The organism is Kutzneria sp. NPDC052558, assembly GCF_044547355.1.
Taxonomy (GTDB): domain Bacteria; phylum Actinomycetota; class Actinomycetes; order Mycobacteriales; family Pseudonocardiaceae; genus Kutzneria.
This window is the reverse complement of record NZ_JBIUAG010000005.1, coordinates 344,790-402,460: the sequence shown is the minus strand read 5'-3', so window position 1 is coordinate 402,460 and position 57,671 is coordinate 344,790. Positions and strand designations below refer to the sequence as shown.

46 protein-coding genes (2 of these 46 cut by a window edge) are annotated in these 57,671 nt (G+C 70.5%); 14 read left to right on the top strand and 32 right to left on the bottom strand.

What is annotated here, in order from left to right; all coding sequences use genetic code 11:
• On the bottom strand, positions 1-656 hold the 5' portion of the coding sequence (locus ACIG5F_RS12660) for an LLM class flavin-dependent oxidoreductase (RefSeq protein ID WP_396517761.1). It extends 280 nt beyond the left edge of the window; the window shows 656 of its 936 coding nt (coding positions 1-656); its start codon is at positions 654-656; the stop codon falls past the left edge of the window.
• 178 nt (positions 657-834) lie between these two features.
• On the opposite strand from ACIG5F_RS12660, the gene ACIG5F_RS12655 reads away from it, so the two are divergent.
• Positions 835-1,395, top strand: a complete 561-nt coding sequence (locus tag ACIG5F_RS12655; protein WP_396517759.1) for a YbhB/YbcL family Raf kinase inhibitor-like protein — start codon at positions 835-837, stop codon at positions 1,393-1,395.
• A gap of 3 nt (positions 1,396-1,398) precedes the next feature.
• Here ACIG5F_RS12655 and ACIG5F_RS12650 read toward each other — a convergent pair whose 3' ends face one another.
• On the bottom strand, positions 1,399-2,337 hold the full coding sequence (locus tag ACIG5F_RS12650) for a zinc-binding dehydrogenase (RefSeq protein ID WP_396517758.1): 939 nt from the start codon (positions 2,335-2,337) through the stop codon (positions 1,399-1,401).
• 241 nt (positions 2,338-2,578) lie between these two features.
• Here ACIG5F_RS12650 and ACIG5F_RS12645 point away from each other — a divergent pair, with 241 nt between their 5' ends.
• Together ACIG5F_RS12645 and ACIG5F_RS12640 are read left to right on the top strand one after the other, a co-directional pair.
• Positions 2,579-3,331 carry a class I SAM-dependent methyltransferase gene (locus ACIG5F_RS12645; protein WP_396517757.1) on the top strand — a complete coding sequence of 251 codons (753 nt, stop codon included), beginning with the start codon at positions 2,579-2,581 and terminating at the stop codon, positions 3,329-3,331.
• A 79-nt stretch (positions 3,332-3,410) separates the two neighbouring features.
• Positions 3,411-4,025, top strand: a complete 615-nt coding sequence (locus tag ACIG5F_RS12640; protein WP_396517756.1) for a TetR/AcrR family transcriptional regulator — start codon at positions 3,411-3,413, stop codon at positions 4,023-4,025.
• A gap of 12 nt (positions 4,026-4,037) precedes the next feature.
• Here the strand turns inward: ACIG5F_RS12640 and ACIG5F_RS12635 are convergent, their stop codons facing one another.
• The 4 genes from ACIG5F_RS12635 to ACIG5F_RS12620 all read right to left on the bottom strand — a co-directional run bounded on the left by ACIG5F_RS12635 (position 4,038) and on the right by ACIG5F_RS12620 (position 13,045).
• Positions 4,038-4,340 carry a hypothetical protein gene (locus tag ACIG5F_RS12635; RefSeq protein WP_396517755.1) on the bottom strand — a complete coding sequence of 101 codons (303 nt, stop codon included), beginning with the start codon at positions 4,338-4,340 and terminating at the stop codon, positions 4,038-4,040.
• A 319-nt stretch (positions 4,341-4,659) separates the two neighbouring features.
• Positions 4,660-5,094, bottom strand: a complete 435-nt coding sequence (locus tag ACIG5F_RS12630; RefSeq protein WP_396517754.1) for a GNAT family N-acetyltransferase — start codon at positions 5,092-5,094, stop codon at positions 4,660-4,662.
• A 53-nt stretch (positions 5,095-5,147) separates the two neighbouring features.
• Positions 5,148-12,065, bottom strand: coding sequence for an amino acid adenylation domain-containing protein (locus ACIG5F_RS12625; RefSeq protein ID WP_396517752.1), 6,918 nt, complete (start codon positions 12,063-12,065; stop codon positions 5,148-5,150).
• Between the two features lie 359 nt (positions 12,066-12,424).
• A complete protein-coding gene (locus tag ACIG5F_RS12620; protein ID WP_396517751.1) occupies positions 12,425-13,045 on the bottom strand; it encodes a sensor domain-containing protein in 621 nt (206 codons plus the stop codon).
• Between the two features lie 190 nt (positions 13,046-13,235).
• Between ACIG5F_RS12620 and ACIG5F_RS12615 the strand changes: the two genes are divergently transcribed.
• Positions 13,236-14,240 carry a hypothetical protein gene (locus tag ACIG5F_RS12615; RefSeq protein WP_396517750.1) on the top strand — a complete coding sequence of 335 codons (1,005 nt, stop codon included), beginning with the start codon at positions 13,236-13,238 and terminating at the stop codon, positions 14,238-14,240.
• Between the two features lie 71 nt (positions 14,241-14,311).
• On the opposite strand, the gene ACIG5F_RS12610 is transcribed toward ACIG5F_RS12615, so the two are convergent.
• From ACIG5F_RS12610 to sbnB, 12 genes are all read right to left on the bottom strand, one after another.
• Positions 14,312-15,460 (bottom strand): class I SAM-dependent methyltransferase, encoded by a 1,149-nt coding sequence (locus ACIG5F_RS12610; protein ID WP_396517749.1) that lies wholly within the window; start codon positions 15,458-15,460, stop codon positions 14,312-14,314.
• Between the two features lie 46 nt (positions 15,461-15,506).
• Positions 15,507-17,189: a phytoene desaturase family protein gene (locus ACIG5F_RS12605; RefSeq protein ID WP_396517748.1), complete on the bottom strand. Its 1,683-nt coding sequence runs from the start codon at positions 17,187-17,189 to the stop codon at positions 15,507-15,509.
• Between the two features lie 12 nt (positions 17,190-17,201).
• Positions 17,202-17,945, bottom strand: a complete 744-nt coding sequence (gene fabG, locus ACIG5F_RS12600) for a 3-oxoacyl-[acyl-carrier-protein] reductase (RefSeq protein ID WP_396517746.1) — start codon at positions 17,943-17,945, stop codon at positions 17,202-17,204.
• Complete coding sequence (locus ACIG5F_RS12595) at positions 17,942-18,448, bottom strand: 3-hydroxyacyl-ACP dehydratase FabZ family protein (RefSeq protein ID WP_396517745.1); 507 nt, start codon at positions 18,446-18,448, stop codon at positions 17,942-17,944. Before ACIG5F_RS12595 ends, fabG begins: the two co-directional genes overlap by 4 nt.
• Positions 18,448-18,840: a 3-hydroxyacyl-ACP dehydratase FabZ family protein gene (locus tag ACIG5F_RS12590; RefSeq protein ID WP_396517744.1), complete on the bottom strand. Its 393-nt coding sequence runs from the start codon at positions 18,838-18,840 to the stop codon at positions 18,448-18,450. Before ACIG5F_RS12590 ends, ACIG5F_RS12595 begins: the two co-directional genes overlap by 1 nt.
• Position 18,841: 1 nt before the next feature.
• Positions 18,842-19,933 carry a beta-ketoacyl synthase N-terminal-like domain-containing protein gene (locus ACIG5F_RS12585; RefSeq protein WP_396517743.1) on the bottom strand — a complete coding sequence of 364 codons (1,092 nt, stop codon included), beginning with the start codon at positions 19,931-19,933 and terminating at the stop codon, positions 18,842-18,844.
• Positions 19,930-21,180, bottom strand: coding sequence for a beta-ketoacyl-[acyl-carrier-protein] synthase family protein (locus tag ACIG5F_RS12580; protein WP_396517742.1), 1,251 nt, complete (start codon positions 21,178-21,180; stop codon positions 19,930-19,932). The genes ACIG5F_RS12585 and ACIG5F_RS12580 overlap by 4 nt, the downstream gene beginning before the upstream one ends.
• Before the next feature lie 77 nt (positions 21,181-21,257).
• Positions 21,258-21,509, bottom strand: coding sequence for an acyl carrier protein (locus tag ACIG5F_RS12575; RefSeq protein ID WP_396517741.1), 252 nt, complete (start codon positions 21,507-21,509; stop codon positions 21,258-21,260).
• Positions 21,510-21,684: 175 nt separating this feature from the next.
• On the bottom strand, positions 21,685-21,885 hold the full coding sequence (locus tag ACIG5F_RS12570; protein ID WP_396517740.1) for an MbtH family protein: 201 nt from the start codon (positions 21,883-21,885) through the stop codon (positions 21,685-21,687).
• Positions 21,882-29,627, bottom strand: coding sequence for an amino acid adenylation domain-containing protein (locus tag ACIG5F_RS12565; RefSeq protein ID WP_396517739.1), 7,746 nt, complete (start codon positions 29,625-29,627; stop codon positions 21,882-21,884). The genes ACIG5F_RS12570 and ACIG5F_RS12565 overlap by 4 nt, the downstream gene beginning before the upstream one ends.
• A gap of 21 nt (positions 29,628-29,648) precedes the next feature.
• On the bottom strand, positions 29,649-30,644 hold the full coding sequence (sbnA, locus tag ACIG5F_RS12560) for a 2,3-diaminopropionate biosynthesis protein SbnA (protein WP_396517738.1): 996 nt from the start codon (positions 30,642-30,644) through the stop codon (positions 29,649-29,651).
• Positions 30,645-30,677: 33 nt separating this feature from the next.
• Positions 30,678-31,718: a 2,3-diaminopropionate biosynthesis protein SbnB gene (gene sbnB, locus ACIG5F_RS12555; RefSeq protein WP_396517737.1), complete on the bottom strand. Its 1,041-nt coding sequence runs from the start codon at positions 31,716-31,718 to the stop codon at positions 30,678-30,680.
• An 832-nt stretch (positions 31,719-32,550) separates the two neighbouring features.
• Here sbnB and ACIG5F_RS12550 point away from each other — a divergent pair.
• Positions 32,551-33,495: an ATP-binding cassette domain-containing protein gene (locus ACIG5F_RS12550; RefSeq protein WP_396517736.1), complete on the top strand. Its 945-nt coding sequence runs from the start codon at positions 32,551-32,553 to the stop codon at positions 33,493-33,495.
• A complete protein-coding gene (locus ACIG5F_RS12545) occupies positions 33,492-34,319 on the top strand; it encodes an ABC transporter permease (protein WP_396517734.1) in 828 nt (275 codons plus the stop codon). Before ACIG5F_RS12550 ends, ACIG5F_RS12545 begins: the two co-directional genes overlap by 4 nt.
• 73 nt (positions 34,320-34,392) lie before the next feature.
• Here ACIG5F_RS12545 and ACIG5F_RS12540 read toward each other — a convergent pair whose 3' ends face one another.
• Together ACIG5F_RS12540 and ACIG5F_RS12535 are read right to left on the bottom strand one after the other, a co-directional pair.
• The gene (locus ACIG5F_RS12540) at positions 34,393-35,676 is read right to left on the bottom strand and encodes an amidohydrolase family protein (RefSeq protein WP_396517733.1); all 1,284 of its coding nucleotides are present in this window, start codon (positions 35,674-35,676) and stop codon (positions 34,393-34,395) included.
• Positions 35,673-36,872, bottom strand: a complete 1,200-nt coding sequence (locus tag ACIG5F_RS12535) for a trans-sulfuration enzyme family protein (protein ID WP_396517732.1) — start codon at positions 36,870-36,872, stop codon at positions 35,673-35,675. Before ACIG5F_RS12535 ends, ACIG5F_RS12540 begins: the two co-directional genes overlap by 4 nt.
• 158 nt (positions 36,873-37,030) lie before the next feature.
• Here ACIG5F_RS12535 and ACIG5F_RS12530 point away from each other — a divergent pair, with 158 nt between their 5' ends.
• A complete protein-coding gene (locus ACIG5F_RS12530; RefSeq protein WP_396517731.1) occupies positions 37,031-37,462 on the top strand; it encodes an Lrp/AsnC family transcriptional regulator in 432 nt (143 codons plus the stop codon).
• On the opposite strand, the gene ACIG5F_RS12525 is transcribed toward ACIG5F_RS12530, so the two are convergent.
• Both ACIG5F_RS12525 and ACIG5F_RS12520 read right to left on the bottom strand, forming a co-directional pair.
• Entirely contained in the window at positions 37,446-38,324 is an 879-nt protein-coding gene (locus tag ACIG5F_RS12525) for an SMP-30/gluconolactonase/LRE family protein (protein ID WP_396517730.1), read from the bottom strand. The genes ACIG5F_RS12530 and ACIG5F_RS12525 overlap by 17 nt on opposite strands.
• Positions 38,325-38,326: 2 nt before the next feature.
• Positions 38,327-38,947, bottom strand: a complete 621-nt coding sequence (locus tag ACIG5F_RS12520) for a TetR/AcrR family transcriptional regulator (RefSeq protein WP_396517729.1) — start codon at positions 38,945-38,947, stop codon at positions 38,327-38,329.
• 76 nt (positions 38,948-39,023) lie between these two features.
• Between ACIG5F_RS12520 and ACIG5F_RS12515 the strand changes: the two genes are divergently transcribed.
• Both ACIG5F_RS12515 and ACIG5F_RS12510 read left to right on the top strand, forming a co-directional pair.
• Positions 39,024-39,773, top strand: a complete 750-nt coding sequence (locus tag ACIG5F_RS12515) for an SDR family NAD(P)-dependent oxidoreductase (protein ID WP_396517728.1) — start codon at positions 39,024-39,026, stop codon at positions 39,771-39,773.
• Between the two features lie 29 nt (positions 39,774-39,802).
• A complete protein-coding gene (locus ACIG5F_RS12510; protein WP_396517727.1) occupies positions 39,803-41,578 on the top strand; it encodes a flavin-containing monooxygenase in 1,776 nt (591 codons plus the stop codon).
• Positions 41,579-41,674: 96 nt separating this feature from the next.
• Here ACIG5F_RS12510 and ACIG5F_RS12505 read toward each other — a convergent pair whose 3' ends face one another.
• From ACIG5F_RS12505 to ACIG5F_RS12490, 4 genes are all read right to left on the bottom strand, one after another.
• Positions 41,675-42,028 (bottom strand): hypothetical protein, encoded by a 354-nt coding sequence (locus tag ACIG5F_RS12505; RefSeq protein WP_396517726.1) that lies wholly within the window; start codon positions 42,026-42,028, stop codon positions 41,675-41,677.
• A gap of 116 nt (positions 42,029-42,144) precedes the next feature.
• On the bottom strand, positions 42,145-44,208 hold the full coding sequence (locus ACIG5F_RS12500; protein WP_396517725.1) for a GH36-type glycosyl hydrolase domain-containing protein: 2,064 nt from the start codon (positions 44,206-44,208) through the stop codon (positions 42,145-42,147).
• Positions 44,209-44,210: 2 nt separating this feature from the next.
• The gene (locus tag ACIG5F_RS12495) at positions 44,211-45,302 is read right to left on the bottom strand and encodes a hypothetical protein (protein ID WP_396517724.1); all 1,092 of its coding nucleotides are present in this window, start codon (positions 45,300-45,302) and stop codon (positions 44,211-44,213) included.
• 241 nt (positions 45,303-45,543) lie between these two features.
• Complete coding sequence (locus ACIG5F_RS12490; protein WP_396517723.1) at positions 45,544-46,935, bottom strand: MFS transporter; 1,392 nt, start codon at positions 46,933-46,935, stop codon at positions 45,544-45,546.
• 185 nt (positions 46,936-47,120) lie between these two features.
• Between ACIG5F_RS12490 and ACIG5F_RS12485 the strand changes: the two genes are divergently transcribed.
• Together ACIG5F_RS12485 and ACIG5F_RS12480 are read left to right on the top strand one after the other, a co-directional pair.
• Positions 47,121-48,185, top strand: coding sequence for an LLM class flavin-dependent oxidoreductase (locus ACIG5F_RS12485; protein ID WP_396517722.1), 1,065 nt, complete (start codon positions 47,121-47,123; stop codon positions 48,183-48,185).
• Positions 48,182-48,724, top strand: coding sequence for a DoxX family protein (locus ACIG5F_RS12480; protein ID WP_396517721.1), 543 nt, complete (start codon positions 48,182-48,184; stop codon positions 48,722-48,724). The genes ACIG5F_RS12485 and ACIG5F_RS12480 overlap by 4 nt, the downstream gene beginning before the upstream one ends.
• Here ACIG5F_RS12480 and ACIG5F_RS12475 read toward each other — a convergent pair.
• Both ACIG5F_RS12475 and ACIG5F_RS12470 read right to left on the bottom strand, forming a co-directional pair.
• A complete protein-coding gene (locus ACIG5F_RS12475; protein ID WP_396517719.1) occupies positions 48,669-49,919 on the bottom strand; it encodes a carboxylesterase/lipase family protein in 1,251 nt (416 codons plus the stop codon). The genes ACIG5F_RS12480 and ACIG5F_RS12475 overlap by 56 nt on opposite strands.
• 111 nt (positions 49,920-50,030) lie before the next feature.
• Positions 50,031-50,603 carry a helix-turn-helix domain-containing protein gene (locus ACIG5F_RS12470; protein ID WP_396517718.1) on the bottom strand — a complete coding sequence of 191 codons (573 nt, stop codon included), beginning with the start codon at positions 50,601-50,603 and terminating at the stop codon, positions 50,031-50,033.
• Positions 50,604-50,687: 84 nt separating this feature from the next.
• On the opposite strand from ACIG5F_RS12470, the gene ACIG5F_RS12465 reads away from it, so the two are divergent.
• Entirely contained in the window at positions 50,688-51,614 is a 927-nt protein-coding gene (locus tag ACIG5F_RS12465) for an SDR family oxidoreductase (RefSeq protein ID WP_396517716.1), read from the top strand.
• Here the strand turns inward: ACIG5F_RS12465 and ACIG5F_RS12460 are convergent.
• Complete coding sequence (locus ACIG5F_RS12460) at positions 51,578-52,024, bottom strand: MarR family winged helix-turn-helix transcriptional regulator (RefSeq protein ID WP_396517714.1); 447 nt, start codon at positions 52,022-52,024, stop codon at positions 51,578-51,580. The two genes, ACIG5F_RS12465 and ACIG5F_RS12460, sit on opposite strands and share 37 nt — an antisense overlap.
• An 88-nt stretch (positions 52,025-52,112) precedes the next feature.
• Here ACIG5F_RS12460 and ACIG5F_RS12455 point away from each other — a divergent pair, with 88 nt between their 5' ends.
• Together ACIG5F_RS12455 and ACIG5F_RS12450 are read left to right on the top strand one after the other, a co-directional pair.
• On the top strand, positions 52,113-53,054 hold the full coding sequence (locus ACIG5F_RS12455; protein ID WP_396517713.1) for a zinc-binding alcohol dehydrogenase family protein: 942 nt from the start codon (positions 52,113-52,115) through the stop codon (positions 53,052-53,054).
• Between the two features lie 635 nt (positions 53,055-53,689).
• A complete protein-coding gene (locus tag ACIG5F_RS12450) occupies positions 53,690-54,835 on the top strand; it encodes a DUF222 domain-containing protein (protein WP_396517712.1) in 1,146 nt (381 codons plus the stop codon).
• Here the strand turns inward: ACIG5F_RS12450 and ACIG5F_RS12445 are convergent.
• The 3 genes from ACIG5F_RS12445 to ACIG5F_RS12435 form a co-directional block, all read right to left on the bottom strand.
• Positions 54,819-56,291, bottom strand: coding sequence for an MFS transporter (locus ACIG5F_RS12445; RefSeq protein ID WP_396517710.1), 1,473 nt, complete (start codon positions 56,289-56,291; stop codon positions 54,819-54,821). The two genes, ACIG5F_RS12450 and ACIG5F_RS12445, sit on opposite strands and share 17 nt — an antisense overlap.
• Entirely contained in the window at positions 56,215-57,141 is a 927-nt protein-coding gene (locus tag ACIG5F_RS12440; RefSeq protein WP_396517709.1) for an endo-beta-N-acetylglucosaminidase H, read from the bottom strand. The genes ACIG5F_RS12445 and ACIG5F_RS12440 overlap by 77 nt, the downstream gene beginning before the upstream one ends.
• 205 nt (positions 57,142-57,346) lie before the next feature.
• Positions 57,347-57,671 carry the 3' portion of a MarR family winged helix-turn-helix transcriptional regulator gene (locus ACIG5F_RS12435; protein ID WP_396517708.1) on the bottom strand. 188 nt of this gene lie beyond the right edge of the window, so 325 of the gene's 513 nt are visible here — the last part of the coding sequence; its start codon lies beyond the right edge, outside the window; it ends in the stop codon at positions 57,347-57,349.

The following is a 57,671-nucleotide window of genomic DNA, read 5'->3' as shown; positions in this document are numbered from 1 at the left end:
GCGTGGGTGCCGAAGTGGACGAGCGGGCGCGGACGGCCCTGGGCGGCGGCGAGATCGTGCAGGGTCGCGACGCGGCGGGCGAGGGTGGACGGGGTCATGAGCGAGGGGAACCAGCCGTCGCCGTGGGTCACGGACCGGCGGATCGCGTGGTCGGAGTGCCCGCCGATCAGCACGAGCGGCATGGGGGCGGACGGCCCGAGGGTGATCTCCTCGCCGTTGACCCTGGTCGGCTCGCCGGTGATCAGCGTGGACAGCTGGCCGAGCATGGATTCGATGATCTTGTCACGGCCCCGGCGCGGGGCGGCCAGGGCCCGCCAGAGCGGCGAGTCAGGGAAGCCGCCGATGCCGACGCCGAGCACGATGCGGTTGGCGGAAACGTGTTGCAGCGCCTGGATCTGCGCGCCCAGCCAGGCGACGTGCCGATTGGGCACGGCCAGCACGCCCAGCTCGATCCGCACCCCTTCCGTCGCCCCCGCCACCGCCGCCGCGGCGACCAGGGCCTCCAGGGTCGGCGCGCCATCGCCGCGTAGCACGTCTGGAATGGACACCGAGTCCAGTCCGGCCTGCTCGGCCCTACGCGCGGCGGCGACCACGCGGCCCTGCCCCTTGGGATCGTTGTTGCCGATTCCCACACCGATGTGCACCATGGAGATCATCGTCGAACCTCCACTATTGTCGAGGTCAAGCGTTCTGCCTGAAACCGCTGAAAACCGGCGGAATCCGATCGGCCAGGCCGAACGTGAGGCATTCTTGACAGCCGTGTCCGGATTGAGTAATTGTTAGGAAGGTTTCCTTATCCACCCGCCCGCCCCATCCGAACCATGGGAGGACGCAGTGGCATCCCTGTTCTTCTCGCGCGCGGCCACGGCCGCCGCCGCGACCATCGCGTTCGCCGCGCCCCAGGCCGGCGACTTCGCCATCAGCAGCACGGCTTTCGCCGACAACACAACCATTCCCGACCACTACACCTGCGTCTTCAGCCATAAGGCCGGTAAGAACGTGTCGCCGCCGCTGTCGTGGACCGGCAACGCCAAGGGCTACGCCGTCATCCTGCGGGACGTGGCCAACGGTGGCGACAAGGTGCACTGGGCGATCTGGGACATCCCCGCCGCCACCGCCGCCCTGCCCGAGGGCCTCGGCGCCGGCTACGCCGTGCCCGGGCAGAACGGGGCCAAACAGAAGGCGATGGGCAGCGGGTCCGTCACCACGCAGTACTTCGGCCCCTGCCCCGGCGGCCGCGAGCATCCATACACGTTCACCTTGTACGCCTTGAAATCCGCCACCGTGCCCGGACTGAGCTCCTCGTCGAGCATGTCCCAGATCGAGTCGGCCATCAAGAAGGCCAGCAGCGCCAACGCTGTGCTGCGCGGAAAGTCGGCCGCCTCGGCCAACTGACGGTCAGGGCTTCAGCAGCGTTTTGCCGATCGTGGCCCGGTTTTCGATGGCCCTGTGCGCGTTGGCGGCGTCCGCGAGGGCGAATACCTGGCCGACGGTGGCTCGAAGCCGCCCGGACGCCGCCAGCGCGATGGCCTCGCCGGCCAGGGCCACTTGCCGGGCCACGTCCAGCATGCCGGTCGTGGCCGTGCGAACGTCCGGGCGGTCCGACCGCAACACGCCGCTGCCGGCCGCCGCGCCGTAGGGGCAGAAGGTCCCGTCCGGGCGCAGCAACGACAGGGCTTGTTCGCCGATCGTGCCGCCCACACCGTCGAATACGACATCCACCCGGCCGATTCCCTCGGCCCAGGACGGATTGGAGTAGTCGACCGTGACCTCGGCCCCCAACTCGGCCGCCACCGCCAGCTTGGCCGCCCCACTCGCCGCCGCCACCACTCGCGCACCGGCCGCCGATGCCAACTGCACCAACAGCGAGCCCACTCCCCCGGCCGCCGCCTCGACCAGCACCGTCGCCCCGGCAAGATCCCCAGCGGCCCCCAACACCGCCAGCGCCGTCCGCCCGTCCGCGATCAACGCCGCCGCCTGATCCAATCCCACACCATCGGGCACGTCGATCAGCCGCCGCGCTTGGGCAACCGCCCGCTCCGCGTATCCCCCACTCCCGTTCAGACTGGCCGTCACCCGCTTCCCGATCACCGCCCGGTCGACGTCCGGGCCGACCGCCGCCACCACCCCCGCCACCCCGTTGCCCAGCACCGCCGGCAGCGCCGGCAGCATCGCCTCCACCGGCGGTTTTCCGGCCCGCAGCTGAGTTTCCACGAACGTGATCCCCGCGTACTCCACGTCGACCAGCACCTCGCCCGGCCCCGGCGCCGGGTCCTCGACGATCACCGGCGCCAGCACCTCCGGTGGCCCGAACCGATCGATCCGCACCGCGCGCATCCCGTTCCCCTCTCACTCGCCTCGCCGGACACTGTCCGCCTTCGAGCAAGGTCGAGGTCAACCCGGTCAGCGCCGGGCGAGGGTGTCGAGCAAGACCTCCCAGAGCCGGGTGGCGGCGGCCGGGTCGAGGGAGTGCGGGACGACTTGTCCTTTCACGCTAGCTCGACTCGGACACACTGTCCAACATATCGTCCGGCACCATGTCGAGGGAGCTGTCGGCTGGGGCACTAGCGTCACCCCGGTGGACCGATCGGAGATCTTCGACATCGCGCACCTGCGCCATCCCATCGCGGCGCCGGTCGCACCCGACAAGTTGCGCGAGTTGGTCGGATGGTTGAGTCCTGCCATCGGCGCCCGCGCGGTCGACCTCGGCTGCGGTGAGGGCGAGTGGCTCCAGCAGGTGCTGCTGGACCATCCGGCGACGACAGGCGTCGGGATCGACCACATGCTGCCGGCCTCGGCCGCCCGGCGCACCGGCGAGCGCGGGCTGACCGACCGGGTGCGATGGATCGAGGCCGACGCCGCCACCTGGCACGACGGGCTCTTCGACGTGGTGATCTGCGTTGGCGCCCGGCACGCCTTCGGCGGGTTGGAGGACATGCTGGTCGCCGTCCGGCGGCACCTGCGCTCCGGCGGTCAGGCGCTGATCGGCGAGATGATCTGGGAAGGTCCCCCGTCCGTGGCAGCGCTCGCCGCGCTCGGACTCCCGGCCGACTCCGTCCCCGACCTCGCCGGCCTGGTGCATGCCTTCCACCGGCACGGTCTCGAGCCGTCCTTCGGGCATGTCAGCACACTGGCCGAATGGGACGACTACGAGTTCAGTTGGACCGGCTCGCTCGTCGACTGGGCCGTGCGGTCGGCCTCGACCGTCGAGGACCGCGACCAGGCGCTCACCGCCGCCCGCGAGCATCGTGACACCTGGCTCGGCGGCTTGCGGCGTGAGCTCGGGTTCGCCACCTTCGTCGTGCACGATGTCGCGCCCGGGCCGGTCTGAGGGGCCATCAGCTACTGATCACGAACCACGGCGGGAGTACTAGCCTGCGCCGGAGAGTCGGACGCAGAGGAGAAACCCGATGGCGTCGATCACCCGTCCCCGGGCCCAACTGTCGAAACGGCGGGCCGAGACGGAGACCGCCGTGCTGGGCTCGGTCGAGCGGCTGCTGGCTCAGGGCGAGCGCTTCACCGAGCTGAGCGTGCAGCGCATCGCCGAGGAGGCCGGGGTCGCGCGGTCCACCTTCTACCTGTGCTTCCAGGACAAGAGCGACGTGCTGCTCCGGCTGGCCGGCACGATCAAGGACGAGCTGTACGCGATGGGCGAGAAGTGGCGGCCGGTGGAGGACGGCCCCGGGGCGCTGGCCGAGATCTACCTGCGGCAGATCCGGCACTACCGGGACCGGGCCCCGCTGATGGCGGCGATCACCGAGGTCGCCGGCTACGACGAGGCGTTCCGTGACGCCAGTGTGCAGTCGATCAAGCGCTTCACCAGGCGCATCGTCGCCAAGTTCCGCGAGGAGCAGCGCGCAGGCCGGCTGCCCGACGGCGTCGACCCGGCGATCGCCGGCCAGGTCATGGCCTGGAGCGGCGAGCAGGTGATCGCCCGCCAGGTCTCCCTCGGCGACCCCGCCGACGACGCCGAGGTGGCCAGGGCCCTGGCCGAAACCCTGTGGTTCGGGACCTTCCGGCGCTGATCGGCCCGGGGTTCAGACCGTCCCGGGGCGGACGTGGATCACCGAGTCGGATCCGTCGACCGCGGCGATGTTGTCCGGATTGCCCCAGCCGTCGCGTTCGGACAGGTAGCGGACGCGGATCGTGGAGCCGGTGGGCACGACGATCGCCGCCTGGTAGCCGCCGAAGCCCCGGTACACGAACGGGGCATGGCCGGGCTGCCAGCCGTTGAAGTCGCCGACCACCGAGGTGGTGCCGGCGCGGCCGATGTGGTCGCGGTCGAGACGGAAGCGGACGGTGCAGGACTGGGCGTCGATGGGCTCGATGCGGTGCAGCACGGGTGACTTCCCCTGGCTAGTCAAGGAGGGCGCGCCGCGCTGCGCGCCGATGGTCCGATCGGCCTAACCTGCCACGGCCCGGGACCGTCGCGCCCCTCAATCACCGCATCGAGTGACTCCTCACGTCATGAAGGGGCCCTTCCTGGCGTTGGACGAGAGGGAAGGTCCCTTGATCTTGGGGGTGGGACCGGGTCTGGGGACCCGGAGGCTGGGGAGGGCGGGCGGGAGAATCGCCGACAACCCGGATCACCCATCCCCAGGCAACTGCGCGGCGCGGGCGCCCGAACCACAACCACGCCCAGCGCGCAACGGAGGGGAATCAGGTCAGGGGGTGGCGGTAGACCTGGGACTCGCGGAGGTGGAAGCCCTGGCGCTGGTAGAGGCGGTTGGCGGCCTCGCGGGAGGGGCGGGTGGTGAGGTCGAGGGTGCGGGCGCCGGCCTGGCGGGCGAGGCGGACGGCTTCGGCGGTGAGGGAGGCGCCGATGCCGCGGCCACGGGCCGATTGGTCGACGACGACGTCCTCGACCCAGGCGCGCAGGCCGGTGGGCAGGGGGAACATGACGAGGGTGAGGCTGCCGAGGATGGCCCCGGAGTCCCGGGCGATGAGCACGGTGTTGGTCTCGCACGAGACGGTGCGGGCCAAGGCGTCACGGTCCAGGGGCGCGGCGGTGCTGGAGAGCTGGGGTAGCAGGCGGGAGAACGCGGTGAGGATCTCGTCGGTGACGTCGGTGACTGCCTCGATCGACAAGCTCATGATCGAGAGGGTAGCGCCGGTGGCGGCCGGAAAGGCCGCCACCGGCAAAGGAATCACAGCAGGGAGGCGAGCACCCGCCCGATGTGGGCGAGGGGCTCGGGGGCCATGAGGTGATCGTGGTGGGCGGGAACGGGATGCACGTCGATGGGGCCGGCGATGTGCGGTGCCCACCGGCGGACGGCGGCGTCGGGGTCGGGGCCGTCGGTGGCGGAGAAGTGGACCATACGGCCGGTGAATCGGCGTGGCCGGAAGTCCCGGTGCAGGCGGACGTTGTTGCGCCACACGTCGAGCAGGTTGGCGATCTGGTGTTCGTCGAGCACGGCCAAGGGATTGTCGGACGCACGGAAGAGTTCGACGAGCCGGGCGGGGGTGGGATCGGGGTCCGGTTCGTGGCCGAAGAACGCCAGGATGTTGCTGAGCAGCAGTCGGTCGTCGGGAATGGCGGAGCCATCGGGCAAGGGATCGCTGTCGAGGCTGGCCAGCAGCTCGACCTCCTCCCCGCGTTCCTGGAGCTGCACGGCGATCTCCTGCGCGACAACGCCGCCGAAGGACCAGCCGAGCAGCCGGTACGGCCCGCTGGGCTGCACCTTCTGGATGTGCGCCAGATAGTCGGCGGCCATGGACCCGATGTCGGACGGCAGCACGGCTTGACGGGTGATCCCCTGGGCCTGCAAGCCGTACAGGGGAACGTCGGGCCCGAGGTGGCGGGCCAGTCCGAGGTAGGACCAGGCGATGCAGCCGGTGGGGTGCACGCAGAAGATCGGCGTCTGGGATCCGTTGGGCTGCAAGGGGGTCAGGGTCTCGAACGCGTCGTTGTCGACCTGCTGCCCCAGCCGCCCGACCAGCGCCGAGACGCTCGGGGCCTCGAACAGGACGCGGATGGGCAGCTCGACGTTGAGCGTGGCCCGGATGCGGCTGATCAGCCGGGTGGCCAGCAGGGAATGCCCGCCCAGCTGGAAGAAGCTGTCCCGAACGCCGACATCGGGCCGGCCGAGGACCTCGGCGAAGAGTCCACAGAGGACGGACTCCTGCGGGGTGCGCGGCCGGTCGTCGGCGGCGACGGGTTCGAAGTCGGGGACGGGGAGGGCCTTGCGGTCGAGCTTTCCGTTGGCGGTCAGGGGAAGCGCGTCCAGGTGCACGAAGGCCGACGGCACCATGTAGTCCGGCAGCACCCGGCCCAGCTCTGCGCGCAGGTCTTCCAGCTCCGAGGTGACGAGGTAGGCGACGAGCCGCTTGTCCCCCGGCCGATCCTCGCGCACGACCACGGCCGCCTGCGCGACCGAGGGCCGGGCCAGCAGGGCAGCCTCGATCTCGCCGAGCTCGATACGGAAGCCGCGGATCTTGACCTGGTGGTCGGTGCGGCCGACGTATTCCAGCTCGCCGTCGGAGCCCCAGCGCACGACGTCGCCGGTGCGGTACATGCGGGAACCGTCAAACGGGTTGGCCACGAAGCGAGACGCGGTGAGCGACGGCCGGTTGAGGTAGCCCCGGGCCAGGCCGTCGCCGGCGATGTAGAGCTCGCCGTTCACCCCGGTCGGCACCGGCCGCAGGGCGGCGTCGAGCACGTACACCTGGGTGTTGGCCAGCGGCCGGCCGATCTGCGGCGAGCCGGGCCGGTCAGCGGTCAGGTCGGCGGCCGTGGACCAGATGGTGGTCTCGGTCGGCCCGTACACGTTGGTGACGCCGGCGGTGGCCGCGACCAGCGAGTTGGCCAGGGTGCGGCTGACGGCCTCGCCGCCGATCAGGACCCGGAGGCGGTGCAGGCTTTCCGGGTGGCTGCCGACCAGGGCGTGCCAGAGACTGGGCGTGGCCTGCATGATCGTGGCCTCGCTGTCCACGGCCAGCCGGGCCAGCGCCTCGGGGTCGAGCACCTCGTCCCGGCCGGCCACCACCAGCCGGGCCCCGACCAGCAGCGGCACCAGGATCTCCAGGTTGAAGATGTCGAAGCCGAGCGTGGTGACGGCCAGGAACCGGTCCTCGGGGGTGATCTCGGTGCGCCGCACCATGTCCAGCAGCAGGTTGATGAACGCCCGGACGGGCACGGTGACGCCCTTGGGCTTGCCGGTGGACCCCGAGGTGTAGATGACGTACGCGGGGTTGGCCGGGTTGCGCGGCCCGGTCCGCTCGGCATCGGTCACGGTGGCGTCGGAGAACCCTTGTAGGTCAACCTGATCCATCAGCACGCGCGGCGCGGCGGAGTCGGTGTCCACGGTGGAGTCACTGAGCACCACGACCGGGTTGGCGTCTTCCAGCATGTATGCCACGCGGTCGGCGGGATAGTTGGGGTCGATGGGCAGGTAGGCGCCGCCGGTCTTGAGCACGGCCAGCAGGGCGACCACCATGTCGGCGGTGCGCGGCATCACCAGGCCCACCAACGACTCCGGTCCGACACCATGGCTGATCAGCAGGCGGGCCAGGCGGTTGGCGCGGGCGTGCAGGGCGGCGTAGGTCAGGGTGGTGTCCTGACAGGCCACGGCCACCGCGTCGGGGACAACGCCCTCCAACAGTTCGGGCAGCAGGACATCGGGCAGGGCGACGGCGGTGTCGTTCCAGTTGTGCAGCAACCGTTTGCGCTCGTCGTCGGCCAACACGTCGAGCCTGCTGACGGTCAGCTTGGGGTCGGCGGCCATGGCCCGCAGCACGCGCACAAGCCGATCGGCCATCTGCCGCACGGTGTCGGCCTCGAACAGGTCGGTGCTGTACTCGACAACGCCCTGGAGACCATCGGCCGTCTCGGCGAACTCGAAGGCGAGGTCGAACCTGGCGGCGCCGAGGTCGGCCGGCACCACTTCGCCGCGCACGCCGCCGAGGTCGATGCGGACCTCGGCGTTGTTGTGCAGGGCCACCATGACCTGGAACAGCGGTTGCCGGGCCAGGGACCGGGTCGGGTTGAGCACGTCGACCAGCCGCTCGAACGGCACGTCCTGGTGGGCGTAGGCGGCGAGGTCGACCGCCCGCACCCGGGCGATCAGGTCGGCGAAGCTCGGGTCGCCGGACACGTCGGTGCGCAGCACCAGGGTGTTGATGAAGACGCCGACCAGGTCGTCGAGGGCGTCGTCGGTGCGCCCGGCGATGGGGGTGCCGAGGGGAATGTCCGTGCCGGCGCCGAGTTTCGACAGCAGGGCGGCCAGACCGGCCTGGAGCACCATGAACAGGCTGGCCCCGTTGGCCCGGGCCAGCTTGTTCAGCCGGGCGTGCAGGTCGGCGTCCAGGTCGAATGCCACGCGCGAGCCGCGATAGGTGGCCACGGCCGGGCGCGCATGGTCGGTGGGCAGTTCAAGCTGGTCGGGCAGATCGGCCAGCGCCCCCTTCCAGAACTCCAGCTGCCGGGACACGATACTGTCGGGGTCGTCCTCGCTGCCCAGCAATTCGTGTTGCCACAGGGTGTAGTCCGCATACTGCACTGGCAGCGGAGTCCACAGTGGAGCGTTGCCGTTGATGCGCGCGGCGTAGGCCTGCGAGAGGTCACGGGCCAAAGGCGCGAGGGACCAGCCGTCGGAGGCGATGTGGTGCACGACCACGACCAGCACATGACGTTCGCTGTCCACAGTGCACAAAGTGACCCGAATCGGGGTGTCCACCGACAGGTCGAAGCCCCGACGCACGGCCTCGGTGACGCACGAATCCAACGCGGACGAGGTCACGTCGATCTGGGTGAACAGGTCGATGGCGGCGTCGAGGACGAGCTGGTGCGGGGCGCCGTCGATCTCCGGGTACACCGTGCGCAGGCTCTCGTGCCGCGCCACCACATCGGCCACGGCGGCGGCCAGGGCGTCCTGGTCGACCGCACCGTCGAGGCGGATAACGGCAGTGACGTTATATGCCGAGCTGATGCCGTCGAGACGGTTGAGGAACCACAGCCGCCGCTGGGCAAAGGACAACGGCACCACATCGGGCCGCGAGACCGGGACCAACGGGGGCCGGGCGTGGCCGGAGACCTCCAGCTGCCGGGCCAGGGTGGCGACGGTCGGGGCGTCGAACAAGGCCCGCACGGCCAGCTCCACGCCCAGCACCGACCGAATCCGGCTGACCAGGCGGGTGGCCAGCAGCGAGTGACCGCCCAGTTCGAAGAAACTATCCGTCACACCAACGGAAGGTAGCCCCAGCACCTCGGCGAACAGTCCACACAGGATTTCCTCACGCGGCCCCCGAGCGGCGCGACCGCCGACCGTGACCGCCTCGGGCATCGGCAGCGCCTTGCGGTCGACCTTGCCGTTGGGCGTCAAGGGAAGCGCGTCGAGGACCATCACCACCGACGGAACCATGTACTCCGGCAGCACACCCGACACCGCGTCCCGCACGACCGCCGGCTCCACCGCGCCGACCACGTACCCGACCAGACGCTTCTGACCAGCGGAATCGGCCCGAACATCCACGGCGACATCCGTGATGCCCGGCACCGCGCGCAGGGCGGCCTCGACCTCGCCCAGCTCGATGCGGTGACCCCGCACCTTCACCTGGAAGTCCCTACGCTCCAAGAACTCCAGCTGTCCGTCCGGCAGATACCGGACCCGATCCCCGGTGCGGTACATCCGAGCGCCCGGCACCGGCGAGAACGGGTCGGCCATGAAGGAGATCGCCGTCCGAGTCGGGTTGTGCAGGTACCCGTGACCGACGCCGGTGCCACCAACGTACAGCTCACCGGGCACACCCACCGGCACCGGCTGCAAGCCGTCACCCAGCACATACAGCTGCGTGTTACGGACCACCCGGCCGATCGGCACCCGCACATCGCCCAAGGCGTCGCCGGCACGGAGGAAGGCGTGGGTCACGTCGTCCGAGCACTCGGTCGGCCCGTAGGCGTTGACCAGCGGAATCAACGGGAACCGGTCGAACCACCGCACACACAGATCCGGCGGTAACGCCTCACCCGTTACCACTAGCCACCGCAGGCCAGAAAGATCAGGCAGCGAGGCCCCGGAGTCCCAGCCGTCCAACGCCGCCCGCAGCAAAGACGGCACGACCTCCAACACCGTGCACGGCACCGCGAACAGGGCATCGGGGTCGGCGGCGGCAGAACGCCCGACCACCCGAACCGTGCCGCCGACGATCAGCGGCAACAGCATCTGCCACACCGAGATGTCGAACGTCAACGGCGCGTTCTGCACCACCACATCAGCAGCCGTGACCCCAAGATCCTCGGCCTTGGCCAACAGGTGATTCACCATGCCCCGCCGATGCACCATCGCACCCTTGGGCTTGCCCGTCGACCCCGACGTGAAGATCACATACGCCAGATCGTCCTCGCCACCAACGATCGGAACCAGCGAAGAGTCCTCGTCATCGCCGAGAACGACCACCCGAACGGACCCGTCGGCCGGCACCACCTCGGCCGCCAGCGAAGCGAACTCCGGGGCCACCAACAACAGCCGAACACCGCTGTCCACCAGCAACGACGAGATCCGCGCCACCGGAGCATGCACATCCAACGGCACATACGCGCCACCAGCACCCAACACACCCAGAACCGCCGCCACAAACCGAGAACTACGATCCGACAACACCGCCACCAACGAACCCGGCTCCACCACACGCGAAACCAGACTCGCCCGCCGCACCAACGACCCGTAGGTCACGGGCCCGTTGTCGTCGACCACGGCGACCGACGACGGGTTGGCCCGCCGAACCCGTTCCACCACACCCTCGAAGCCACCGTCACGAGCGGAGTTGTTCCACTCCACCAACAGCTGCTGCCGCTCCGCCGGGGTGAGCACGTCAACCTGCCCCAGCAACCGATCCGGCTCCGCCACCACGGTGGCCATCAGCCCGACCACCCGGTCGACAATCGCCGACGCCGACGCGGCCGTGAACAGATCGGGCCCGTACTCCAACCGCAGTTGCAGCCGGGGGCCGGGAGAAACCCTGAGGTTCAACGGATAGTGGCTGGAGTCCCGGCCGGCGGCGAAGCTCACCGCCAGCCCCTCGGCCGGCGCGTCCAAGCCGCTGGCGTCCAGCGGGTAGTTCTCGAACACCATCACCGTGTCGAACAGCTCGCCCACCCCGGCCAGCCCCTGCACCTCGGCCAACCCCATGTGCTGAAAGGGAATCAACGCGGACTGCTCGTCCTGCAACCGGGTCAACGCCGTCAGCAGCGAATCCGCCGGCCGCAGACGCATGCGCACCGGCACGGTGTTGATGAACAGCCCGACCATGGTCTCGATGCCGGGAATCTCCGGCGGCCGCCCGGAATTGGTGGCCCCGAAGACGACATCGGCCCGCCCGGTCAACACCCCCAGCAGAATCGCCCAGCAGCCCTGCACCACGGTGTTCAGGGTCAAGCCGTTGGCCCGGGCCCAGCCGCTGAGCCGGGCCGTGACCTCCTCGGGCAGCTCGACGATCGCGCTGCCGGGCATCACCGGCGCCCGGTCGGGGTTGACCGGCGCCACCCGGGTCGGCTCCTCCAAGCCGGCCAGGGCCGTCCGCCAGGCCGCCAGCCCGGCGGCCTTGTCCTGCTTGGCCAGCCAGCCCAGGTAGTCCCGGTACGGCGTCACCCGCGGCAGCGGATTGTTGTTGTACACAGCAAACAGCTCGCGCACCAGCACCGACATCGACCAGCCGTCGGCCAGGATGTGGTGGTTGCTGAGCAGGAATCGCCACGAGGTGTCCGACCGCCGGATCAGGGTGGCCCGCAGCAGCGGCGGCTTGGCCACGTCGAAGCGCCGCACCCGGTCGGCCTCGGTGATCCGCTCCACCTCGGCGGGATCCGACCGGTCGAACTCCTGCCACGGCAGCGTGACCGCGGCCGGGATGACCTGCACGGCCTGGCCGGACTTGGTGTAGCGGAAACCCGCCCGCAGGTTGGCGTGCCGGTCCAGCAGCGCCTGCGTGGCCGTCCGCAGCCGGGCGGCGTCCAGCCGGCCGGTGAAGTCCAGCACCAGCTGCACGGTGTAGACGTCCACCGCCTGCGGATCGACCACCGCGTGGAACAGCAGCCCCTCCTGGAAGGGCGACAGCGGAAGGACGTCGTTCAACCCCGAACGCTTCACAGGGATCCCCACCCGTTCACTCGTCATAACGTTGCGTCACGTGGTCACGCAGGGGGTCTAGCCCCACCGCGACCGTGGTTCTGCCACCCTCGCTCCCCGGTGGCCGGCAGGACAGAATTGAGCGGAACACCAAAGGGGAGCAACCGGGAGTCCACCCCACTCCGGCGGCGTGTGCGCGCCCCCGGCCCGGTTTTCCCCGTCCCGCCGGCCTCGCGCAGTCCCCACCGAGGCCGAACGTAGGCGGTGCCGCGATCTTCCCCCATCGCGGCACCGCCCGTTTTCCGTTTCCGGGCAAGCCGAAATCCGCCATGCCCGCGGGCATGGCGGATCAACGACCGCGCTGGTTAGCGCGCGACCTGCGGCCGGCTCACGAAGCCCGGCGCGGCGGCCGAACTGCCCAGCAACGCCGCGGTGATCACCGCGTTGAGCCGCAGCAGCGCCGGCGTGAGGACGAACCAGAGCAGGAACGACACCGCGGCCAGCCCCAGGCCCACCTGCAGCTCGTTGCCGCTGTTGACCCAGAACCGCGTCATGTACGGGAATCCGTGCTGGCTGACCCCCAACGTGTTCCAGAACACCGGCAGCAGCAACGCGCCAAGGCCGTGCAGGAACAGCAGCGGCGGCACCAGCAGGATCGTCAGCCCGGACACGGTGTTGAAGACCAGGAACGCGATGTCCCGCCAGGTCCCCGTGTCGGACAAGGCCTGTCCGAGCCGGCGCAGCGGCCCGCCCGAGGTGGGCGTGCGCGGGGTGCGCGGAATCGACCGGCCCAGCACTTTCTCGGCGCTGCGCAGGTGCAGGTCGGTGAACGGCCGCTGGGCCGCCGCCAGGCCGAGGAAGAGGAACGCTCCGATCACGGTGAACGACAACAGGCCGGCGACCACGGTGCACGTCACCAGCACGAAGCCGAGCACCGACACGACGGAGAGCCCGATGGCCAGACCGGTCAGACGCAGGCGCCTCATGATGCTCAGATCCCTCCAGAAACCGATGGTGACGTTGATCCTGCCCGGCCGTGACCGCCTCGGTCAGTGGGTCTGGCCCCACGGTGGTGGGGTTTACCCCCCCAACGCATTCGGGTCGTAGCGTCCGTGCGGCGGTCACCCCGGACCCGGCAAGGTGAGCACCACACGAGAACTGGGGAAGGGAGCAGCCATGCGGAGCGTCCTGCGCTGGCACCGGCCGCTGATGATGTTCGCGATCGCCATGGTCGCGTTGATCGCGGTCTGCGCGGTGGGACTCGCGGTCGACCACAGAGTGCTGGTCGGGGCTCCGGTCTGGCTCAAGCCGTTCAAGTTCGCGGTGTCGTTCACGCTCTACACGGTCACGCTGGCCTGGGTGATCTCCCTGCTGCCGGCCTCCCGGCCGAAGCTGCGCAGGATCGGCTGGTGGTCGGGCACCGCGATCGTGGCGCTGTCCAGCGGCGAGTGGGTGATCGTGCTGACCCAGGTGATCCGGGGCCGCATGTCGCACTTCAACTACGCGACCGCGCTGGACGGCCTGTTCTACAACGCGATGGGCTTCATGGTGGCGTTCGTGTGGGTGGCCACCCTGGTGATCGCCATCCTGGTGATGATCGCCAAGCCGGGGAGCCGCTCGACCGCGTGGGCCCTGCGGCTGGGCCTGAGCCTGTCGGTGATCGGCATGGCCCTGGGCGAGCTGATGAACCTGCCCACCCCCGAGCAGCAGCGGGTCCTGGACGAGGGCGGCATGCCCGCGACGATCGGCGGCCACAGCGTCGGCGTGCCCGACGGCGGGCCGGGCATGCCGCTGACCGACTGGTCCACCACCGGCGGTGACCTGCGCATTCCGCACTTCGTCGGCATGCACGCATTGCAGGCCCTGCCGCTGTTCGCGATCCTGCTGGGCGCGCTGGCCGGCCGCTGGCTGCTGCTGCGGGACGAGAAGGTCCGCACCGGCCTGGTCATGGTCGCGGCCGTGGGTTACGCCGGCGTGATCGCGCTGGTCACCTGGCAGGCGCTGCGGGGCCAGTCGCTGATCCACCCGGACGCGCTGACGCTGGCCGCGCTGGCGGCGATCATCGCCGTGGTCACGGCCGGGTCGCTGGCGGTGCTGGCCGCGGGCCGGCGCCGGGCCCGGGCCGAGTTCGCCGAGTTGGAGCGCATGGTCGAACGGCAGCTGAGCCTGAGCGGCCGCTGACCGAGAGCACGCCGAACGGGAGGAACCAGTGCGGTTCCTCCCGTTCGGCGTGCTGCGAGTGGGCATGTGGGTCAGTCGCGCCCGGCGAGCAGGATGCGGTGCATCGGGGTGTCGACCAGGGCCACCCGGCGCAGGCCGGCCCCGGTCAGCCACTCGTCGTACTGGTCGAGCGTGTACGCGTCGCCGCCGCCGGTGGCCATCATCGACGCGGCGAACAGCCGGAAGAACCGGTTCTGGGTGGAGTTGGCCTCGTCCTCGACCACGATCTGGTCGACGATCGCCACCAGGCCGCCGTCGGCCAGCGCCTTGTTGGCCTTGATGGCCAGGTCGCGGGCGTCCTCGGGGGTCTGGAGGTGGAAGATGTTGACGAACAGCACCAGGTCGAAGCCGGTTCCCCAGTCCTCACGCCAGAAGTCGCGGCGCAGCGGGTGGAAGCGGTCGGCCACGGCCAGCTGCTCGCTCTGGGCGATGGCCAGCGGCAGGATGCGCTCCACGTCCAGGCCGGTCGCGGTGAGACCGGCGAACTGCTGGAGCAGCAGCTGGCTGTAGATGCCGGTGCCGCAGCCGACGTCGAGCATGCCGGCCTCGCGGTCGGCGCTCCAGCCCTGGTCCTTGAGCTGCTCGGCCAGCGCGTGCACGACCGGCGGGGCCCAGAAGTTGATGCCGCGCACCAGGGACTCGTACTCGGTGGCCGAGATCTGGTTGTGCTGCTGGGATCCGTCGTCGGCCAGCGCGCCGGTGCGGACCGTCTCGGCCAGGTTTCGCCAGGCGCCCCAAGCCATCTGCCGGTCGTAGCCGATCTTGCCGGCCAGGCTGAACAGGCCGTCGGGCCGCATCACGTCGCGGACGTCCTCGGGCAGCACGTAGACCACGGTGCCGTCGGCGTCCCAGGTGCGGTCCAGCAGATCGTAGGCGTTGAGGCCGTCCAGCAGGACGCGGGTGGCCTTCGGGTTGGTGGACAAGGACTTCGCCAGCTCGTCGGCGGTGGCCGGGCCATCGGCCAGCGCCTCGAACACGCCGAGGTCGAAGGCGGCCTCGATGGCGCCGGGGGCCCACAGGCTGATCAGGTGCTCGTAGAGCCGGTGCGCGGCCCGCACCACCCGGGGCTGTCCGTCGCCGGCCGGCAGCAACGCCGTGTCCACGAGGGGCCGCACGTTGCCGAAAAGCGCGTTGTCGTCGAAAGATGCGCCGTCCGGTCGCACCTGGGCACTGGAAGTCATGGAGATTCCCCGCTCTTGAACCGTCGTTGTTGTCGTTCCGTGATCGCTAACCCACCCGCGCGAGGCCCTTGGCCCGCACCCGCCGGGTCCCCCTGGAGACCGCCAGCGGATCCCAGTCGGCCGCCCGCTCGGGCAGCAGCGCCGGGTTCGCGAGCACCGCGCCGCCGAGCACCTCGGGCAGCAGCGGCCGCCCGAGGATCTGCGCGGCGCAGGAGATCCCCCCGATCATCGCGCCGGAGACCCCGCTGCCGGCGCGTGTGTTCTGTCCCACCAGATAAAGCCCGTCCACCACGGTCCGGGTGTCGGGACGCGCCCCGAACCCGCCCCAGTGGGCCAGGCCGTAGGGCGTGCCGCCGCTGGAGAGCGTGTAGCGCTCGTGGGTCAGCGGCGTGCCCAGCTCCAGGTGCGTGATGTGGTCGCGGAACGGCCCGAGGGCCTGTTCCGCGGTGCGCAGCAGTTCGTCGCTCCACCACTGCTTGCTCCGCTGGTACGCCGGTTCGCGCCGGTAGCGCGTGCCGTCGGCCGGGCCGCCGGCCACGCCCCAGTCCGGGTAGTCGGCCCGGGCCAGCGTCATCACCTGGAAGTTGCTGTGGCCGGGCGGGCACACGTCGGCCCGGCCCTGCTCCTTCACCGAGGCGAAGGAGCAGAAGGCCGACCGGATCTGTGACGGTGTGCCCGCGGCCAGTTCGCGATACATGGACTCGATGTCCTCGTCCCGGAACCACCACAGGTTGGCATTCGGGCGGTCGGGCAGCTCGATGTCCAGGGCCACGTAGAGCACGGCGAACGCCAGGCGCATCCGGGTCTTCTCGGTCTTGCGCACCAACGCCGCCGGGAAGTTCCTTTCCCCGCCGGCCAGTTCCAGCACCGTGCGGCGAAAGTCCGCATTGGACACCACCAGCGGCGCGGTGTGTCGCTCGCCGCCGGCCAGTTCCACACCGGTGGTTCTGCCGTCCTCGATGGTGATCCGCTCGACCTTCTTGCGGGTGCGCAGGCTGCCGCCGTGCGCCTCGATCACCTCGACCAACGCGGCCACCAAAGCTTGGCCGCCGCCTTCGGGATAGTAGGCCCCGCGCAGGTAATGGTCGATCATGCTCAGGTGCGTGGACACGGTGACCTGGTCCGGGGCCGCGCCGTAGTTGGCCGACTGCCCGGCCAGCACCGTTCTGGCCCGTGTGGACAGTCCACAGTGGTCGAACAGCGCGGCAAGGCTGCCCCGGGCCATGACCATCAGCTCCAGGCTTTCCCGGGACAGCTGGCCGAGTCCCTCGCTGCGCAGCAGGCCGGACCGTTGCAGGTCGCAGACTTCCCGGGCGATGCGCACGTACGTCTCGATGCCGTGGGCGTCGGCCGGCAGCGCGGCGACCAGCCGCTCCCGGTAGCGGTCCCAACCGGCCGGCACGTCCACCGTGACGGTGGGCAGCTGGATCCGGTCGAAGCCGTTCGGGTCCATCTCCAGGAACCGCACCCGCTCGGACAGGCCCAGCCCGGACAGGATCCCGGGAATGAGCCCGCCGGGCGCGCAGTCGCCCAGGTAGTGCACGCCCACGTCGAACTCGTAGGCCCGGCGGCGGCGGAAGGTGTGCCCGTTGCCACCCGCCACGTCGTGGTGCTCGAACACCACGACCTTGTGGCCGCTGACGGCCAGGTAGGCGGCGCACACCAGCCCGCCGAACCCGGCGCCGACCACGACCGCGTCCCAGTTCTCGGCTTCCCCGCGAGTGATCACGTCCTCCTCCCGTCAGATGCTGATGCCGCCGTGGATCTCCAGCACCGAGCCGGTCACGTAGGACGCGGCCGGCGAGGCCAGATAGGCCACCAGGTCGGCGACCTCGGCGGCGGCGCCGAAGCGGCCAAGGGGAATGCCGGCCAGCAGCTTGGCCCTGGCCTGCGCGGTCAGCGCCTCGGTCATGTCGGTCTCGATCATGCCGGGGGCCACCGCGTTGACCCTGATGCCGTAGCGGCCGACCTCCTTGGCCATCGCCTTGGTGAAGCCGATGACGCCGGCCTTGGACGCCGAGTAGTTGGTCTGCGTGGCCAGCCCGTACACGCCGGACACCGAGGAGATCGCGATCACCGATCCCCGGCGGCGCTTCATCATCGGGAACACCACGGCCCGGCCTACGTGGAATACCCCGTCCAGGTTGGTGTCCAGCACCGAATGCCAGTCCTCGTCGGGCATCTTGACCAGCGGCCCGTCCCGGGTGATGCCGGCCGAGGTGACGGCCAGCTCGATCGGGCCGAACTGCTCGGTCTCGGCCACCCAGGACCGCACCGCCGCGCCGTCGCTGACGTCGACCCGGCGGGCCAGCGCGCGCACGCCCAGCCCGACCAGCTCCTTCTCCAGCTCGTCGGCGGCCTGCTCGTCGCTGCGGTAGCAGAAGCTGATGTCGAAACCGTCGGCGGCCAGCCGCAACGCGACCGCCCTGCCGATGCCGCGGGACGCCCCGCTGACCAGGGCCACTCTGCCGATGTTGTCGGTCATGCTGGGATTCCCTCGCCGATTACCCCGGCCTTCTCCGGGCGCAGCTGGTCGGCGGGCCGGAAGGCCATCACGGCGTTGGTCACGGTGACCACCGTCCGCCCGGCCACGCGGCTCTCGCCTTGGAAGATCATGGTTTCGCCCATGACACGGTGCAGGCCGATGCGGTGCTCCACCACATCGCCGGGCAGCACGGGTCCGTGGAAGTCCACTCCGGACACCGAGCCGAGCAGCATCACCTTGTCGTGCAATGCCTCCGTACCGCCGACGGTGAGCGTCGCCAGCACGCCGGCCGACTGCGCCCACGACTCGACCAGCAGGGTCGATGGATAGGCCAGTTCCTCGTCGGTGACCTCGTCGCCGAGATCGGCGTACCAGGGTTCGTTGCACGTCACGGCTTTCACCGTGGTGATGCGCTCGCCGGGCACGACCTCGAGCACCCGGTCGACCAGCAGGATCGGGTAGCGGTGCGGCAGGAGACGCCGCAGCTCAGAACGGGTGATCATCACGCCGCCACCCCGTAACCCAGGCGCACGCTGCCGACCTTCCGGCTCCCCACCGTCACGGCGGCCTTGCACACCCAGTCCCCGTCCCGACCGGTCCACTCCAGGGCGATGTCGATCTCGTCGCCCGGGAACACCGCGCCGAGGAACCGCGCCGACTCGATGCCCGTCAGCACGGCGGGTTCGGGACTGGTGAGCTCGGCGCCGCGGGTCACGCACTCCAGCACGCACACCCCGGGGAAGATGGGGAATCCCGGGTAGTGCCCGGCGAAAACCGGTTCGTCACCGGTGATCAGGGCCGACGCGGCGGCCCGCCACTTCGCGCCGTCGGCGGTGAGGCCGGCGCGCACCCGCACGTCGGCGATCACCGGACTGCGCCTCGATAAACCGCTCACCTCACACCTGCCCCATGAGCCGGAGCACGGCGCAGCCGACGGTTCCGCTGCGGTCCACGGAGCTGACCAGCACGACCTTGCCGGCCGCCTCGGGGTCGCGCTCGGCCGCCGCCAGCAGGGAGGCGATCTGGAACGACACGGAGGCGGCGGCCGTGTCGCCGATCAGGTCGCCGGTGGTGATCCGGTCGACCGCCGGCGCGCCGAAAACCTCGGTGAGCACGGCCTTCTCGACCTCGTTGGTGGCGTCCGGGGCCTGCGACGCGACCGCCGCCCACACCTCGGACGGTTCAACGCCGGCCTGGGCCAGGACGCTCCCGACGCGAGCTTCGAGGGCCGGCCGCGGGTCGTTGTCCAGGTAGGCGGCGGTTTCGACCGCGAGCAGCTCGGCCAGCGGCTCCCCGTACGCGCCGACGGTGTCGGCCGGCTCCATCAGCAGTATGACGCAGCCCTCGCCCAGCACCGCGTCGTCGCCGCCCCGGCTGTGGAAGTCCAGCCAGGACCGGGCGTTGCTGTACTCCTCGACGCCGCCGACCAGAACCTTGGCCGCCCGCCGGGACCGCAGCAGCCGGCGGCCGTAGGTCAGGGCGGTCAGGCCCGCGGTGCGGCCGCCGGCGATCGTGGTGTTGGGCCCCTTGAGCTGGTACCAGATCGCGCACTGGCCGGCCGCGCAGTTCATGGTGGTGTTGGGGAACAGCGACGGGTCGACGTAGAAGGGCTGCTCGGCGGTCAGCGATGAGCGGGTGAAGTCCATCATGGACTGGGCGCTGCCGGTGGTGGTGCCCAGCACCAGGCCGGTGTCCGGCCCGGTGTCGACGATCTGGTTGCCCTCGGCGTCCTTGATCAACCGGCCCACCGCGGTGACGGCCAGGCCGGTGACCCGGTCCATCGAGCGGGTGCCCTTCTTGCCCAGCGCCTCCCGCACGTCGAAGCCGGGGACCAGGCTGGCCCGGCGGTCGGGGACCTGCCAGCGTTCACCGTCCACATCGGACGCGGTGACGCGGCCGCCGCGCACGCCGTCGACGAAGGCGTCGCGGCCGACCCCGTACGGGCTGACCACGGACCAGCCGGTGATCATCATGCGGTCGGCGGTCACCGGTCCCCCTCGTACTTGCCCAGCACCACGATCGCGTTGTTGCCGGCGAACGCGAGCCCGTTGTTCTGCACGATCTTCAGGTCGGCCTCGACCGCCACGTTGGGCACGCAGTCGATGCCGCACTCGGGGTCGGTCTCCACGTGGTTGATCGTCGGCGGGATGAACCCGTGCCGGATCGCCAGCGAGCAGGCCGCGGCGGCCAGCGCGCTGGCCGCGCCCATGGTGTGGCCCAGCATGGACTTCAGCGACACCGTGCGCGGCGGCTGGCCGCCGTAGACCTCGCGGATGGCCGCGGTCTCGCAGATGTCGTTGGCCTTGGTGCCGGTGCCGTGGGCCGAGATCAGGTCCACTTCGGACGGTTTGACGCCGGCGTTCTCCAGTGCCAGCTCGATGCACCGGGCCACGCTCTGCTGGTTGGGCGCGACCGGGTGGTGCGCGTCGCAGTTGAGGCCGTAGCCCAGCACCTCGGCGTAGATGCGCGCGCCGCGGGCCAGGGCCGAGTCCAGCGACTCCAGCAGCAGCACGCCCGCGCCCTCGCCGGTCAGGATGCCCTGCCGGTTGACGTCGAAGGGCTGGCAGCACTCCGGCGCGATCGTGCCCAGCCGGTAGAAGCCGGCGAAGGTCTTGCGGCACACCGCGTCCGCGCCGCCGCAGAGCGCGAACTCGGCCTCGCCGAAGCGCACCGCGTCGAAGCCGTAGCCGATCGAGTAGTTGCCGGCCGAGCAGGCGGTGCCGATGGTGGAAGTCTCCACATTGGACAGCCGCAGCTCCTGGGCGATGGCCGTGGACAGCCGCGAGGCCGGCGTCCGGCGCACCCGCACCGGGTCGAAGCCGCCCGGCCCGTCGGCCAGCTCCACGTCGACCAGGCCGTCCATCTCGAAGGCCTCGCCGTCGGTGGTGCCGATGGACACCAGGCCGCGCCGCCGGGACAGCTCACCCTCGGCCAGGCCCGCGTCCTCGACGGCCATTCTGGCGGCCGCGGTCGCGAACCGGCTGGCCCGGCCCAGCTGCTCGACCGGCACATTGCTGATCCAGCCGGTCGGGTCGAAGCCGACCACCTCGGCCCCGTTGGAATGGGCGAAGCCCTCGGTGTCGAACGCCGAGATGGGGCTCACCCCACTGCGCCCGGAGCGGATGCCCTCGGTGTATTCATCCACCCCGATCCCGATGCTGGAGACAACCCCAAGACCGGTCAGGACAACCCGGCGCGGTAGCCCGGAGGCCGCGCCGGAAACCACATGGGACATTATTCCCCCTCCCGCGTTCCCCACCGGCACGGGAGCGGCATGTGCGTGCCGCCCCCGTGCCGCCAGAATGTTTCGGCCTACCAGCCGGCCGCGTCGGCGACGACGTCGTAGACGCCCTTCAGGTTGACCAGCTCGGACAGCTTGTCCTGGTCGATGACGATGTTGAACTCCTTCTCGACCGAGGCCAGGATCTCGATGGCGCGCAACGAGTCGGCGCCGTGCTCCTCCTGGAAGAGGCTGGTGTCGGTCACCTCGTCCTCGTCGAGCTCAAGAATTCTGCAGACGATTTCCTTGATCTTGACACTGCGTTCGTCAATGGACATGGTCATGTTTCCACCCCACCATTCTTCACCGCCGAACCTGCGCCGCGCTCCCCACGAACAACGGACACACCAATGGACACGACGGTGATACAGATCTCTACCGGAACCCCATTCGGGGAGTACCCAAGATAACCCTACCGGCAGGTGCGCGCAAGAAAACCCGGGACAGTTCTCTCGTTATTCACGCACCTCGCAGGCTTGCCGGACGCATATCCGTCCAATGCTGCTCCACGTAGTCGAGTGACCCCTGCCGACTGTCCTCTCCGTGCACCACCGACCAGCCCACGGGGACCTCGGCAAAAATGGGCCAAAGGCAGTGCTGACCCTCGTTGTTGGCCAGGACGAGAAAGCGCCCGTCCTGGTCGTCGAACGGATTCGTCATGACCATTCCTCAGCTTCCAGTTCGAACTCGTCGATGTCTTCCTGGGTCAGCGACACCAGCGAGAGGTCCGAGGGCGTGTACCCGCCGGCGTCGGGCCGGCGGGCGTGCTCGATCAGCGCCTCCAGGGCGCGGAACCAGCCGCGGGCCAGCTCGTCCACCGCCGGCTCGGCCAGCAGCCGCCCGGCCCACGTCCAGGTGGCGACCAGGCGCGGGCCTTCCGGCCGGTCCTCGGTGATCGCGTTGACGTCGACCAAGTGCGGCAGCGACATGCTCGGGTCCGCGCCGGCCCCGCCGAGCGCCTCCTGTTCGGCGCTGACCGCCCAGTCCTGCGGCTTCGGCGTGCTCATGCGGCCGAGGTAGTTGAAGCCGATCTGCGGCCGGGGCCGCCGGGCCAGCACGGCGGCGGTCGTCGGGTTGAGGTGGCGCAGCAGGCCGTAGCCGATCCCCTTGTCGGGCACCGCCCGCAGCTGTTCCTTGACCCGCTTGAGCACATCGCCGACCACCGGCCCGCCCGCCCACACCTGGGCGAAGTCGACCGGCCCGGGGTCCAGTCGGATCGGGTTGACGCTGGTGAACCAGCCGACCGTGCGGGACAGGTCGACACGTTCGCCGATGTCCTCGCGGCCGTGGCCCTCCATCTCGATCAGGACGCCGTTGCCGGGTTCGCCCCGGCGCCGGCGCCAATCGGCCACCGCCAAGGCGAAGCCGGCCAGCAGCACGTCGTTGATCTCGGCGTGGAACACCGCCGGCACCTCGGTCAGCAACGCGACCGTCTGCTCCTCGGACAGGGTCAGCCGCAGCCGGCGCGCGGTGCCGAAGACGTCCCGGGTCGGGTCCAGTTCCCCAGTGCCCAAAGGACGTTCCGGCTCGGCGGTCATCGCCAGCCAGGTCGGCAGCTCGTCGGCCCGCAGCACGCTGGCAGCCTCGGCCGCCAGGACCTCGGCCCAGCGGCGGAAACTCGTGCCGACCGGCGCGAGCTCCGGCGCGGCCCCGTCGGCCAGGGCGGTCCACGCCGACTCCAGGTCCGGCAACAGGATCCGCCACGACACGCCGTCGACCACCAAGTGGTGCAACACAAGGATCAAGCGGCCCGGCCGGTCGGGACCGGCGTCCAGCCACACCGCGCGGACCATCTGCCCGGCGTCGGGGTCCAGGCCGGCTTGTGCGGCCGCACCTTGCGCGATCACCAGCGCCCGCACCGTGTCCTCGTTGGCCCCGGCGGCGTCGACCCGGATCAGGCAGTCGGTCGCGGCGACGGCGCCGGGCGGACGGACCTCCAAGCGCCAGGATTCCTTGCGGTGCAAGCGCATCCGTAGCACGTCGTGGTGGTCGAGCACGGCCTGCAACGCGGCGGCGAGCGTCGTGTAGTCGGCCCCGGCCGGCGTCTGCACGACCGCGCACTGCTGGAACCCGGTCACCGAGCCGGACTGCTCGGCCAGCCAGTGCACGATCGGCGTCAGGCCGACCTCGCCGACCCCGTCGTCGCTGATCTCGGCCACGTCGCCGACGTCCTCGGCCGCCGCCGCCACTGCCTCGGCGGTCTTGTGCAGGAAGACGTCCCGCGGGCTGAGCACCAGGCCGGCGTTGCGGGCCCGGCTGACCACCTGGATGGCCAGGATGCTGTCCCCGCCCAGCTCGAAGAAGTTGTCGTCGACACCGACCCGCGGCAGCCCCAGCACCTCGGCGAACAGCCCGACGACGATCTCCTCCGACCGGGTGCGGGCCTCGGTCGCGCCGACGACCTTGGCGTAGTCGGGGGCGGGCAGTGCCTTGGTGTCGAGCTTTCCGTTGGTGGTCAACGGGATCCGGTCCAGCAACACGAAGGCCGACGGCACCATGTAGTCCGGCACCTGGTGGGCCGTGTGCTCGCGCAGCGCCTTGATCTCGATCTCGGCCGCCGGCACCACGTAGGCCACCAGCCGCTTGTCGCCCGGCCGGTCCTCACGGACCACGGCGGCGACCTGGGCGACAGCGATGTGACTCGCGACCGCCGACTCGACCTCGCCGAGCTCGATGCGGAAGCCGCGGATCTTGACCTGGTTGTCGGCGCGTCCGACGTAATCCAACTCGCCGTTGGCGGTCCACCGCACCAGGTCACCGGTGCGGTACATGCGCGTGCCCGGCTCGCCGTACGGATCGGCGACGAAGCGCGACCCGGTCAGCGCCGGCCGGTTGAGGTAGCCGCGGGCCAGACCCGCGCCGACGCCGGCGATGTAGAGCTCGCCGGGAATGCCGACGGGCACCGGCCGCAGGGCCTGGTCGAGCACGTAGAGCCGGGTGTTGGCCAGCGGCCGGCCGATCGGCGGCTTGGCGTTGGCCGTGCTCAGCGGCGAGCTCATCGTCACGCACACGGTGGCCTCGGTCGGCCCGTACGCGTTGATCATCGCCCGGTCGGCCGACCAGCGCTCCACCAGCTCCGGCGGGCAGGCCTCGCCGGCCAGGATGAACACCAGGTCGGTGGGCAGGGTGATGTCCGGCGGGAACGCGGCGACCACGGTCGGCGAGAGCACGCCCAGGTTCACCCGCTCCCGGCTGATCAGCTCGGCCACCGCGGCGCCGCCGGCCCGTTCGTCGGCCGAGGCCACCACCAGCGTGGCCCCGCACAGCAACGCCGTGTTGATCTCCCAGCAGGCCGCGTCGAAGCTGAGCGAGGCGAACTGGAGCAGCCGGGTGTCCGACCCGATGCCGAAGCGCAGCCGCTGCTCGGCGGTCATCGCGACGATGCCGGCGTGCGGCAGCACCACGCCCTTGGGCTGGCCGGTCGAGCCCGAGGTGTAGATGACGTAGGCCGGGCTGTGCTTGGTGATCGGCCGGATCCGGTCGGCATCGGTGAGATTGGAACTGTCCTGTTCGGACAGTGGCCGGTCCAGCAACAGCCGGGACACGCCACGCGGCACCACATCGACGGTGGCGGCCGTGGTGATGGCCAGGGCCGGGCGGGCGTCGGCGAACAGGTAGGCGATGCGGTCCGGCGGGTAGTCCGGATCGACGGGCAGGTAGGCCGCGCCGGCCTTCTGCACGCCGAGCACGGCGACGATCATCTCGGCCGAGCGGGGCAGGGCAAGGGCGACGATCTGCTCGGCGCCGACGCCCAGCTTCACCAGCCGGCGGGCCAGCTGGTTGGCCCGCTCGTTGAGCTCACGGTAGGTCAGGCGGGTTCCCTCGAACACGACCGCGATCGCCTCGGGGGTGGCGGCCGCCTGGGCCTCGAAGCCGTCGGGAATGGTGCCGTTCGGGATGTCGACGACATGGTCGTTCCACTGGTGCAGAATGCGGTGGCGCTCCTGCGGGTCGAGCACGTCGAACCCGCTCAGCGGCCGGTCCGGCTCCTCGACCAGCGCGGTCAGCAGCCGCACCAGGCGACCGGCCAGCGCCCGCACGGTGTCGGCCTCGTACAGGTCGGTGCTGTACTCGGCGACGGCGGTCAGGCCGCCGTGCCCGGGCCGCTCGGCGAACTCGAAAGTCAGGTCGAACTTGGCCGTGCCGGTGGGCACGGGTCGCACCTCGGTGTCCATTCCGGACAGTGCCAGGTCGGAGGTCGCGTTGTTCTGGAACACCAGCATGACCTGGAACAGCGGCTGCCGGGCCAGCGAGCGGGTCGGGTTGATCACGTCGACCAGCCGCTCGAACGGCACGTCCTGGTGGGCGTACGCGGCGAGGTCCACCGCCCGCACCCGGGCGATCAGGTCGGCGAAGCTCGGGTCACCCGAGACGTCGTTGCGCAGCACCAGGGTGTTGACGAAAAAGCCGACCAGGTCGTCCAGGGCCTCGTCGGTGCGGCCGGCGACCGGCGTGCCGAGGGGAATGTCGTTGCCCGCCCCCAGTTTGGACAGCAGCGCCGCCAGCGCGGCCTGCAACACCATGAACACGGTGGCGCCGTTGGTCTTGGCCAGCTCGGCGATGCGGGCGTGCAGCTCGGGTCCGAGCTCGAAGTCGACGCGGTCGCCCCGGTAGCTGGTGACCGCCGGCCTCGGGTGGTCGGTCGGCAGCTCGATCTGGTCGGGCAGATCGGCCAGCGCGCCCTTCCAGAACTCCAGCTGCTTGGACACCACGCTGTCGGGGTCGTCCTCACTGCCCAGCAACTCGTGCTGCCACAGCGTGAAGTCGGCGTACTGCACGGGAAGCGGCGTCAGGTCAGGCACCTGGCCGGCGGCCCGGGCGGCATAGGAATCGGCCAGGTCACGGAAGGCCGGGACCATGGACCAGCCGTCGGCGGCCACGTGGTGCACGACCATCACCAGGGCGTGCCGGTCGGTGTCCACCGTGAACAGATGGGCGCGAACCGGGAGTTCTGTCGCCACATCGAAGCCCCTGGCCGCCGTCTCCCGCACGGCAGCGTCCAGTGTGGACTCCGCGATCTCGGTGGTCGGCACGATCAGGGAGATCGCCGCCGGGTCGAGCACCAGCTGGCGCGGGACGCCGTTGACGTCCGGGTACACCGTGCGCAGGCTCTCGTGCCGAGCCACCAGGTCGCCGACCGCGGCCACCAGGGCATCGGTGTTCAGCGGGCCGGTGAGGTGCACGACCGAGGCCACGTTGTAGGCCGCCGACGCGGCGCCTTCGAGCCGGTTCAGGAACCACAGCCGCCGCTGCGAGAACGACAGCGGCACCACCTCGGGGCGCTGTGCCGGGACCAGGGCCGGGCGGACGTCGACCTCGCCGTTGAGCTGTTCGGCCAGCTCGGCGACGGTCGGGGCGTCGAACAGGACCCGGACCGGCAACTCCACGCCCAGCACCGAGCGAACCCGGCTGACCAGGCGGGTCGCCAGCAGCGAATGGCCGCCCAGCTCGAAGAAGCTCTCGTCCACCCCGGCGGACGGCAGCCCCAGCACCTCGGCGAACAGGGCGCAGAGGATCTCCTCCTGCGGGCCCCGCGCGGCCCGACCCCCACCCTGGGCCGCGGCTTCCGGCACCGGCAGCGTCTTGCGGTCGACCTTGCCGTTGGCCGTCAACGGAAGCGCCTCAAGGACCATCACCACCGACGGGACCATGTACTCCGGCAACACCTCGGCGACGTGCTCGCGCACCGCCGCCGGCTCGACCTCGCCGACCACGTACCCGACCAGGCGCTGCTGACCGGCCGTGTCCGTGCGGACGTCCACGACGACATCGGTGATCGCCGGCACCGCCCGCAGGGCCGCCTCGACCTCGCCCAACTCGATGCGGTGACCCCGCACCTTCACCTGGAAGTCCCTACGCTCCAAGAACTCCAGCTGCCCGTCCGGCAGATAGCGAACCCGGTCGCCGGTGCGGTACATGCGCGCACCGGGCACGGTCGAGAACGGGTCGGCGACAAAGGACACGGCCGTGCGAGGGGTGTTGTGGAGATACCCATGGCCAACACCGGTGCCGCCCACGTACAGCTCGCCGGGCACACCCACCGGCACCGGCTGCAAGCCGTCACCCAGCACATACAGCTGCGTGTTGCGGACCACCCGGCCGATCGGGACTCGCACATCACCCAGCGAGTCGGCGGCCCGGATCACCGCGTGCGTCACATCGTCCGAGCACTCCGTCGGCCCGTAGGCGTTGACCAGCGGAATCAACGGGTACCGGTCGAACCACCGCACACACAGATCCGGCGGTAACGCCTCACCCGTTACCACCAGCCAGCGCAGGCCAGAAAGATCAGGCAGCGAGGCCCCGGAGTCCCAGCCGTCCAACGCCGCCCGCAGCAAAGACGGCACGACCTCCAACACCGTGCACGGCACCGAGAACAGGGCATCCGGGTCGGCGGCGGTAGAACGCCCGACCACCCGAACCGTGCCGCCGACGATCAGCGGCAACAACATCTGCCACACCGAGATGTCGAACGTCAACGGCGCGTTCTGCACCACCACATCAGCAGCCGAAACCCCAAGATCCTCAGCCTTGGCCAACAGGTGATTCACCATGCCCCGCCGATGCACCATCGCACCCTTGGGCTTGCCCGTCGACCCCGACGTGAAGATCACATACGCCAGATCGTCCTCGCCACCAACGACCGGAGCCAACTCGGTGTCTTCACGGTCGCCCAACACAACGACCCGGACCGACCCGTCCAGCGGCACCACCTCGGCCGCCAACTCGATGAACTCCGGTGCCACCAACAACAGCCGAACACCACTGTCCACCAGCAACGACGAGATCCGAGCCACCGGGGCATGCACATCCAACGGCACATACGCGCCACCAGCACCCAACACACCCAACACCGCCGCCACAAACCGCGAACTACGATCCGACAACACCGCCACCAACGAACCCGGCTCCACCACACGCGAAACCAGACTCGCCCGCCGCACCAACGACCCGTAGGTCACGGGCCCGTTGTCGTCGACCACGGCGACCGACGACGGGTTGGCCCGCCGAACCCGTTCCACCACACCCTCAAAGCCACCGTCACGAGCGGAGTTGTTCCACTCCACCAGCAACTTCTGCCGCTCGACCGCGTCCACCACGTCGATCCGGCTCAACGACCGGTCGGCGTCGACGGTCGCGAAGGCGGTCAAATAGTCGAGGAACCGCCGCTGGTGCGCGACCAGCTCGTCCTCGCGGTAGGTCTCGGGATTGGCGTTGAAGTGGAATCCCAGCTCGCCGTCCGAGGTCTCGTAGGCGGTGATCTGGAAGTCCTCCACCGGCCCGCTGCTCAGGTCGTTCATCGTACCGACGCAGTCGCCGATGGCGAAGCTCGCGCCGTAGTCGAGCACGTTCACGGTCGGCCCGAACGGGCGCTGGTCGGCGTGGTCCAGCCCCATCAGCTGCCGCACCTGCCGGCCCCGGAAATGCTGGTGGCGCACGGTCGATCCGACCTGCTCACCGGCCTGTTCGAGCAGCTGGGCCCGGGTGGTCGCCGGGCCGACGCGCAGTTGCAGCGGCAGGAAGTTGGCCCGCATGCCCGGCACCGCCCGCGCCTTCGCGCCGGTGCGCGCGGTGGCGGGCAGGGTGAGCATGACGGTGTCGCTGTCGGTCATGCGCTGCACGTACGCGCCGGCCGCGGCGATGACGAAGGTCGGCCACGCCACCCGCGCCTGCCACGACGCCGCCTTGACCTCGGCCATCACCCCCGGCAGCACGGAGGAACGCCGCAGGTAGCCGCGCGGGGTCGCCGGCCGGCGGCCGGAAAGGCTGGTCAGGTCCGGGGTTTCGGGGAAACGCTCGCGCCAGAACTGCTCGTCCCGCGCCGGCTTCGGCCCGGCCGCGTAGGCGGCCTCGTCGTCCAGCAGCTCCGACACCGGGGCCAGCGCGCCCGCAGCCGGATCAGTGCCGTCGCGCAGCGCGTCGTAGATGCGGGCGAACCGGTTGTAGAACAAGGCGTACGAGAAGCCGTCGAGCACGATGTGGTGCGTGCACACATAGTGGTGGAAGCGCTCGGGCCCGATCTTGAACAGAACGAACCGGAACAGCGGCCCGCTGTCGAAGTCCAGCGGCCGCGCCAGATCGGCCTCCATCAGCTCGATCGAGCGGGCCACCGGGTCGGCCGCGGCGGTGAGATCGACGACCGGCGACGGCCAGTCGACGAACGGGTGCACCACCTGGCGCGGCTCGCCGTCGCCCGGGGTGAACCGGACGCGCAGGGTCTGCGCCTCGCGCACGGTCGCCCGCAGCGCCGCCTGGTACCGGTCGACGTCCAGCCGGCCCCGGATGTCCACGTAGCCGCCGGTGTTGTAGACCGGGTTGCCCGGGTCGAGCTGTTGGCCCACCCAGATCTCGGTCTGCGCGGCCGACAGCGGTAGACCGTCGCCTGGTCCCTCAGTCCTCACCGAGCACTCCCGTCCCCCAGTTCAGCGCGCCAGCGCGTCGTACGCGTCCGGCGCGTCGATGGCGGCGACCACGTGGTCGCCGTAGATGTCCTGCAGCCAGTTGCGCTGGTAAAGCGTGTCCAGATACCGCTCCCCCAGATCGGGCGCGATGGCCACCGCGGTCACGTCCTCGCCGTCCGCGTGCTCCTCCAGCCAGCTCAGCGCGCCCGCGACCACGGTCCCGGTGGAGCCGCCGAACAGGAATCCCCGGCTGGCCAGCCGGTGGCAGGCGCGGATGGTGTCCGGCTCGGCCACGTGCACCACGTCGTCCACATAGGACTCGTCCAGCAGCTGCGGCCGCACGCTGGTGCCGAGGCCGGGGATCATCCGGGGGCTGGGCGGCCCGCCGAAGGTCACCGAGCCGACCGCGTCCACCGCCACGATGCGGACCTTCCGTCCCAGCTCGTGGAAGTAGCGGGCGCAGCCCATCAGCGTGCCGGTGGTGCCGGCGCCGACGAAAAGCACGTCCAGGTCCGGGAAACGCTGGGCGATGGCCGGCGCGGTGGTGCGGAAGTGCGCGCCCCAGTTGTCCGGGTTGGCGTACTGGTTGAGCCACACGTACCGGCTGTCGCTGGCGCACAGCGCCCGCACGTAGTTGATGCGGGCCCCGAGGAAGCCGCCGTCCCGGTCCGGCTCGGCGATCACGTGCACCGTGCTGCCCAGGCTCTCCATCAGCTGGCGCGTGGTCAGGTTGCAGCGCGAGTCGGTGACGCACACGAAGCCGTAGCCCCGGCTGGCCGCGATGATGCTCAGCGCGATGCCGAGATTGCCCGACGAGGACTCGACCAGCGTCGAGCCGGGCCCGAGCCGGCCGGCCCGCTCGGCCGCGTCGACCATGCTGGTGGCCGCCTTGAGCTTGATCGAGCCGGCGAAGTTGAAGCCCTCGCACTTGAGGTACAGCCGGCGGTCGAACACCGCGGACAGGTCGACGTAGAGGTCCTCCACGTTGAACTCCTGCGGACTGGTGATCACGGGCACGTGCCGACCCCCTGGGATGAGTCCGACGCCGGCTCAGGCATTGCCGTAGCGGTGCACGTCGGCGAAGAAGTCCGGGACCTCGACCAGCGCGCCCTCGGCGCGCACCTCGTCGTAGGCGTGCAGGCCGACGGCGAGGTCGAGCACGCCGAGGCCGAACGGGGAGAAGACCAGCGGCCGGTCGGTCGGCAGATCCGCCTTGCCATCCAGCACTTCCGGCAGGGTGGCGTGCACGAAGTCGCGGTTGCCGGTGAGCTGCTCGGCCAGGTGCGGGGAGGTGTCGGCCTTGAGACAGTGCTCGACGTCGTCGAGCACGTTGGTCGAGCCGAGGATGATCTCCGGGGCCAGGTCGCGCAGGGACACGTGCAGCACCAACGGGTTGTGGTCGAACCAGGCCAGCTCGGTGACGTGCGGCCGGCCGGCCACGGTGGCGAACACGACCACGTCGCTGGTACGGATCAGGTCCTCGGCGCTCTCCCGCACGGTGATCCGCGCGGTGGCGCCGGACCGGCGCAGGTAGTCGGAGAAGCCGTTCGCGTGCTCGGCCGACAGGTCGTGCACGCCGATCTCGTCGAAGCTCCAGCCGGTGCCGGCCAGATAGGTGTGGATGTAGCGGGCGATCAGGCCGACGCCGAAGAAGCCGACCCGGGTCGGGCGGCCGCGGTCGCGGGTCAGCCAGTCGGCGGCCAGCGCGGCCGAGGCCGCCGTCCTGGTCGCGCTGATGATGGAGCTTTCCATGCAGGCGAAGGGATAGCCGGTGGCGTGGTCGTTGAGCACCAGCACCGCCGAGGCCCGCGGAATGCCGGCCGCCACGTTCTCCGGGAAGCTCGAGATCCACTTGATGCCGTCCACCGGCCGGCGGCCGCCCAGCGCGGCCGGCAGCGCGATGATGCGTGAACTCGGCCGGTCCGGGAAACGAAGGAAGTATGACGGCGGATTTACCGTCATACCGGCGCCGTGCATGCGGTACGTCGCCTCGACCAGCTCCGTTACCTGCTTCTCACGCCCGGTGAGCGCGTCCCGCACCTGAGCACCGGAAATAACAGCGAACGACGGAATACGAGCCATTTCAGACATGCACAGCTCCCCGAGTGCCGCCAGTCACGGCACCAGCGCGATTGGGTAAAGGCATGACAATCAGCCCCGAACACATTCGGGGTGAGAATCATTTACAGGCAGGCCACGAAACTGTTTCCGGGCGCGCCGAACAGCCACGTCCGCCGGCTCGCCGCGAGGGCGCGCACGGTCGGGACGTGCACAGAAGAAGATCCCCAGTGGGCGGGCGCGAGCGCCCGCCACTCGTCAGGCGGCCCGGTCCACCCCGGGCGCGCGACGATGGTCAGGCCGGCGCGGTGACCTGTTCTACGGTCGTCAAGACCAGTAAAACAGCAGGTGACATCTCTACCCCCAGATAGCGACTCGGATACCGCCGTCTCCTCGGCGCCGCTCCCCAGCGGCGCCGGAGTGATCATCGGACGTCCGGTTCGGCACGCTCCCAACGAGCCGACCTAACACACGGTTTACCCGCGTGTCACTCCAGTGATCAATCCGCCATCCATAGTTGCCGGCCCTCAAACCGGCGTCAAGACACGTCCCGGCCCGGTCACGATTTTTCCCGGAAGGTCACGGGCACGCCCCGGGAAGGCCGGTGAAAAGCGGGACTCTGCTGGGCCGAGTGGCGCAACACGCCGCCCCTTGGGGCACAAGTCGACAGATCCGGTGGACCAGAAAAGGGCACGCCCATTTCACCCGTTTACCTTGTCCGTCGGCGGAGTCCCACCTAGCCTGTCGGCGAGGGAGACCGTTCCGGACGGCAGCGGCGGAGAATTCGCCACGGGGTGCTGCTGTCGATTCGCCCCATCCAGCCGTCGCGGCGATGGGCCTGTCCAACCGCTAGGGGAAGCGAAAGATGGACTACGCGATCTGGGCCGAGGGGCTGCGCAAGCGCTACGGGGACCACGAGGCGCTGACGGGGGTGGACCTGGCCGTGCCGGCGGGCACCGTGCTCGGTGTGCTGGGCCCCAACGGCGCCGGCAAGACCACCACCGTGCGCACGCTGGCCACGTTGCTGCGGCCGGATTCCGGGCAGGCCAAGGTGGCCGGCTACGACGTGCTGACCCAGCCGCGGGAGGTGCGCCGCCGCATCGGGCTGGCCGGCCAGTACGCCGCCGTGGACGAGCTGCTCACCGGGCGGGAGAACCTGGTGCTGCTGGGCACTTTGCTGCGGCTGGGCCGCAAGCGCGCCCGCGAACGCAGCACGGAGCTGTTGGAGCGCTTCGAACTGACCGACGCGGCCGACCGACCGGCCGGCACCTACTCCGGCGGCATGCGGCGGCGGCTGGACCTGGCCACCTGCCTGATCGCCGACCCGCCGGTGGTGTTCCTGGACGAGCCGACAACCGGGCTGGACCCGACCAGCCGGGTGCTGCTGTGGCGGATGGTGCGCGAGCAGGTGGCCGTCGGCACCACGGTGCTGCTGACCACGCAGTACCTGGAGGAGGCCGACCAGCTGGCCGACAGCATCGTGGTCATCGACACCGGCCGGGTCATCGCCGAGGGCACGCCGGACGAGCTCAAGCGCAAGGTCGGCGAGGAGTGGCTGGAAGTCTCGGTGGCGCAGCCGACCCAGCGCGCCGCCGCACTGGCCGCGCTGGCCCGGATCTCGGTCGGCGAGCCGACCGTGTCGGCCGACAGCGGCGCGATCACCGCCCAGCTGCCGGCCGGCATGGGCGCGGTGTCGGCGGCCGCCGCCGCGCTGGGCGAGGCCGGCGTCGAGGTGGTCGACTTCGCGCTGCGCCGGCCGTCGCTGGACGACGTTTTCTTCACGCTGACCGGGAAGGGTGCACAGTCATGAGCCTCGCGCTCGAACGCGGCGTCATCGGCGAGCGGGGTTCGGCGCTCACCGACACCCTCGCGCTGGTGGGCCGGCAGCTGACGCACCTGCGCCGGGCGCCGGGCAAGTTCGTCGGCATCGCGATGAACCCGCTGGTGATGATGCTGGTGCTGGGCTACCTGTTCAAGAACTTCATCGTGGTGCCGGGTTCCGGGGACTACAACGAGTACATCCTGGCCGGCTGCGCCGCGCAGGTCGGGCTGGCCAGCATCGGGCCGTCGGCCATCGGCGTCGCCTCCGACCTGCGCACCGGGTTGATGGATCGCCTGCGGTCGCTGCCGATCTCCCGCACGAGCGTCCTCATGGGACGGACGCTCGCCGACCTCGTGCTGGCCGCCGTGACCGTGGTCGTGGTGTCGCTGGCCGGGCTGCTGCTGGGCTGGCGGATCCACACCGGACTGTGGGAAGCCCTTGCCGGGTACGGGATCCTGCTGCTGTTCGTCTACACCATGCTGTGGGTCGGCGTGCTGGTCGGGCTGGTCATCCGCACCCTGGAGACCATCGACGCCGTCGGCGCGCTGGTCGTGGTGCTGTTCTCGTTCCTGTCCAGCGCCTTCCTGTCCACCGACGGCATGCCCTCGTGGATCCAGCCCATCGCCGCGTGGAATCCCATCAGCGCCGTGGTCACCGCGTGCCGCGACCTGTGGGGCAACCCGTCCTCCCCCGTACGCGACGGCCTCCCGGCCCAGCACCCCGTGATCGTCGCCCTGGTGTCCCTCGGCCTCATGCTGGCCGTGGTCATCCCCCTCGCCGTCCGCTCCTTCCGCACCGCCACCACCCGCTGACCCCTCTTTTTTGTGTCATGAAGGGCCCCATACTGACGTTGAACGTCAGTATGGGGCCCTTCATGACGTTGAATCAGGGGCGCCAGGTGCCGTCTACGGGGATGCCGGCGGCGGTGGCGATGTGGTCGCGGGAGGCCAGGAGGCGGGCGCGCAGGGCCGGCAGGTCCACGCCGAGCAGCACGCCGTGCCGCTTGACCACGCGGCCTTGCACCAGAACGGTGTCGACCAGGCCCGGGTGGCCGGCGGACACGATGGTGCCGACGGGATCGGTGACCGGGAAGACGGTCGGGTCGTCGGCCCGCAGCAGGACGATGTCGGCCGCCTTGCCGGGAGTCAGGCTGCCGGCCACAGCGCCCAGCCCACACGACGCGGCGGCGTCGACGGTGACGAACTCCAGCAGGTCTCTGGCCTTCAGGCCGCCGCCGAGGCCGCGCTGGGCGGCGAAGGCGGTGCGCATGGTGGAGAACAGATCCCCGGCCGCCGAGGGGACGTCGTCGGCCGACAGCGTGGGGCGCAGGCCGGCGGCCAGCACCCGGCCGGTCTCCGGCCAGCCGAAGCCCATCTTCGCCTCGACGTCGGGGCTGATCGACACCGAGCCGCCGGCCTCGGCCACCATGCGCAGCTCGTCGTCGCTGATCCCGTTGGCGTGCACGAAAGTCGTGGTGTCCCACAGCAGCCCGTGCTCGCGGAGCTCGGCGATCGGCCGGCCGCCCGACAGGCCGTCGACGTGAACGCTGGTCCGCAGGCCGAGCTCGGCCGCCAGCTTCATGTCCCCGGCGACCACGTCCATTGTGGACTCCCCAGGGCCGCGCAGGCCCAGGGCCATGGTCACCAGGCCGTCCTCGGCCACCCCGGCCCGGACCCGGCGGACCTCGGCTTCGATCACTTCGGTGGTGCGATATCCCGCGCCGTAGCAGAAGATCGAGCGGCCCGGCACGGACCGCAGGCCGTCGAGGGCGGCGTCGGCGTGCTCGGGGCTCCGCGCGGCGTGGAACCAGTCCAGCATCGTGGTCACGCCGGAGTGCAGGGCCTCCAGGCGGCCGAACAGGTTGCCCAGGTACACGTCCTCGGGCCGGTACTGGGGCTTGAGCGTGCCGTGCATGGCCACGACGTAGTCGTCGAACGTCCAGTCGGCGCCGATGCCGCGGAACGCCGTCTGCCAGGTGTGGCGATGGTTGTCGACGAACCCGGGCAGCACGATGCGGTCGACGGCGTCGATGACTTCGGCGTCCGGGGCGTCGATCCGCTCGGCGACGGCGGTGATCACGCCGTCGGTGACCAGGACGTCGCCATGGGCGAGATCGCCGACGGCCGGGTCCATGCTGACGACCTTGCCGCCAGTGATCAGGGTCTTCATACGGTACGGGCCTCTTCCTTGTGGTTGCGGTGAACGCTGTCCGCGGCGGCGACGGCGTCGGCGACCAGGTCCTCGGTGTCCTCGGTGCCGGCGGCCAGCCGGACCAGGCCCAGCGCAACCCCTGACGCGGCAATCTGATCCGCGCCGAGCATCCCTCGCCACATGGACGCCGGGTGCACGGCCAGCGACTCGACGCCGCCGAGGCTGGCGGCCCGGCGGCTGTAGCGCAGCCGGCCGAGGAACTCGTCGGCGGCGTCGTATCCGCCGGCCAGCTCGATGCCCAACACGCCACCGAAGCCGGCCATCTGCCTGCACGCCAACGCATGCTGCGGGTGGCTGGCCAGGCCGGGGTAGTACACGCGGGCCACCGCCGGGTGGTGGCTCAACGCCTCGGCCAACGCTAGGCCGTTGGCGTTGTGCTGGGCCACGCGCAGCGGCAGGGTGCGCACGCCGCGCAGCAGCAGCCACGAGTCGATGGGGCCGAGCGTGGCCCCGATCAGCACCGCGGTGTCGGCGATCCTGTCCAGGATCTCCGCCGGCCCGGCCATGACCCCGGCCGACACGTCGGAGTGGCCGTTGAGGTACTTGGTCGCGCTGTGCCAGACCAGGTCGACGCCGAAGTCGACCGGCCGCTGGTTCAGCGGTGTGGCAAAGGTGTTGTCCGCCAACGTCAGCACGCCGTGCGCGCGGGCGAGGCCGGCGACGGCGGCCAGGTCGGTGATCTGCAACAGCGGGTTGCTCGGCGTCTCCAGCAGGATCAGCCGGGTCCGTGGCGTCAACGCCCTGGCGAACGCCTCCGGGTCGGTCTGGTCGACCAGCGTGGTGGTGACTCCCAGGCGCGGCAACAGGTTCAGCAGGACCGAGCCGGTGCCGCCGTACGTGGACCGCTGCCCGATCACGTGATCGCCGGCCGACACCAGCCCCAGCACGGCCGTGGTCAGCGCGGCCATGCCCGAGGCGGTCACCATGGCCGCCTCGGTGTGCTCCAGCGCCGCGACGACCGCCCCCACCTGAGCGTGGTTCGGGTTGCCGAAGCGGGTGTAGAAGTCCTGGCCCCGCCGGTCGACCGCGGCCTTGGCGAACTGGTCCGCGTCCTCGGCCCAGAACGTCGCCGTCTGGTAGATCGGCCGGGCCACGGCGTGGCTGGGCTGGACGTCGCGGTCGGCGTGGACGGCGGCCGTGTTGCTGCCGGTCATGGTGACCCTCCCGTGGCTGTGCTGACGCCACAAGACTGGCCGACCGGAGGTCCGCAAAGCGCCGATCACGGCAACTTTGGCAGCAACTAGCGACCCCGAACGGCGCTGCGCATGTGGTAGGGGAACTCTCGGCGCAATATCCTGCCAAGGTGGATGACGTGGACCGCTCGATACTGGCCGTGCTGGAGCAGGACGGCCGGATCAGCAACGCCGACCTCGCCGCCCGGGTCGGCCTCTCGCCGTCGCCGTGCCTGCGGCGGGTGCGCCGGCTGGAGGAGACCGGGGTGATCCGCGGCTACCGGGCGCTCATCGACCCGGCCGCGGTCGGCCGGGGCCTGCGGGTGTTCGCCGGGGTCCGGCTGGCCCGGCACGCCCGCGCCGACGTGGTGGCCTTCGAGCAGGCCGTCCTCCAGCTGGCCGAGGTCGTGCACAGCCATCACGTCACCGGCAACTACGACTACCTGCTCCAGGTCGAGGTGGCCGATCTGCCGGCGTACGAGCACTTCCACGCCAACCGTCTGGCCAGCCTGCCCGGCGTGGCCGCGGTGAGCAGCTACGTCACCATGAAAACGCTTACCGCTGGAAGTTGAGCCGCCGGCCGCCCCAGGGCCACGGGACCTCGTACACGATGCCGCGGCCGGCCGAGCTGACGTAGGCGGTGTCGCCGCCGAAGCAGAGATTGGTGACGTACGGGTCCTCGACCGGTGTGACGAACGCGCCGAGCACCTCGCCGTCCGGGCTGATCACGCGAACGCCCGAGCCCGGAAGATCGGCCACGCACACGTTGCCGGCCCCGTCGACCGCCAGGCCGTCCCACTTCTGGTCCCGCTCGCCGTCATGCTGGTAGAGGTCCGGCCGCTCGACCAGCTCGCCGTCGCCGACGACGTCGTAGCGGCGGACCCGGCCGGTGTAGGTCTCGGAGACGTACAGCCGTGAGCCGTCGGGCGAGAGCCCGGCGCCGTTGGGGATGTGCAGGCCGCCGGCGGCGACCCGGATGGCGCCGGCGACCGGGTCGGCGTAGTAGAGCCTGCCTCGGGTTGTGTCCACGAAGTAGCAGAACCCGTTGGTGTCGAAGACGATGTCGTTGAGACCGCCGATGCGTTCCCCGTCGCATTCGGTGAACGCCGCCTCGACCGCGCCGGTCTCGACGTCGACCCGCCACAGCGTGCCGCCGGTGTTGCCTTCGGCCAGACCAATGGGCGAGCGGACGCCGTCATCGCCGGTGAAGGTCAAGCCGCCGTTGTCGCAGACGTAGATCGCGCCGTCCGGGCCGAACGCGCAACCGTTGGCGCCGCCGGAAAACTTGGCCACCGTCGCCTTGCGGCCGTCCGGACGCACCCGCACCAGCGCGCGTCCCTCGATCTCCGGCACGAACACCGAGCCGTCCGCGCCGACCGACGCGCCTTCCGGAAACCGCAGTCCCGTGGCCAGCGCCCGGACGTTCTCGAACATCGTCACTCCTTGCTCGCGGGGAATCCGGACACGGCGACCGTCACGGCCGCTCGTATCGAGTTGTGATAGGTGGCCACGGTGGCGTCGGTGTGAAAGGCGCAGTGCTCCACGGCGACCCGCAACGCGACGTTGATCATCCCGGCCTGCACGCTGCACGTCAGGTCGGGCTCCTTCAGCCCGGCCCGGTCAGCCAGTGCCCGCGCGAACTCAGGCTCGGCGTTTCGGTGCGCCTCCAGCCACACCGCGCGCAGTCCGGGTTCGGTCTGGCTCAGGCGCAGCAGCTCGCGGACCGTGGGGAAGTTGCTGTCGGGGAGCGGGCTCAGCGGCGACAGCAACTCCACCAGCTCGGCCGGGCCCTGGTCGCGGCCCCAGGACCGCAGGCGCTCGGCGACGTTCTCGATCCCGCCGGCCAGCAGCGGCATGACAAAGCTCTCCTTGGTCGGGAAGTACCGCCACAGCGTGCGCGTGGAGATGCCGACCGCGGCGGCGATCTCGTCGGCCGTCGTGTTGGCGAGTCCCTTGGCCAGGTACAGCTCCACGGCCGCGTGCGCCACCTCCAGCCGGGTCTCGGCCTTGCGCCGCTCAGTGAGCGGCGGACGTCCGGTCCGAGTCTGCTCGGTCATGGCACCTCCGCGCGGCCAGTTTCTGTCACTGAAGGACTATATGGCGTTCAGTGCCAAAAAGCACTACCGTGGGATCATGACTCAGAGCGTTGTGGTGACCGGCGGGGGTTCGGGCATCGGACGGGCGGCCGCGCTCCGGTTCGCCGCCGACGGCGCGAAGGTCGTGGTGGCCGACCTCAACGGCGACAACGCCGACGCCGTGGTCAAGCAGATCATTTCGGACGGCGGCACGGCGGTCGCCGTGGTCGGGGACCTGACCGATCAGGCCGTGGTCGACCGGGTGGTCGCCACCGCCGTCGACACCTTCGGCGGCCTGGACGTGCTGGTGAACAACGCCGGCATCGCCGACTCGATGAGCGCCGCCGCGGACGTCACCGACGCCGAGTGGCAGCGGGTGCTGGCCGTCGACCTCACCGCCCCGTTCCTGCTCACGCGGGCCGCCCTGCCGGTGATGCTGGCCAAGGGCAAGGGATCCATCGTCTTCACCATCTCCGCGGCCGGGCTACGTGGCGGGGCCGCCGGCACCGCGTACACCACGGCCAAGCACGGCCTGGTCGGGCTGACCAAGTCCGTCGCGATCATGTACCGCGACGCCGGCATCCGGGCCAACGCCATCGCCCCCGGCGGCACCCGCACCGGCATCCGGGTCGACCTCGATCCCGAGGCGCACGGCCCCCGGGTCGTCGGCCCGCACCAGCGGCACGGCGTCGGCCGCATGGCCGAGCCGGAGGAGCAGGCCGCGGCCATCGTCTTTCTGGCCTCCGACGCCGCGTCCAACATCAGCGGCGTCGTGCTGCCCGTCGACAACGGCTGGGCCGCCATCTAACTTCTGCCATGCAAGGGAAGGACATCGTCTTGTCCACTGAACTGGGGTTCAATCCGGACGTCCTGCGCGCCAAGTACCGGAACGAGCGGGACCGCCGCATCCGCCCCGACGGCGCGACCCAGTACCGGCCCGGCGACGACTACGCCGCCGATCCGCACGCCGACCCCGACTACACGCGGGAACCGTTGCAGGACACCGTGGACGCCGTGGTCATCGGCGGCGGCTTCGGCGGGCTGCTGGCCGCGGCCCGGCTGCGGCAGGTCGGCGTGGAGCGCATCCGGGTGATCGACAAGGCCGGGGACTTCGGCGGCACCTGGTACTGGAACCGCTATCCCGGCGTCCACTGCGACATCGAGTCGTACGTCTACCTGCCGCTGCTGGAGGAACTCGGCTACGTGCCGGCGTGGAAGTACTCGCCCGGCGAGGAGATCCGCCAGCACGCCCGGGCCATCGGCCGGCACTTCGACCTGTACCGGGACGCCTGCTTCCAGACCGGCGTCACCGAACTGCGCTGGGACGAGGACGCGTGGGTCGTGTCTACCGACCGCGGCGACCGGATCCGGGCCCGCCATGTCGTGGTCTCCAACGGCACCCTGGACCGGCCCAAGCTGCCGGGCATTCCCGGCATCGAGACGTTCCGGGGGCACACCTTCCACACCAGCCGCTGGGACTACGACTACACCGGCGGCACCGCCGACGGCGGGCTGGACCGGTTGGCCGACAAGCGGGTCGCCCTGATCGGCACCGGGGCGACCGCGATCCAGGTGGTGCCGCATCTCGGCCGTCACGCCCGGCAGTTGCACGTCTTCCAGCGCACACCGTCCACTGTGGACGTACGCGGCAATCGTCCCACCGATCCGGAGTGGGCCGCCTCCCTGACGCCCGGCTGGCAGCGGCGCCGTCGGGACAACTTCCTCAACATCGTCTCCGGCGGGCCGGCCGAGTCCGAGGACCTGGTGTCCGACGGCTGGACCTCCAGCGCCCACATGCTGCGCAACCTCACGCCGGTCGACATCCGCGACTCACTGTCCGAAGAGGAACGCTGGCGGCTCGACGAGCTCGCCGACTTCCGGAAGATGAACCAGATCCGCTCGCGCGTCACCGACATCGTGCGGGATCCGGCCACCGCCGCGCTGCTCGAACCGTGGTACCGCTACCTGTGCAAGCGGCCCACCTTCAGCGACGAGTACCTTCAGACCTTCAACCGCCCCAACGTGACCCTGGTCGACACCGCCGATCACGGCGGCGTGGACCGGATCACCCCCGGCGGCCTCGTGGTCGGCGACCGTGAGTACGAAGTGGACTGTGTCATCTTCGCCACCGGCTTCAGCGTCGGCCAGTCCGACGTGCTGACCGGCAAGCTGCCCGTGCACGGCCGCGACGGCACACTGCACTCGCACTGGAGTTCCGGCCCTCGGACCCTGCACGGCTTCTACAGCGACGGCTTCCCCAACCTGTTCCTCATGGGCGGCATCCAGAACGCCCCCTCCGTGAACTTCGTGCACGTCCTCGACGAGCAGGCCGTCCACATCGCCGAGGTGATCGGCGAGGCCGAGAAGCGCGGCGCTCGGTTCATCGAGCCCAGCACCGCCGCCGTGGACGCCTGGCAGACCGCCCTCGGCGAGAACGCCGAGGCCCTGTACCGGTTCCACGCCGAATGCACCCCCGGCTACTACAACAACGAGGGGCAGCCCCGTGTTCGCGCGGGCTACGGCAAGGGCACGGTCGCCTTCCACGCCCTGCTGCGGAACTGGCGCGAGAACGGGGGCATGGACGAGGTCATGGCGCCGGCGGCAGCCCGGTGATTCAGACGCTGGCGGCGGCCTTGTGGCCGAAGGGGCTGCCGCCAGCACCCTCGCCTCGTGCCAACGGGACGCAAGGGCGACCGCTTTCCCCGGGTCTCAGCCGGCGGGGTCGTCCGGGAATCCGGCCACCGGGCGGTCGGCGGCGGTGAGCAGGAGGTCGATCAGCTCGAACAGCCAGGACCAGTCCTCGACGTCGGCCCGCCGGTCGTCGGCGGCCGAGCGCAGCGCGTCCAGCAGCCAGGCCCAGGCGATGCGGTGTTCCTCGTTGCGGAACACCATCACGTTGTCCCGCTCCGGCAGGTCGGACAGCAGCGACCCGACCAGCGCGTGGATGGCCTCGTCGCCGTGGTGGGCGTCGCGGTGGTCGGCGATGGCCTCGCGCATCCACCGAATCTGCCACGGGGCGAGCACGCAGATGACCACCTCCCCGCACCGATCCCAGTTGATCACGTCGTGCCTCGCCCTCGTGTCGACCGCGATGGCGTCCCATGCTGCCAGGCGGCCCGCCGCCGACCCAGCGGCACTGCCCTAAGGGCCATCAATCTCGCCCGGCGACTCCCTCGGCGTTACCCGGATGTCCCAGTCCAGGCCAGCTCGCCGCGGGCCCATCCGGTGCGGCCGCCGAGGTGCACGACCTCGACGTCGCCGAGCGTGGACAGCCGCCCGGAGCCGTCCGGGCGGACGGTCAGTGTGCGGCTGGCGAACAAACCACCGCCGCCGCAGCGCAATCGGCCGTCGGCGGTGGGTTCGACGCCGAGCAGCCGAAGGTAGCCGAGCAGGGGCTGGGAGTGACTGTGCAGGTTGGCGACCGGATAGGCCTGCATGGCCGCGCCGAGGTCGGGAATCACCCAGGTCTGGCCGGGACGAGCGCTCTCCGGCTCCAGGTAGGAGTCGGGGCCGGACAGCACGCCGGACCAGATGTCGGGATAGGCGGTGGAATGCGCGCGCAGGGTCATCCGCCGCCACTCGTCCCACGCCAGGTCCGGATCGTGGCGGGCAGCGGCCCAGATCAGGGTCATGTTGATGGAGAGCCAGATCGGGCCCGGCCGGCGGATGCGGGCGCCGAGGGGTGAGCCCGTTCTACAGGTCTGGTCGATCGTGGCCAGCAGGGCCCGCGCCTGCTCGGAAGACGCTGCGCCGCAAAGGATCGCCCACGGCTGGACCTCCAGCCACAGGGCATCCTCGCCGACCACGGCGCCGGGGCCGTAGGCCCGGCGGAACCAGCGGCCGTTCCACTCGCCGGCCACCCGTCGGCGAAGCTGCTCGGCGTACGTGCGCGCGGCCGCGGCGGTGATCGGATCGCCGAGCCGCTCGGCCAGGCCGGCGTACACCGGCAGCACCCAGGCCGCCATCGCCGAGTTGAGCACGGACTCGCCGCGCTCGGCCATCAACTCACTGTCCACTCCGGACTCACGGATGGCCAGGTCGTTCCAGTCCGCGTTGAGGATCCGCACGTGCCCGTGCTCGCCGAGGCCGACCTCGTCGACGAAGAACCGGAACTGGCGGCGGAGATGCTCGGCCAGCGACACCGGCTCGGCCCCGTGCACGGGGTGGTAGGCGACGGAATCGGCGAACGCCGCGAGGTCGCCGGTGGCGGCCGCGTACTCGGCGGCCAGCCACAGCGCCCACAGGTTCTGGTCCGACGGCCGGAAAACCGTGGTCCACGGCTGTTTGCGGCCGTCCAGCGCATACGGCAGGTCGCCGTCGGGGCTGCCCCACGAACATGTGTTGCGCAGCACGGAAAGCGCGAGATCCGGTTCGAGATAGACCAGCGCAAGCGCGTGCTGCAACGGATCCCGGGCCGCGCCGTTGAAGCCGTGCCGGAACGAGTACGCCGACCCCTGGTCGAGGGTGTGACCGCCGAGCACGCCGTCCACGCACGCGCCCCCGGTGAGCAAGGCCGCGTGCCAGGGCAGCTCGGCAGCCGCCTCCGGGGCCCGTTCGGCCGACGCCGACGGCAGCCTTTCCCTCAGCGCGGCCAGGCTTGCCTCGTACAACGCCAACGGGTCGGCCAGCTCCGACCTGTCGTCCACGCCGAACCGGAACCAGTACGTCCCCCGGCCGCCGGGCGGCAGATCGACGTCCGCCGACACCGACAGCGGCCCGGACTCGGTCACCGCCCGCTCGCCGCCGACCCGTTCCAACACGACCGGCGGCCCGTCGCTCGGCTCGATCTCCGCCAAGGGACCGAACTCCAGGCTGACCACCCGTGGCCGCACCGACCACTGCTCGATCAGCCTGGCCCGCAACGCCTTCGAGCTGACGACGTCGACCCGGATCAGGAGCCACGGGGCCTCCCCCTCCGGGCACAACACCGTACGCACCAGCCGCACTCCGTCGCCGGCCGCCGTCGTCCGGGAGAACGTCGGCCCGAACAGCACGCCGTCGGTCGACAGCTCCCCCAGGTGACTCACGCCCGTGTGCTCGGCCAGCCAGCGGCAGCCCGTGTGCTCGTCCCACACTCCGCTGCGCCCGTCGCTGTCGGCCACGAGCGTGATCCGCCGGTTGCCGACGTGCACCCAGTGCCGGTCGCACACCGGATCGAGGATCCGGTCCCACACCACGGGTCCGGCTCGGTAGTCGAACGCCGGAAGGCCCTCCGCGGTCGTCCACTCCCCGAACGCGGTCACGGCTACTCGCGCCCGTGCATGATCTCCAGGAAGTCCACGGCGGCGCCGGCCCTCGGCTTGCCGACCCCGTACCACTTGGCCACGGCGCTGGCCGACGGCAGGCCGTAGCCGCTCTCCGCGGAGGCGGTCAGCACGCCGGCCTCCAGGTCCTTGGGGATCTGCCGGACCAGCCGCGCCACGGACACCTCGTCGGCGCTCAGCCGGGTGGTGGCCTTGCCCTCGACCAGCGCGGAGATCATCAGCTTGGCCACGAAGCCGGCGATGACCACCTGCATCACCACGGTGGCGGCGATCAGCAGCGGCGGCAGGAAGCGGGCCCAGAAGGTCTCAGTGTTGTGCCAAGTGCCCAGCACGGGCACGACCGGCGAGATGTTGATCAGGATGACCGCGGCCAGCAGGCCGACCTCGAAGGCGATCACGCCGATGCGGGCCCGGCCGCCGCCCGGGAAGGGACGGCCCCAGCGCGCGCCCTGGGCGTGCCAGTTCATGGTGAGCAGCAGCAGACCGCTGAACAGTGGCTCCACCCCGTAGGCCAGCCAGTGCGTGGCCGGCCAGGCGGCGCTGTTCGGGCCCATCAGGGCGTCGTGCACGCCCACGCTGGTCCAGCCGATGCCGACCAGCATGAGCACCCGCAGCACGATCGTGCTGACCCGGTGGGCCCGGTGCAGCTCGGCCAGCCGGGTCGACGGGTCCAGCAGCCGGTCGCGCTTGGCCAGCGCCTCGGCCTTCCACTGGTCGAGCTTCTCGGTGATCAGCGCCAGCCGGTCGCCGTGCTTGCGGCCCCGGCGGTCCCGCGACACCTTGGCCAGGCCGGCCTCGGTGCGCTCGGCCCGCTCGGCGGCCCGGATCTTCTCGGCCACGGCCCGCTCGGCCTCGCGCTCGGCCGGCGACAGCACGTCCAGCCAGGCCGGATTGGCCAGCAGCTCCCGCTCCTGCTCGGCCCGGCGGATCTCGGCGGCCAGCTTGGCCACCGGGTCGTTGTCCTCGCGCCGTCCGATGGTCGGCACGTCGGCTGTTGTCACCGGCAGCGGCGGCCGTAACCGGCGCGGCGTGTTCTCCAGATCGACGATGTCGAGCGGCGCGGTGTGCTCCATGCCGGTGAAATCACCTGGTCCGGGGCGTGCCGTGCCGTTCGCACCGCTCGCTGGGCCCGTAGGATTGTCGACAGACACGCTTTGATCCCTTCGGTGTGTCCGCTGCCCCGGCCGGTGTTCCCGCACCGCCGGGGCTTTTTGTCAGGCCGTCGGCCGCCCGAGACGGTACAGGTACCCACCGACAAACTGGGGGACCCCACCCCGGCCGCGTCGCGACCGTCCACAGTGGACACGCGTTCCGTCAGGCTCGGCGCAGGCTCGGACCAGGTTCGACGGCGATTCGGCGGCTGCGCAGCGCGATCCCGCCCACGACGGCCACGACGGCGACGGCGGCGTCCAGCCACATCGCGGTGGTGAACGCGGACCACGGCGGCACGGCGCTGCCGGCCAGCAGGCTGCCGCTGAGCTGCCCGCCGATCGTGCCGCCGACGCTGCGCAGCACCCAGCCCAGGCCGCTGACGCTGGCGATGCGTTCCTCGGGCACGGACACCACCACGAGGTTCATCGCCTGCGTCATGCCGAGCCCGATGCCCAGGCCGGCGACGGTGGCGGAAACGGCCAGCAGCACGCCGTTCCCGCTGGCCATGAGCAGCAGCACGGTGGAGGTGAGGGTGGCCGCGGCGGCCACGATCATGACCGTCTTGGCCCCGACGAGGCGTTCCAGGCGTGGCACGAAGGCAGCGGCGACCGCGCCGAGCACGGTGCCGGGAATGAGGATCGCGCCGATCGCGCCGGCGGCCGCGCCGAGGCCGTAGCCGGTGCTCACGGGGGCGCTGGCGAGAATCGGGATCATCAGGAAGCTGGCGGTGGTGGTGTAGCCGAGGACGCCGGCCATCACGCACGCCACCAGCACCGCGCGGCCGCCCAGGTGCAGGTCGACCAGCGGCTCCGGGGTCCGCAGCTCGACGGCGACGAACACGGCCAGCAGCACCGCGGCGGTGATCACCAGGGCGACGAAGCCGAGCGAGGACCAACCCCAGTACGGGGCCTGGGAGATGCCGAACAGCAGCGCGAAGAGACCGGCCGACAGGGTGGCCGCGCCGAGCCAGTCGACCGTGCCCTGCTTGGCCGGCGGGCACGGCGGCACGATGCGCCACGCGACCACCGTGATCACCACGAGCAGCATCAGCGGAAACCAGAACAGCCAGTTGTACGGCAGCGAGCCGACGATCAGGCCGGTCCCGGCCAGCCCCAGGCCGACGCTGAACGCGGACGCGCCGACCAGCATGCCGCTGGCCTTCTTGACCCGCTCGGGCGACTGCGTGTGCCGGAGGATGCCCAGGGCCAGCGGCACCAGGCTCAGCCCCGCCCCCTGCAACACCTGGCCCGCCGCGAGCCCGACGATCGACGGCGAGACCGCCGACACCAGGGCCCCGAGGCACACCGTGAGCAGGACGCCCAGCAGGATCGGCCGCTTGTCGTGCAGATCGGCCAGCCGTCCGACCAGCGGCGTGCACACCGCCCCGGCCAGCAGGACGCCGGTCAGCACCCAGGCGACCTCGGCCGTGGTGGCCCCGATGCCGTGCTGGATGGTCGGCAGGGCGGGGGTGAGCATCGTCTCCAGGGCGGTGTAGACCAGCACCGCGCCGATCAGGACGGCCAGCACCGGGCCGGGCTTGGCTGATGTCGACATGAACCTTGCCTCCGAGCTGCGGGGACGTGCCGTGTCGCTCAATGCAACCGATTTAATCAAGCAGTGTCAACTCTGCCCCGTTCCCGTTAACACTCGTGACGCCAACCGTCAGCGAACGTTGCGTTGACCGGCGCAGCGACCGCTGATACTAGTTGTGCAACCGGTTTAACTGGAGGTGCGGACCCGTGCATTTCTCGATCTATCTCAACCCGCAGACCCGCGGTCCCGAGGAGGACGTGGCGATCATCGACACGACCATCGAGCAGGCCCTGCGGGCCACCGAGGCCGGCGTGCGCGGGATCGCCCTCACCGAGCACCACTTCTCCGGCTACAACACGTACGGCAGCAACTTCCTGCTGGCCGCCAACCTCGCGCCCCAGGTGCCCGCGGAGACGATGTTCCTGCTGGCCTGCGCGGTGCCGCCGCTGCACAACCCGCTGCGGCTGGCCCAGGAGTGCAACCTGCTCGACGTGCTGACCAAGGGCCGGCTGATCGTCGCCTTCGCCGCCGGCGGCTCGCCGGTCGAGTACGCCGGGCTGGGCCGCGACCCGTCGGTGCGGCACGAGCAGATGCTGCACAACCTCGACGTGCTGGAGCGGGCGCTGGCCAAGCAGCCGTCCGATCCGCCCTACGAGTGGGAGACGGCCTTCGAGCACGGCTCGCTGCGCACCCGGATCATGCCGGCCGCCTACACCCCCGGCGGGCCGCGGTTCGCCCGGGCGACGCAGAACGACGAGGGCGTGGTCTGGACCGCCCGCAAGGGCTGGTACCTGTTCACGGCGCGCGAGACCGCCGACGCCATGGCCGACCGCCTGGCCCTCTACACCCGCACCCTGGCCGAGAGCGGCCACGACCAGGCCTCGATCGACCGGCTGCTGGACTGGAGCCTGGTGCAGAAGCAGGTGATCATCCGTGACACCGACGAGGAGGCCATGGCCTTCGCGCTGGAGCGGATGGAGGAAATGGCCTCGCACCAACGGAAGAACTTCTCCATGACCGGCGACATCAAGGACGCCAAGCACTTGAAGAGCGTTGTCGGCGTGTCCCCGCAGAACCCCCAGGAGTTCCTGGACAAGGCGATGATCGTCGGCAGCCCCGACACCGTGCAGAAGGGCCTGCGCAGCTTCGCCGACGTGGGCGTGCGGCACATGTCGCTGCTGTTCAACTTCGGCTTCATGACCCCGGCCGAGTCCGGGCGGTCGCTGGACCTGTTCCTGGCCGAGGTGCTGCCGGCGCTGGACCCCCGATGACCGCGGTCGACACCGGGCAGCTCGTGCTGCGGCTGGTGCTGGCCGCCACCATGGGTTTCCACGGCACGCAGAAGCTGTTCGGCTGGTTCGACGGCGGCGGCCTCGACCGGGCCGAGGCCTTCTTCCGCAGCCAGGGATTCCGGCCGCCGCGCACGATGGCCCTGGTCGCCGGGGTGACCGAGACCGCGGGCGCCGTCCTGCTCGGGACCGGCCTGGCCACTCCCCTGGCCGTCGCGATGATCGCCGGCACGCTGGTCAACGTCCTTGCCCTGCATGCCAAGAACGGCCTCGACTCGCGCAAGCACGGGTGCGAGCACGAGCTGATGCTGCTGGCCGGGGTGGTCAGCGTCGCGCTGATCGGCCCCGGCGCGGTCAGCCTGGACCACGGGTTCGGCCTGACCTACCCGGACTGGTCCGGGGTCGCCGCCCTCGGCTTGGCGGTGGTCGCCGGGGCGGCCGTGATCGGGTCGCGCGAGCGCGGGGTTATTCGAAACGCATTTCCGCCGGGTGCGCCGGCCAGCCCGGATTCCCGGTCGTGACGAAGTCGACCCAGGCCCGGTGCATGGTGTCGGCCAGTTTCTGGGGCGGATCGTCGCCCTCGAGCGGGGTGATGCCGATGGCGTCGAACACAAAGGAGACGTCCAGGGCGTGGGCGGCGCCCGCGCCGGGCAGCGAGGAAGGCCAGGCGAATTCGTAGACGAAAGTCCGTCCGGGCCGGGTTTCGGCGAAATCCCGGACGGGCCCGCGGAACATCGCCTGGGTGAGCATCGCGGCCTGGTCGGGATCGCCGGGCAGCATCAGCAGCAGCTCGTCGGAGGCGGTGCCGATCAGCACGTCCACGTCCTGGCCGACGCCGTCGAGCACGCGCTGCCACGGATCCGCGGTCACCAGGGAGCCGTCGATCACCGTGCTGAAACCCATGCCGGTGGCCGCCACACTGGGGCCCCACAACGCGGGATCCGGGTTCGAACCCACCTCGCCGTCGACGGTGACGGCCAGGGCGGCGAGCTTGTCCCGGTCGACGGCCCGCAGGCCCTCGGCGGTCGGTTCGACACCGGCGCGGCGGGCGACCTCGGCGGTGACCAGGGCGGCGTCGGCAGCGTCGTGCGCGCCGTGCAGCAGCCCGCTCTGGATCACGGCCCGGCGGAACAGGCCGGTGCCCAGCGACAGCAGCGCCAGCACCGCGCCGGCCCCGGCCGAGATGCCGGCGACGGTGACGTGCGCGGGATCGCCGCCGAAGGCGGAGATGTTGTCCCGCACCCATTCCAGCGCGGCGATCTGGTCGCGTCGGCCCCGGTTGGGCACGGCGTCGGGCAGCTGACCGAAGCCCTCGACGCCGAGCCGGTAGTTGATCGACACCAGCACCACGCCGTCACGGGCGAACGCCGTCCCGTCGAACACCGGCTGCGCCGAGGAGCCCATGGTGTTGGCGCCGCCGTGGATCCACACCAGCACCGGCCGCTCGCCCGTCGTCGACGGCGTCCACACGTTGAGGTTGAGGCAGTCGTCGCCGGGGATCTTCGGGGACGTGCCGTAGATCGGCGGCAGCAGCTCGGCGCCGGGAGCGGTCGGGCCGAAGTCCAGGGCGTCCCGCACACCGTCCCACGGCGCGACCGGCATCGGGGCCCCGAACCGCTCAGCCGTGGCATAGGGAATGCCGAGGAACCTGGCCACGTCGTCCGACCGCTGACCGCGCACTTCCCCGAACCTGGTCCGCACCACCACATCAGACATGGCTGGTGTATATCAGCGGGTAAACGGCCTTCACCAGCCGTATTGCCCCTCCGATTCGCAAGCGGGACACTTTTGACCACTCTTTCCCACCCGGAATACCGCTCGCTTTTGTCAGCGCACCACCTGCGTGGCGGCGGTCCTCAGGTCGGCCAGGGTCTCGGCGGCGATGTCGGTGAATTCCCGGCCGGCGGCGGACACCCAGCGGAAGAAGGCGGTGCGGAAGGCGAGCTGGCCGAGTTCGGCGGCGACGCCGGCGGCCAGGTCGGACAGGCCGCGCGCCCGGAAGCCCTCGACCATGACGGCCTTGAGCGTGGCGGCCTTGTGCAGCTCGCGTTCCTGGAGATCGGCGTGGGCGGCGATGATCGCCTGGCGGCGTAGCACCAGATCGAGCCGGTCGAGGGCGAAGACCGGGGCGATGGCGACGAGGGCGTCGTTCAGGATCTCCAGCGGGGCGGCCGACGCCGGGGCGTCGGCGATGGCCTCGGTGAACAGGCCACTGAGAATCTCCTGCCCGCCGAACAGAACCTCGCGTTTGTCGGCGAAGTGCCGGAAGAAGGTCCGCTTGGTCAGCCCGGCCCGCTCGGCGATCTCGGCCACCGTGGTGGTGTCGTAGCCCCGTTCCGCGAACAGCTCCAGCGAGGCCCGTTCCAGCCGCCGCCGCGCATCGGGCTCCCATCGACTCACGTGCACAGCCTACGTGATGACACCCGGTGTCATGGAGTGCTACCGTGGCGATGACACCAGGTGTCATCACAGGAGGAACCAGCCATGCGAGTTTTTGTCACCGGAGCCAGCGGCCACGTCGGCAAGGCCGTCGTCCCCGACCTGCAAGCCGCCGGCCACCAGGTCGTGGGCCTGGCCCGCTCGGACGCCTCGGCCGCGGCGCTGGCCGCCCGCGGCGTCGAGGTGCGCCGCGGCGACCTGGACACCCTCGACGTCCTGCACGACGCGTCCGCCGACGCCGACGGCGTCATCCACCTCGCCTTCAAGCACGACGCCATGGTCGCCGGCGACCTGGAGGCCGCGGCCACGGCCGACCTCGCCGCCACGCGGGCCATCGCCGACGCCCTCGCCGGCACCGGCAAGCCGCTGGTCGGCACCTCCGGCACCGCCATGCTCGGCCGCGTCGACCTCGGACACACCGGCACCGAGGACGACGTGCTGCCCGGGGGCTACCGCATCGACACCGAGAACCTGACCATCGAACTCGCCGCCCAGGGCATCCGCACGTCGGTGCTCCGGCTGCCGCCGACCGTGCACAGCTCGCTCGACACCGAGGGCTTCATCCCAGGCCTGATCGCCCTCGCCCGAGCCAAGGGCGTCTCCGGCTACGTCGGCGACGGCGCCAACCGCTGGCCCGCCGCCCACACCCTCGACGTCGGTCGCCTCTACCGGCTGGCCGTGGAGCACGCCCCCGCCGGCTCCCGGCTGCACGCCGTCGACGACGAAGGCGTGCCGCTCCGTCAGATCGCCGAGGTCATCGGCCGGCGCCTGGGCGTGCCGACCGCCAGCATCCCCGCCGAGGACGCCGCCGCCCACTTCGGGTGGCTCACCATGCTCGTCGGCATCGACAACCCCACCTCCAGCGCCCGCACCCGGCAACTGCTGGACTGGAAGCCCGAGCACCCCGGGCTGCTGGCCGACCTGGAGGAGGACCACTACTTCGCCGTGTCCGGCCGAACCGCGTCGAACTGAACGATCCCGGTGATCAGCCGGTCCAGCTGGGCGCGGTCGCGGGCCGAGAGCTGATCGGTCAGCCGCCCGACCGCCCGGCCGACCTCGTCGGCGATGGCATGGGCGAGGCGTTGTCCTTGCGGCGTAAGGGAAACCAGGACCGCGCGGCGGTTGTGCTGCGGCACCACCCGCCGTACCAGTCCCCGCTTCTCCGCCCGGTCCACCAGCCCCGTGGCGCTCGATTTGTCCACGTTGAGCAGGCCTGCCAGCTCCAGCATGCCCGGCTCGCGGTCGCGCAGCACCCCTAACATCCGGGCCTGCGGAATCGACAGGTCGTGCTCGGCGCAGGCCTCGCCCAGCACCCGCTGCATCAGGAAGGACAGCTGCACCAGGCCGTCCACCACACCCAGCGTCGTCGCCGGCTTGTTCATCGCGTCACTCCCGGTCGCGCCCGTTGGAGACACACGCTACCTTAGTTTGTGTCCCCAACAGTTTGTGACACGTATCGAGGAGCCGTCGATGTTCGCCGCCGTCGTCACCGAGTTCGGCAAGCTACCCACCTACCAGGAGATCCCCGACCCCCAACCCCGCCCCGGCGAGGTCCTCGTCGACATGCTGGCCGTCGGACTGCACCGCCGCATGCGGTCCGGCGCCGCCGGCACCCACTACACCAGCGAGGACACCCTGCCCCTGGTGCCCGGCTTCGACGGCGTCGGCCGTACCGCCTCTGGGGACCGGGTTTTCGTGTCCGGACTGGACGCTCCGCACGGCACCCTCGCTCAGCGCGTCGCCGTGCCCGCCGATCGCTTGATCCCCGTACCCCCGGGCGTTGCGTCAGAGCAAGTTGCCGCCGTCATGAACCCCGCGATGTCGGCGTGGGTTGCTCTCACCCAGCGGGCCTCCCTCCGTCCCGGTGAGACAGTGCTCGTGCTTGGCGCCACCGGCAACGCCGGCCAAGCCGCCGTGCAACTGGCCAAACACCTCGGCGCCGCGCGGGTCATCGCCGCCGGGCGCAACACCGCCGTCCTGTCGGAGCTGCTGTCTCTTGGGGCCGACGAGGTCGTCGCGCTATCGGAAGATGGTCTTGCTGTCGCCGCAGATGTGGACGTGGTGGTGGATTATCTCTGGGGGCCGCCGGCCGAGGCGGCGTTGGCCGCGATCGGGTCGTCGCGGTCGGATTCCTCCCGGGCGGTTCGGTGGGTTCACGTCGGGGCGATGGCCGGGGCCACCATCACTTTGCCGGGCGCGGCGCTGCGCAAGACCAACCTGGTTATTAGCGGAAGCGGCCAGGGGTCGGTGTCTGACGCGGACCTGCACGAAGCCCACCGGGAGCTGCTGGAAGCCCTGCCCCACACCGGCTTGCACGTCGACACGGTGAACGTGCCGTTGGCCGACGTTGAGCAGGCCTGGAATCGCGAGACTCCCAGCGGCAGCCGCGTGGTGTTCGTGATGGCGGAGTGATGGCGGAGTGATTGCGGAGTGATGGCGGTTCTCTTTCCCATCACCAAATCCGCCCGGCTATGCCCTTTCTCCTCGCCACCACCGGCCTTCCTTCGTGGGCATCCCGCTCTTCTACCCGCTGCGCCTATCACCTCCTCTAACGGTCCTTCTGTTCCGGACATCCCCCTCCCGCTCTCCCTACCACCGCCCGACCGGCCACACCCTTGACTTCCCGCCAAGCACTGCCCTTCCGGTCCAGACATCCCCCTCTCCCGCTCTCCCTACCACCACGCCCGCCAAGCACTGCCCTTCTCTCTCGGCCTCCTCTTCTGTGGCTCTCCCACACCATCAACACCCTTCCCTGCCAGGGCCAGTTGTCGCGAGTCGGGTGGGTGGATGGGGTTCGTCAGGCGGGTTGTCGCGAGTCAGGCGGGTGGATGAGGTTCGTAGCGCGGTGCCAGGTGGGTGGGTGGTGCGGTTTACAGAGGGCTTGGGACGTGGGAGGGGTCTGGCTTTGGTTGTTTGCTTGCCGCTTGGAGGGTGGGCGCGTTGCTAGGTTGGAAAGCGCTTTCCTGAAGGAATCTTCAGGGTGGGCACGATCGGGTAATCCTTGTCTGGCAAGGAGATTGGTGTCGAATGGGTGGTAAGATGGGGGTATGTCAGCGAACCCGGAAATGTCGGTCGACACCGAGAGGTGGCGGCTGAGCGACGGGGGGCTGCGGGAACGTGGGAAGTGGCTGGAGGAGCGGCGTAAGGCCGACTACCTGGAACAGATCGAGGTCGTGCGGGAATGGTGGAACCGCACCAGCCGCACCAAGGATGACCGGGCCGCGATCGTGGCGGATCTGGCCCTGGGGTGGAACATCACCCGAGGTGAGGCTCGGGAACTGGTCCGCTTTGCGGAACTGTTCCAACGCGATGCCGTTCGGGACGTGGCGCAGGAAGAGCAGCTCAGCAGGCAGCATCTGGCCATCATGGACAAGACGCTGGCTGAAGCGCCCGAGCCCGACCGGGATCGTGTTGAGGCAGCGCTGGTAGAACACGTGGCGACCCTCGACCTCGGCCAGTTCAAGGACGCCGCCCACCGGATCCTGCTGCTGCTCGACCAGGACGGCAAAGCCCCCGACGACCCGGAGTTGGCCCAGCCCACCCGAGAGCTGAACATCCGCAAACGCCACAACGGCGCGAAGATCGACGGCTTCCTCGACCTGGAAAGCACCGCGCTACTGGAGACCCTCGTCAGCGGCCTGGCCAAACCGACCTCGGCCGACGACACCCGCACCACCCCACAACGGCAAGGCGACGCGCTGGTGGAGATCCTCGAACTGGCGGCCGGCTGCAAGGACCTGCCCGAGGAGGGCGGGGAGAAGCCGCACATCGCCCTCACCATGTCCCTCAAGGACTTCCAGCAGCAGCGCGGGACGGCCGATCTGGAAGGCATGGGGCCGCTCAACGCCGCCTCCGTTCGGCGGATCGCCTGCGACAGCACAATCTTCCGGGTGGTGCTGGGAGCCAGGTCCGAAGTCCTCGACATCGGACGGGCCAGCCGGACGATCCCCAACGCGATACGGAGAGCACTGATCATCCGAGACAAGGGGTGCGCGTTTCCGGGATGTGGAAGGAAACCCCGGCAATGCCACGCGCATCATGTGGTGGAATGGGCTGACGGGGGGCCGACCAGCCTGGACAATCTGGTGTTGCTGTGCAGCGCCTGCCACAGGCTGATTCACCATAGCGACTGGAAGGTGAAGATCAGCAACGGGCTGCCGGAGTTCAGGGACGGGGTTAGGCGCGGCGGCTGATGGGCCACGCGCCGAGGAGGCATACGGCGATGAGGAGGAGGTTGAGCGGGGCCCAACCGGCGGTGGGGCCCAGCAGGGCGACCAGGACGCCGCCGAGGCAGATGGAGACGGACTGGCCGATCAGGTCCGAAAGCTGGAGGGCCGACGAGTTGAAGCCACGGTCCGAAGGCGGGGAGAGCCGCAGCACCAGGACGGAGGTGCAGGCGGTGGCGAGGCCCATGCCCAGGCCGGAAATGGCCCACGCGGGGGCGGCGAGCCAGGCGGGACCCCAAGAAGGGGCGACCAAGGTGACCAGGGCCAGGGCGAACATGATGATCAGGAAGCCCCAGCGCATCACGAGGGCCCGGCTGACGTCGGGGAAGCGGGCCTGCCACCAGGAGCCGAGCCACCAGCCTACGGCGGCGAAGGTCAGGGGAACGCCGGCGACGGCGGGGGTGAGGCCATGGACCTGTTGCAGCACAAGGGGAAGAAACGCCTCGCTGCCGATGAAGGCGGCGGACATGAGGCCACGGGCCAGGACAACGCTGGGAAGGCCACGGCGGAAAAGCAGAGTGCCCCTGGGGAGCAGCACAAGCACGGCGGGCAGCAGAGCGGCGAAGCCGGCCAAGGCGACGAGAATGCCTACGAGGTCACGGTGATCGCCGGCCCAGCTCAGGGCGGCCAAGCCTACGGCGGCGGCGATGGCGGCGGGAGTCAGGCCGCGATGAGGCGAGCTCGGCTGGGGCTCGAAAGGGGGAAGGCGGCGCAGCACCGCCAGAATGAGGACCCAGCCGAGGAGGACCAGAGGGGCCAAGCCCAGGAAGATCCAGCGCCAGCTCAAGTACTGGGTGAGCAGGCCGGCGGCGGTGGGGCCGATCATGGACGGCACAACCCAGCCGGCGGCCAGAGCGCCGAAAACGGCGGGCTGATCGCGGTCGGGGAAGACCATGGCGATCATCACGTACAGGGCGACGATCTGGGCGCCGCCGCCGAAACCCTGGAGGGCGCGGCCGATCAGGAGCTGGGTCATGGAGCCGGCGGTGCCGGCGACGACCAGACCCAAGGCGAACAGCACAGGACCCAGGACGAGCATGGGGGCGGGGCCACGGCGGTCGGAAACCCGGCCGGACACGACATTGCCGACGACCTGGGTGGCCAGCATCATGGTGAACACCCAGGCATAGAGGGCCTCTCCGCGCAGATCCCGCACCAGGGTGGGAATCGCGGTGCTGACGCCCATGGCCTCGAAAGCGGCCAAGGTCACGAGCAGCAGGAGCCCGACAGTGGCGGCGCGGCGGTCGGGCGCCCACAGTGGACTGTTGCGTTTCGCGCTCGTGACGGCCATACCCCTACTCTGCAACCTCCAGCGGACTGGAGGTCCAGTCCGCTGGAGGCCGGCGTCACGGGGTGTAGACCGAATTCGCGCCGTAGAGGGGGTTGGTGAAGCTGGAGATGTACGAGTGCTGGTCGCCCGCACCCAGGTTGTAGGTCAGGAACACGCCATAGCCGCCGGACACGGTCTGGCGGGCCAGGCTGGCGGCGGTGGTGGTGGAGGTGCCGTTGATCTCGATGGCGGCCGGCGACAGGCCCGACTTGGGCAGGTTGATGCTGGGCACGCCCCAGGTGCCGTAGTACGGGTTCCAGGCGTAGTTGAACTTCGGCCCGACGTCGACGCCGTTGTAGACGGTCCGGGAAGCGGCGGGGCCGATGTTGTAGAGCGAAATCAGCTTGCTGGGCATGTTGGCCCGCAGGGCGGTCACCAGCTGCACGAAGGAACTGGCATTGGGCTGAGCAGTGCCGTTGTTGCCGTACTCGGCGTACTCGTCGTCGAAGTCGATGCCGTCCAGGCCGTACGTGGCCACGGCGTCGGACAGCTGCTTGGCGAACGCGGCCGCGGCGGCCTGGGTCGGGAAGTTGGCGAAGCCGGCGCCCTGATGGTTGCCGAGAATCGACAGCATCACCTTGATGCCCTTGGCCTGCAACGGCCGGATCTGCGTGGCCGCGTTGTCCAGCACGCTCTGCACCTGCGGATTGAAGTACAGGTAGGCCGACTTGGTCGTCGTGTTGTAGTTGATGTTGGCCGCGAAGATGACGCCGATGTCGAAGACGTTGCCGCCGCCGTTGGCCAGCGTGTACTTGCCCACGTTGACCATGCTGTTGCTGTTCACCTCGACGTAGGCCACGGAGATCGGCCCGGTCTTGTGGGGCGCCGCCGCCGAGCTCACGGGTGCTGCCGACGCGGTGGCCGCGGCGGTCGCCGTGAGCGCGGCCACGGCCAGCAGGGCCAGCGCGGAACGCCGCGCCGTGACCCGACCAGACTTGAACATCGTTGATCGAACTCCTATCGAGCGAGTCAATTGCACCGTCAAATGTCAAATATTGCGCGGTGGCGGCCGGTTATGCATGCACCCTTTCCCTCGCCGGGACAATCATTCCCGAACCCTACGACGGCGCGCGCGGCGGCGGCGTGCTCCAGACGATGGAATTCCCCGAAGCCGATGATTACGGAATTGACAGATCTGCCCCGGGGAATCACCTCGGGGGTTCCAGGCGGGCGAGCCAGGTCGTGAGCAGTTCCTCCAGCTTCGCCGCCTCGTCGGCCGAGAGGTCGGCCAGCATGCGGCGTTCGTTGCGCATGTGGGCGGCGAACGCCTCGTCGATGAGGGCGCGGCCGGCCGGGGTGAGGGCGACGACCCGGCCCCGGCCGTCGACAGCGCTGGGCCGGCGGGTGACCAGGCCGGCCGCTTCGAGACGGTCGAGGCGCTTGGTCATGGCGCCGGTGGTGACCATGGTGAACGCGGCGAGCTCGCCGGGGGCGCGTTCGAACGGGTCCCCGGCGCGGCGCAGCGCGGCCAGC

Excerpts from the sequence above, each read along its gene's own strand:
- ACIG5F_RS12650 (WP_396517758.1), bottom strand. The coding sequence starts at position 2,337 with ATGCGCGCGGTGCGGATCGATCGGTTCGGGCCACCGGAGGTGCTGGCG.
- ACIG5F_RS12640 (WP_396517756.1), top strand. The coding sequence starts at position 3,411 with ATGGCGTCGATCACCCGTCCCCGGGCCCAACTGTCGAAACGGCGGGCC.
- ACIG5F_RS12630 (WP_396517754.1), bottom strand. The coding sequence starts at position 5,094 with ATGAGCTTGTCGATCGAGGCAGTCACCGACGTCACCGACGAGATCCTC.
- ACIG5F_RS12620 (WP_396517751.1), bottom strand. The coding sequence starts at position 13,045 with ATGAGGCGCCTGCGTCTGACCGGTCTGGCCATCGGGCTCTCCGTCGTG.
- ACIG5F_RS12615 (WP_396517750.1), top strand. The coding sequence starts at position 13,236 with ATGCGGAGCGTCCTGCGCTGGCACCGGCCGCTGATGATGTTCGCGATC.
- ACIG5F_RS12610 (WP_396517749.1), bottom strand. The coding sequence starts at position 15,460 with ATGACTTCCAGTGCCCAGGTGCGACCGGACGGCGCATCTTTCGACGAC.
- fabG (WP_396517746.1), bottom strand. The coding sequence starts at position 17,945 with ATGACCGACAACATCGGCAGAGTGGCCCTGGTCAGCGGGGCGTCCCGC.
- ACIG5F_RS12595 (WP_396517745.1), bottom strand. The coding sequence starts at position 18,448 with ATGATCACCCGTTCTGAGCTGCGGCGTCTCCTGCCGCACCGCTACCCG.
- ACIG5F_RS12580 (WP_396517742.1), bottom strand. The coding sequence starts at position 21,180 with ATGTCCCATGTGGTTTCCGGCGCGGCCTCCGGGCTACCGCGCCGGGTT.
- ACIG5F_RS12575 (WP_396517741.1), bottom strand. The coding sequence starts at position 21,509 with ATGACCATGTCCATTGACGAACGCAGTGTCAAGATCAAGGAAATCGTC.
- ACIG5F_RS12570 (WP_396517740.1), bottom strand. The coding sequence starts at position 21,885 with ATGACGAATCCGTTCGACGACCAGGACGGGCGCTTTCTCGTCCTGGCC.
- sbnB (WP_396517737.1), bottom strand. The coding sequence starts at position 31,718 with ATGTCTGAAATGGCTCGTATTCCGTCGTTCGCTGTTATTTCCGGTGCT.
- ACIG5F_RS12550 (WP_396517736.1), top strand. The coding sequence starts at position 32,551 with ATGGACTACGCGATCTGGGCCGAGGGGCTGCGCAAGCGCTACGGGGAC.
- ACIG5F_RS12545 (WP_396517734.1), top strand. The coding sequence starts at position 33,492 with ATGAGCCTCGCGCTCGAACGCGGCGTCATCGGCGAGCGGGGTTCGGCG.
- ACIG5F_RS12540 (WP_396517733.1), bottom strand. The coding sequence starts at position 35,676 with ATGAAGACCCTGATCACTGGCGGCAAGGTCGTCAGCATGGACCCGGCC.
- ACIG5F_RS12535 (WP_396517732.1), bottom strand. The coding sequence starts at position 36,872 with ATGACCGGCAGCAACACGGCCGCCGTCCACGCCGACCGCGACGTCCAG.
- ACIG5F_RS12525 (WP_396517730.1), bottom strand. The coding sequence starts at position 38,324 with ATGTTCGAGAACGTCCGGGCGCTGGCCACGGGACTGCGGTTTCCGGAA.
- ACIG5F_RS12520 (WP_396517729.1), bottom strand. The coding sequence starts at position 38,947 with ATGACCGAGCAGACTCGGACCGGACGTCCGCCGCTCACTGAGCGGCGC.
- ACIG5F_RS12515 (WP_396517728.1), top strand. The coding sequence starts at position 39,024 with ATGACTCAGAGCGTTGTGGTGACCGGCGGGGGTTCGGGCATCGGACGG.
- ACIG5F_RS12495 (WP_396517724.1), bottom strand. The coding sequence starts at position 45,302 with ATGGAGCACACCGCGCCGCTCGACATCGTCGATCTGGAGAACACGCCG.
- ACIG5F_RS12490 (WP_396517723.1), bottom strand. The coding sequence starts at position 46,935 with ATGTCGACATCAGCCAAGCCCGGCCCGGTGCTGGCCGTCCTGATCGGC.
- ACIG5F_RS12480 (WP_396517721.1), top strand. The coding sequence starts at position 48,182 with ATGACCGCGGTCGACACCGGGCAGCTCGTGCTGCGGCTGGTGCTGGCC.
- ACIG5F_RS12475 (WP_396517719.1), bottom strand. The coding sequence starts at position 49,919 with ATGTCTGATGTGGTGGTGCGGACCAGGTTCGGGGAAGTGCGCGGTCAG.
- ACIG5F_RS12465 (WP_396517716.1), top strand. The coding sequence starts at position 50,688 with ATGCGAGTTTTTGTCACCGGAGCCAGCGGCCACGTCGGCAAGGCCGTC.
- ACIG5F_RS12460 (WP_396517714.1), bottom strand. The coding sequence starts at position 52,024 with ATGAACAAGCCGGCGACGACGCTGGGTGTGGTGGACGGCCTGGTGCAG.
- ACIG5F_RS12455 (WP_396517713.1), top strand. The coding sequence starts at position 52,113 with ATGTTCGCCGCCGTCGTCACCGAGTTCGGCAAGCTACCCACCTACCAG.
- ACIG5F_RS12450 (WP_396517712.1), top strand. The coding sequence starts at position 53,690 with ATGTCAGCGAACCCGGAAATGTCGGTCGACACCGAGAGGTGGCGGCTG.
- ACIG5F_RS12440 (WP_396517709.1), bottom strand. The coding sequence starts at position 57,141 with ATGTTCAAGTCTGGTCGGGTCACGGCGCGGCGTTCCGCGCTGGCCCTG.